48 protein-coding genes and 1 pseudogene (1 of these 49 running past the window's edge) are annotated in these 57,671 nt (G+C 64.7%); 32 read left to right on the top strand and 17 right to left on the bottom strand.

Features of this window, described 5'->3' with window-relative positions; translation table 11 throughout:
- Nucleotides 1–458, top strand: partial view of a phospholipase D family protein gene (locus tag GGR43_RS05135; protein WP_188070894.1) — the final stretch only. It extends 748 nt beyond the left edge of the window; 458 of the gene's 1,206 nt are visible here — the last part of the coding sequence; its start codon lies beyond the left edge, outside the window; it ends in the stop codon at nt 456–458.
- On the opposite strand, the gene GGR43_RS05130 is transcribed toward GGR43_RS05135, so the two are convergent.
- A complete protein-coding gene (locus GGR43_RS05130; RefSeq protein ID WP_188070893.1) occupies nt 455–2,107 on the bottom strand; it encodes an HsdM family class I SAM-dependent methyltransferase in 1,653 nt (550 codons plus the stop codon). The two genes, GGR43_RS05135 and GGR43_RS05130, sit on opposite strands and share 4 nt — an antisense overlap.
- A 553-nt stretch (nt 2,108–2,660) precedes the next feature.
- Here GGR43_RS05130 and GGR43_RS05125 point away from each other — a divergent pair.
- Entirely contained in the window at nt 2,661–3,023 is a 363-nt protein-coding gene (locus GGR43_RS05125; protein ID WP_188070892.1) for a phosphoglycerate kinase, read from the top strand.
- A gap of 65 nt (nt 3,024–3,088) precedes the next feature.
- Here the strand turns inward: GGR43_RS05125 and GGR43_RS05120 are convergent, their stop codons facing one another.
- Nucleotides 3,089–3,442 (bottom strand): hypothetical protein, encoded by a 354-nt coding sequence (locus tag GGR43_RS05120; RefSeq protein ID WP_188070891.1) that lies wholly within the window; start codon nt 3,440–3,442, stop codon nt 3,089–3,091.
- A 436-nt stretch (nt 3,443–3,878) separates the two neighbouring features.
- Here GGR43_RS05120 and GGR43_RS23505 point away from each other — a divergent pair, with 436 nt between their 5' ends.
- The 9 genes from GGR43_RS23505 (at nt 3,879) to GGR43_RS05075 (ending at nt 14,631) form a co-directional block, all read left to right on the top strand.
- Nucleotides 3,879–4,166 (top strand): hypothetical protein, encoded by a 288-nt coding sequence (locus GGR43_RS23505; protein ID WP_246343353.1) that lies wholly within the window; start codon nt 3,879–3,881, stop codon nt 4,164–4,166.
- Nucleotides 4,166–6,550, top strand: a complete 2,385-nt coding sequence (locus tag GGR43_RS05110; RefSeq protein WP_188070890.1) for a type IV secretory system conjugative DNA transfer family protein — start codon at nt 4,166–4,168, stop codon at nt 6,548–6,550. Before GGR43_RS23505 ends, GGR43_RS05110 begins: the two co-directional genes overlap by 1 nt.
- Nucleotides 6,551–7,129: 579 nt before the next feature.
- A complete protein-coding gene (locus tag GGR43_RS05105) occupies nt 7,130–7,669 on the top strand; it encodes a plasmid mobilization protein (protein WP_188070889.1) in 540 nt (179 codons plus the stop codon).
- Nucleotides 7,670–7,756: 87 nt separating this feature from the next.
- The gene (locus tag GGR43_RS05100) at nt 7,757–9,163 is read left to right on the top strand and encodes a relaxase/mobilization nuclease domain-containing protein (RefSeq protein WP_246343351.1); all 1,407 of its coding nucleotides are present in this window, start codon (nt 7,757–7,759) and stop codon (nt 9,161–9,163) included.
- 179 nt (nt 9,164–9,342) lie between these two features.
- Nucleotides 9,343–9,669, top strand: coding sequence for a hypothetical protein (locus GGR43_RS05095; RefSeq protein ID WP_188070887.1), 327 nt, complete (start codon nt 9,343–9,345; stop codon nt 9,667–9,669).
- 220 nt (nt 9,670–9,889) lie between these two features.
- Entirely contained in the window at nt 9,890–10,213 is a 324-nt protein-coding gene (locus tag GGR43_RS05090; RefSeq protein ID WP_188070886.1) for a hypothetical protein, read from the top strand.
- Nucleotides 10,214–10,235: 22 nt separating this feature from the next.
- Nucleotides 10,236–10,460 carry a hypothetical protein gene (locus GGR43_RS05085; RefSeq protein WP_188070885.1) on the top strand — a complete coding sequence of 75 codons (225 nt, stop codon included), beginning with the start codon at nt 10,236–10,238 and terminating at the stop codon, nt 10,458–10,460.
- Nucleotides 10,457–11,149 (top strand): hypothetical protein, encoded by a 693-nt coding sequence (locus tag GGR43_RS05080; protein ID WP_188070884.1) that lies wholly within the window; start codon nt 10,457–10,459, stop codon nt 11,147–11,149. The genes GGR43_RS05085 and GGR43_RS05080 overlap by 4 nt, the downstream gene beginning before the upstream one ends.
- Complete coding sequence (locus GGR43_RS05075) at nt 11,149–14,631, top strand: calcium-binding protein (RefSeq protein WP_188070883.1); 3,483 nt, start codon at nt 11,149–11,151, stop codon at nt 14,629–14,631. Before GGR43_RS05080 ends, GGR43_RS05075 begins: the two co-directional genes overlap by 1 nt.
- A gap of 73 nt (nt 14,632–14,704) precedes the next feature.
- Here GGR43_RS05075 and GGR43_RS05070 read toward each other — a convergent pair whose 3' ends face one another.
- The 4 genes from GGR43_RS05070 to GGR43_RS05055 form a co-directional block, all read right to left on the bottom strand.
- Entirely contained in the window at nt 14,705–14,893 is a 189-nt protein-coding gene (locus tag GGR43_RS05070; RefSeq protein ID WP_188070882.1) for a hypothetical protein, read from the bottom strand.
- A 284-nt stretch (nt 14,894–15,177) separates the two neighbouring features.
- Nucleotides 15,178–15,597: a hypothetical protein gene (locus GGR43_RS05065; RefSeq protein ID WP_188070881.1), complete on the bottom strand. Its 420-nt coding sequence runs from the start codon at nt 15,595–15,597 to the stop codon at nt 15,178–15,180.
- A gap of 27 nt (nt 15,598–15,624) precedes the next feature.
- Nucleotides 15,625–16,425: a hypothetical protein gene (locus tag GGR43_RS05060; protein ID WP_223177303.1), complete on the bottom strand. Its 801-nt coding sequence runs from the start codon at nt 16,423–16,425 to the stop codon at nt 15,625–15,627.
- A 40-nt stretch (nt 16,426–16,465) separates the two neighbouring features.
- Nucleotides 16,466–17,053 (bottom strand): hypothetical protein, encoded by a 588-nt coding sequence (locus tag GGR43_RS05055; RefSeq protein WP_188070879.1) that lies wholly within the window; start codon nt 17,051–17,053, stop codon nt 16,466–16,468.
- A gap of 256 nt (nt 17,054–17,309) precedes the next feature.
- On the opposite strand from GGR43_RS05055, the gene GGR43_RS23850 reads away from it, so the two are divergent.
- The gene (locus GGR43_RS23850) at nt 17,310–18,386 is read left to right on the top strand and encodes a helix-turn-helix transcriptional regulator (protein WP_223177302.1); all 1,077 of its coding nucleotides are present in this window, start codon (nt 17,310–17,312) and stop codon (nt 18,384–18,386) included.
- Here GGR43_RS23850 and GGR43_RS05045 read toward each other — a convergent pair.
- Nucleotides 18,380–19,480 (bottom strand): endonuclease NucS domain-containing protein, encoded by a 1,101-nt coding sequence (locus GGR43_RS05045; RefSeq protein ID WP_188070877.1) that lies wholly within the window; start codon nt 19,478–19,480, stop codon nt 18,380–18,382. The genes GGR43_RS23850 and GGR43_RS05045 overlap by 7 nt on opposite strands.
- A gap of 435 nt (nt 19,481–19,915) precedes the next feature.
- Between GGR43_RS05045 and GGR43_RS05040 the strand changes: the two genes are divergently transcribed.
- Nucleotides 19,916–20,815 (top strand): ArdC family protein, encoded by a 900-nt coding sequence (locus GGR43_RS05040; RefSeq protein WP_188071173.1) that lies wholly within the window; start codon nt 19,916–19,918, stop codon nt 20,813–20,815.
- Nucleotides 20,816–21,423: 608 nt separating this feature from the next.
- Here the strand turns inward: GGR43_RS05040 and GGR43_RS05030 are convergent.
- Nucleotides 21,424–21,621, bottom strand: a pseudogene (locus GGR43_RS05030) (DUF2721 domain-containing protein); the annotation flags it as partial.
- A gap of 14 nt (nt 21,622–21,635) precedes the next feature.
- Entirely contained in the window at nt 21,636–22,853 is a 1,218-nt protein-coding gene (locus GGR43_RS05025) for an LL-diaminopimelate aminotransferase (protein ID WP_188070875.1), read from the bottom strand.
- A 220-nt stretch (nt 22,854–23,073) separates the two neighbouring features.
- Here GGR43_RS05025 and GGR43_RS05020 point away from each other — a divergent pair, with 220 nt between their 5' ends.
- The 8 genes from GGR43_RS05020 (at nt 23,074) to GGR43_RS04985 (ending at nt 32,831) form a co-directional block, all read left to right on the top strand.
- Nucleotides 23,074–24,813, top strand: coding sequence for a PHA/PHB synthase family protein (locus GGR43_RS05020; protein WP_188071171.1), 1,740 nt, complete (start codon nt 23,074–23,076; stop codon nt 24,811–24,813).
- A gap of 122 nt (nt 24,814–24,935) precedes the next feature.
- Nucleotides 24,936–25,724 (top strand): phasin family protein, encoded by a 789-nt coding sequence (locus GGR43_RS05015; RefSeq protein ID WP_188070874.1) that lies wholly within the window; start codon nt 24,936–24,938, stop codon nt 25,722–25,724.
- Between the two features lie 201 nt (nt 25,725–25,925).
- Entirely contained in the window at nt 25,926–26,276 is a 351-nt protein-coding gene (clpS, locus tag GGR43_RS05010; protein WP_246343350.1) for an ATP-dependent Clp protease adapter ClpS, read from the top strand.
- A 92-nt stretch (nt 26,277–26,368) separates the two neighbouring features.
- Nucleotides 26,369–27,382 (top strand): sensor histidine kinase, encoded by a 1,014-nt coding sequence (locus tag GGR43_RS05005; RefSeq protein WP_188070872.1) that lies wholly within the window; start codon nt 26,369–26,371, stop codon nt 27,380–27,382.
- A 63-nt stretch (nt 27,383–27,445) separates the two neighbouring features.
- A complete protein-coding gene (locus tag GGR43_RS05000; RefSeq protein WP_188071170.1) occupies nt 27,446–28,231 on the top strand; it encodes an outer membrane protein assembly factor BamD in 786 nt (261 codons plus the stop codon).
- A 63-nt stretch (nt 28,232–28,294) separates the two neighbouring features.
- The gene (gene recN, locus GGR43_RS04995) at nt 28,295–29,962 is read left to right on the top strand and encodes a DNA repair protein RecN (protein ID WP_188070871.1); all 1,668 of its coding nucleotides are present in this window, start codon (nt 28,295–28,297) and stop codon (nt 29,960–29,962) included.
- A complete protein-coding gene (gene ligA / locus GGR43_RS04990) occupies nt 29,959–32,145 on the top strand; it encodes an NAD-dependent DNA ligase LigA (protein ID WP_188070870.1) in 2,187 nt (728 codons plus the stop codon). Before recN ends, ligA begins: the two co-directional genes overlap by 4 nt.
- Before the next feature lie 239 nt (nt 32,146–32,384).
- On the top strand, nt 32,385–32,831 hold the full coding sequence (locus tag GGR43_RS04985) for a hypothetical protein (RefSeq protein ID WP_188070869.1): 447 nt from the start codon (nt 32,385–32,387) through the stop codon (nt 32,829–32,831).
- A 21-nt stretch (nt 32,832–32,852) separates the two neighbouring features.
- On the opposite strand, the gene GGR43_RS04980 is transcribed toward GGR43_RS04985, so the two are convergent.
- From GGR43_RS04980 to GGR43_RS04965, 4 genes are all read right to left on the bottom strand, one after another.
- Entirely contained in the window at nt 32,853–34,289 is a 1,437-nt protein-coding gene (locus GGR43_RS04980) for an RNB domain-containing ribonuclease (protein WP_188070868.1), read from the bottom strand.
- A 326-nt stretch (nt 34,290–34,615) separates the two neighbouring features.
- Nucleotides 34,616–37,120, bottom strand: a complete 2,505-nt coding sequence (gyrB, locus tag GGR43_RS04975; protein ID WP_188070867.1) for a DNA topoisomerase (ATP-hydrolyzing) subunit B — start codon at nt 37,118–37,120, stop codon at nt 34,616–34,618.
- 88 nt (nt 37,121–37,208) lie between these two features.
- Entirely contained in the window at nt 37,209–38,291 is a 1,083-nt protein-coding gene (locus GGR43_RS04970) for a phytase (protein ID WP_188070866.1), read from the bottom strand.
- 11 nt (nt 38,292–38,302) lie between these two features.
- Entirely contained in the window at nt 38,303–41,080 is a 2,778-nt protein-coding gene (locus tag GGR43_RS04965) for a TonB-dependent receptor (protein ID WP_188070865.1), read from the bottom strand.
- A gap of 288 nt (nt 41,081–41,368) precedes the next feature.
- Here GGR43_RS04965 and GGR43_RS04960 point away from each other — a divergent pair, with 288 nt between their 5' ends.
- Nucleotides 41,369–42,172, top strand: coding sequence for a Rossmann-fold NAD(P)-binding domain-containing protein (locus GGR43_RS04960; RefSeq protein WP_246343349.1), 804 nt, complete (start codon nt 41,369–41,371; stop codon nt 42,170–42,172).
- Between the two features lie 19 nt (nt 42,173–42,191).
- On the opposite strand, the gene GGR43_RS04955 is transcribed toward GGR43_RS04960, so the two are convergent.
- Nucleotides 42,192–42,461 (bottom strand): usg protein, encoded by a 270-nt coding sequence (locus GGR43_RS04955; protein WP_188070864.1) that lies wholly within the window; start codon nt 42,459–42,461, stop codon nt 42,192–42,194.
- 631 nt (nt 42,462–43,092) lie between these two features.
- On the opposite strand from GGR43_RS04955, the gene GGR43_RS04950 reads away from it, so the two are divergent.
- Entirely contained in the window at nt 43,093–44,187 is a 1,095-nt protein-coding gene (locus GGR43_RS04950) for a glycosyltransferase family 4 protein (RefSeq protein ID WP_188070863.1), read from the top strand.
- A gap of 19 nt (nt 44,188–44,206) precedes the next feature.
- Nucleotides 44,207–46,417, top strand: a complete 2,211-nt coding sequence (locus tag GGR43_RS04945) for an amylo-alpha-1,6-glucosidase (protein ID WP_188070862.1) — start codon at nt 44,207–44,209, stop codon at nt 46,415–46,417.
- 124 nt (nt 46,418–46,541) lie between these two features.
- Here GGR43_RS04945 and GGR43_RS04940 read toward each other — a convergent pair whose 3' ends face one another.
- Entirely contained in the window at nt 46,542–47,606 is a 1,065-nt protein-coding gene (locus tag GGR43_RS04940; RefSeq protein ID WP_188070861.1) for an aromatic ring-hydroxylating oxygenase subunit alpha, read from the bottom strand.
- 117 nt (nt 47,607–47,723) lie between these two features.
- On the opposite strand from GGR43_RS04940, the gene GGR43_RS04935 reads away from it, so the two are divergent.
- The 3 genes from GGR43_RS04935 (at nt 47,724) to GGR43_RS04925 (ending at nt 50,665) form a co-directional block, all read left to right on the top strand.
- Nucleotides 47,724–48,371, top strand: a complete 648-nt coding sequence (locus GGR43_RS04935) for a TetR/AcrR family transcriptional regulator (protein ID WP_188070860.1) — start codon at nt 47,724–47,726, stop codon at nt 48,369–48,371.
- Between the two features lie 106 nt (nt 48,372–48,477).
- Entirely contained in the window at nt 48,478–49,395 is a 918-nt protein-coding gene (locus tag GGR43_RS04930; RefSeq protein WP_188070859.1) for an aldo/keto reductase, read from the top strand.
- The gene (locus GGR43_RS04925) at nt 49,385–50,665 is read left to right on the top strand and encodes an NTP/NDP exchange transporter (protein ID WP_188070858.1); all 1,281 of its coding nucleotides are present in this window, start codon (nt 49,385–49,387) and stop codon (nt 50,663–50,665) included. Before GGR43_RS04930 ends, GGR43_RS04925 begins: the two co-directional genes overlap by 11 nt.
- On the opposite strand, the gene GGR43_RS04920 is transcribed toward GGR43_RS04925, so the two are convergent.
- Nucleotides 50,662–51,930: a TolC family protein gene (locus GGR43_RS04920; protein WP_188070857.1), complete on the bottom strand. Its 1,269-nt coding sequence runs from the start codon at nt 51,928–51,930 to the stop codon at nt 50,662–50,664. The two genes, GGR43_RS04925 and GGR43_RS04920, sit on opposite strands and share 4 nt — an antisense overlap.
- 8 nt (nt 51,931–51,938) lie before the next feature.
- Complete coding sequence (locus GGR43_RS04915; RefSeq protein ID WP_188070856.1) at nt 51,939–52,142, bottom strand: YgaP family membrane protein; 204 nt, start codon at nt 52,140–52,142, stop codon at nt 51,939–51,941.
- Nucleotides 52,143–52,278: 136 nt separating this feature from the next.
- Between GGR43_RS04915 and GGR43_RS04910 the strand changes: the two genes are divergently transcribed.
- From GGR43_RS04910 to trxC, 5 genes are read left to right on the top strand one after another with little or no spacing between them, the layout of a single operon-like run.
- Nucleotides 52,279–52,614 carry a rhodanese-like domain-containing protein gene (locus tag GGR43_RS04910; RefSeq protein ID WP_188070855.1) on the top strand — a complete coding sequence of 112 codons (336 nt, stop codon included), beginning with the start codon at nt 52,279–52,281 and terminating at the stop codon, nt 52,612–52,614.
- Nucleotides 52,615–52,635: 21 nt separating this feature from the next.
- Nucleotides 52,636–53,670 (top strand): efflux RND transporter periplasmic adaptor subunit, encoded by a 1,035-nt coding sequence (locus GGR43_RS04905; RefSeq protein WP_188070854.1) that lies wholly within the window; start codon nt 52,636–52,638, stop codon nt 53,668–53,670.
- Nucleotides 53,667–56,900, top strand: a complete 3,234-nt coding sequence (locus tag GGR43_RS04900) for an efflux RND transporter permease subunit (protein WP_188070853.1) — start codon at nt 53,667–53,669, stop codon at nt 56,898–56,900. The genes GGR43_RS04905 and GGR43_RS04900 overlap by 4 nt, the downstream gene beginning before the upstream one ends.
- On the top strand, nt 56,887–57,219 hold the full coding sequence (locus GGR43_RS04895; protein WP_188070852.1) for an ArsR/SmtB family transcription factor: 333 nt from the start codon (nt 56,887–56,889) through the stop codon (nt 57,217–57,219). Before GGR43_RS04900 ends, GGR43_RS04895 begins: the two co-directional genes overlap by 14 nt.
- Nucleotides 57,209–57,652: a thioredoxin TrxC gene (gene trxC / locus GGR43_RS04890; RefSeq protein WP_188070851.1), complete on the top strand. Its 444-nt coding sequence runs from the start codon at nt 57,209–57,211 to the stop codon at nt 57,650–57,652. Before GGR43_RS04895 ends, trxC begins: the two co-directional genes overlap by 11 nt.
- Nucleotides 57,653–57,671 lie beyond the last annotated feature (19 nt).

Raw genomic sequence — 57,671 nt, 5'->3', positions numbered from 1 at the left:
CCGTGCCGAAGGCTGCGGGAGTTCAGTATGAAATCGTTTGGGAAAGCAAGCCTCTGACTCTTCGTGACCTCAATATTCCCGACGGGGCGAATACCAACAAAACCGGCTCAATCAACCTTGATAAAGGGCTGCTTCCTGCCGATGTGGATCATCGGCACTATTTCCGAGAAGAAATATTCAATCAGCTTGATTGGAGCGGAGCCAATGCCAAAACGACAGAGGAAGCTTATGCGAAGTTTCATCTCGTCATCAAAGGCATCAGCTATGGTGAATTCGACCTTCGCATCGGCCATACAATTGGAACGGAAAGCAAAGCCTATAAACAGAATAATGCGATGACCCGGTTGAGTTGGGGGCCTGTCAAAACACACGTCGGGAATCCGGACCTTAAAGACAGAACACTATCTCTTTACAGAGACTTGGCTGACCCGACGCGGTTCGTGTTGGAGATCGACTAGGCGGATTCCGGAAGCGGATCGCTGGACGTGCGGTGCCGCCGGTCGCGAAGCTTGCGCCAGCCTTCCAGAACATTCTCCTGCTTTGCTTTCGATAGACCGAGTGCGCCGAGGAGAACCTTTCCCTGCCGCTCAAGGACTTGATGCGTAGGCAGGGTTCGGATTGCTTTATCCAATTCCGTAAGATCAACCTGAGCTTTCTGCGGCAGCGGAATCGTCAGTCGCTCAATCTCAGAAGGGATCAACTCCAGAACGCCGCCGCCATAATGGCGACCTTCCAGTTCGGCGCTGAGGGCGGTAAGCGGATTTATGAAGCTGCTTACCAGCTTCTCCGCCAAAACATTCCGCGCCCTGATGCGATACGCGGTATCGGTTGTGTAGGCACCGATCCGGTTAATGATGAGGCGGGGGGTGTCGTGTGACCGTTTCAGCATGCCAATTTCGGTGGAATAGACGGAGGGCACCGTGTACCAAGGCGATCTCACGCGACATTTATAGCGCTTGTGTAGTTCTTCCTCTTCTCCGCGTTTGATATACGCGCGAGCGGCAGCATCAATTTTGGCAGAACTTTCCTTAAACCAAAGGAAATTTGTCGGTTTCCCGTTTGCTACATTGGCCTCATGCTGGCGCTCATCATAAATAACACCAGGACAATGTTCGCTGCGCCCGAACATGGGATGAGCCCATTTCTTCAGCTTGTACCGCTTCACGACGGCATCATCGACAAGGAAAAATTTGTTGGCTCCCGTTACGATACCAACGTCAACCTTCGCCACTTCGTCAAATCGGAAAACTTCCTCATGCTCCCCCAATTCATCGAACAGTGAGCGCGTCTCCAAATCAAGGAGCGCGCGCGTCCATTTCCCCTGAACGGTCTTCCCATTGATAGCCTGCGGCTGATCGAAAACCGCAGTGGGCGACAGGTTAAGAAATTCACGGCCTTTGACCGGATACATACCTAGCCCCTCAGCCTTGTCAGCTTTGCTGCGGCGTTTTTCCGCTAAGAGGATTACCGCTCCCTGAAGAGTGTCACTGAACCACAGTTCCTCAGGATCGATAATGACGAGGCGGCGACATTCCCGGCCAAGGTACGAGCGCAGCGACTGAGCATGCGTTACATGGATGATCTCAGCCGGAACGACCATGGCGAGCCGTCCCCCTGGGCGCAGCATTGCCATGGACGCCAAGATGAATGGCACCCAGGCGTTCGTGTGCTTGGTGAAGGGCAGGTCAAGGGCGCGGAAAATTTCCTCAGCCGTATCTTGGAACTGCGGCGGCAGATATTGGTAGCGGACGAACGGGGGATTGCCTACGACTGCATCAAATAACGGTTTTCCGGCACGCATCTGCCGGAGAGCCCAAGCTAGGAAGTCCTGATTTTTTATTGTCGCATTGGATAGGCCGCACTCTTTCATCCGGGCGGCCGCTTTTCCAGCTTCCTCCTTGTCAAGCTCAAAGCCAGTAACAGAGACCTTGGAAAAACCCCGCACACGCTTGAATGCGGAAAAAAATGCACCGTCGCCGCAGCTCGGCTCAAGAACGCTCTCCGGTGAAATTTCTTTCACCCATTTCGCGATAAAGGCAGCGAGATCGACCGGCGTATAATAGCCGCCCCGAAGCTTCTGCGCAGTCTCGTTCTCGATGAAGTTCATTTCGTTTCACCGGCCTTCTTTTGTTTTTTGTTCAGGTACTTTGTAGCCTGCTCAACGAACCACTCTTTAAGGGTAGAATCGTCTACCGCGAGCGCACCATAAAGCGCTCGTTTAAGTGCAGGGTCTACCTCCACTACGATCCTACCCGATTGTCCTTTAGCCATTCGCCGAGCTGTCCCCCATGTGCTCTATGTCACATAACATAGCAAGGCCTTGAATCGCTGCCAAGTGGCGAATTGCGTCGCCAAAAATGCCCTCTTCAAAGGGGGATGGCGCCGAATCCTGGCCTACCGATGGCTACCGCTTCGCTGTTTACGCGAGGCCGCTGATTCTCTCGGTCTGCCGAGTGCCGCATAACAGCCCCTCAGTTGCTCCCGTGGTGTTGTTCCGCCCTCAGTCATGCCGCGTTACTGGCGTCGGGCGCTTTGCCGTCAATGGGCTGCCCGCACCACCCCTTCGGGCCGTGTTGCCCATGATGGCAGCAGCTTGGTCCCGCCGCTCCGAGGTGCCGCGTCCTTCGGGACGAACAACACCAATCAAAAGGAGCAACAAAATGGGACTGGATATGTATGCACTTGTGACCCGCGAGAAACCGGCAACGCCCTTCGGCTTCAAGGTCGAAGATGCCGCTGAAATCCACTACTGGCGCAAGCATCCGAACCTTCACGGCTGGATGGAAAGCCTCTACTTCGAGAAGGGCGGCACGGATACGTTCAACTGCATCACGCTCGCCCTCACGGCGGAAGACCTCGACCGTCTGGAAGCGGACGTGCGCGCAGGGCATTTGCCGCCAACCAGCGGTTTCTTCTTCGGCGAATCCGACGGCAGCGAAAACGAAGATGACCTTATGTTCATCGCCAACGCTCGTGCGGCCATCGCCGAGGGCAAGACCGTTTTCTATGACTCGTGGTGGTAGGCCGACCTGCGGTGGGCGCGGCATTGCCGCGCCCTCGCGGCTGTCATTATTGCGCCCTCGCGGCTTCATACCTTCACGAACCGCGAACCGACAATGGCGGCGCGGGCGGTTTCGTCGCTCCACGCCATGCGGTCTATCTTGCCTTGGCCGATTTTCCCGCGCTGGCGGCGTATCGCTTCGCCGCGCTTGAGGGGATAGAGGGGGCGCAGCCATTGGGGCGCAGGCTCGACCGCGCAGGCCGTCACCTCGATATGCACCCAGCCGCCACGGTCGATCTTGACGACTTGGCCCGTGATAACGCGGTGGCCGGTGATGACCGGCTTTTTCTTGGAGTTACGCGGCTGGGGTTTCCAGACCGGCTCGCGCCAGCGGATCACGTCCGCCACGATGAAATCAGTGCCGCAGGACAGCCATTTCACATCTCCCCCAATCCGGGGGCGCTCTACCCGCACGATGCCGTAGAGGCATCTGCGCATGCGCGCCTCTGTATGGTAAGCTTGACGCGCCCCCTGTCTCTTTAGATTGTGAAGGGGAAAGACGTTTGTGCGCAAGTACATCTGCAATGCCCCGTCCACAAGGCAGGACATGGAAAAGATTTACCGAGGCGGCTTGCCGCTCCGCACAAACATACAGGCGTATGTTTACTCACGGGGGCATCATGTCGGAGGACAAGCCGAGCGCACCAACCGCAGATGAAGCGCTAAACGCTTGGGAACAAGGCGCAGGCAATACGCCCGATGCGCCGCCCCATCCCAAACTCGCTCACCTCAAATCCCTCTTCGCCGCGCATACGGATGTGTGCAGCTTGGAAGCCGTGCTTTCCGCCGCGATGAACGATGCAAACGACCCGTGCCCGTGGGGGTGGAAGTGCAGCCGGGCTTGCTCGCGCTTGCGGCGCACATCGAGCGACTCGACGCCGCCCGAGTCGGACGAAATCCCGCGCTGCCGTCGCGCCTGCTCACGCAGATCGTCACCAATCACCTCGAAAATCTGCTGCATACCATCGTAACCAACCCGACCAGCCATCCGCACTATGCGGAACTGTGGAACGACCTCTGCGCCGCCGAAGGCGCGCCGGAACTGGCGGTGCCGAACGGCGACGGGGCGGGCGGAACGCCGCCCGCCCAAGGAGGGCCATTCTGATGCGCGCGGCGACGAAGCCCTTGCGGGCCGTCGCCATGGCGCTGACGCTTGCCGCGTCGCCTTTGTCCGCCGCCGCGCAAGAAGCCGCGCCAAGCTGGCAGAAGGATAATCCGATATTCCGGCAGGGTGGCGAGCCGCGCGGGCTGGTGCTGCCGCCCGCTCAGCAGCGCGTTTTTGACCGCGATGCAGCGTTGCTGGCCGATATCCGCGTGGCGCTTGCGGAGGGCGAGTATCGTCGTAAGGCAGGCGAGATTGACGCGGCGGCATGGCGCAGCCGCGCCGCTGAACTGCAAGCAGCGGAAACCGCCTTGCGCCGCAAATGGCAGGGCATCGGCACGGGCCAAGACCTCATGCTGAGCAGCGCCGCTGATAGCATCGCCCGCGAACGCATGGCGGCGCTCAGAGCGCAATATGACCCGCCGAAACAGCGAACCCCTTGGAACTACGTCACCGCGCTTGCAGGGTTTGCCAAGGACATGGCCGTGGGCCTGTTCCGAGACAGCATCGGCTTTCTCGGCAGTCTGTTTTCCGGCCTGTTCGGCCCGCTGGCCGTGCTCGTAGGCGTCGTCGGGCTGATTTGGCTGGTGAAGGACAAACGGCGCAAACCGAAGCCGAAACCCGCCCTGTCCGACAACTACGGCTCCGCCCGCTATGCGGAGGTACGCACCAACCTTGCCCATGAATACGACGGTCACAGGGGCGTGTTTTTCGGCAAGAGCAGCGCGCCGGAGCTTTCAGCCATCCCCATCGAGCAGCAGACGGGCGCGCCCGTGCTCTCGACGCCGGAGCACCATACGCTGATTGTCGCGCGCACCCGCACCGGCAAGGGCACCCGCGTCATCGTGCCGACGCTTTTGCGCTATGGCGGCTCGGCGATTGTGATCGACCCCAAGGGCGAAAACGCTGCCATCACGGCGCGCATCCGGCGCGGCACCCTCAATAGCGCCGTCCACGTCATCAACCCGTGGGGCGAACTGGCGGAGACGTTCAAAGAGCGCGGCCTTGCACCCGCGACCTTCAATCCGCTGGATGTGCTGGTGCGCGACGACCCCAACGCCGTCGCGGTGGCGCAGGCGCTTGCTGCGGCAGTCTGTCCAACGACCCCCGGCGACAAAGACCGCTATTGGCAGGGCAGCGCGGCCAACGTTCTGACCGCCGTGCTCTTGTGGATTACCGACCAGCCGGGCGAGCAAAAGACGCTCGCCCGCGCGCGGGAGATTGTGAGCCTCAGCCGGAAGGATTTCACGGAGAGGTTTCTGGTGCCGATGGCGGCCAGCAGCGCCTTCGGCGGGGCGATACGGGAGATGGTCAGCCCGTATCTCGACCTTGCCCAAGAGACTTACAGCGGCATCATGTCCAATCTGTCGGAGGCGACCAAGTTCCTGTCCGACCCGCAGGTGAAGGCCGCGACCGCCCAATCATCCTTCGACATGCAGGGCCTCATCCGCGAGGCGGTGACGGTCTATCTGGTCATCCCGCCCGACCGCATCGACACCCAGCGTACATGGCTCCGGCTCATGACTACGGCGGCCATGCATACCTTCAAACGCTATCCGCTGGGCGGGCGTCCGCCGCACCGCTGCATGATCTTGATGGACGAGTTTCCGGCCTTGGGGCGCATCGAGGATTTGCCCCGCGATATCGCCACCATGTCCGGCTACGGCATCGACTTCACCCTGATTGTGCAGGGCCTCGACCAGCTCAAAGACCTCTACGGCGCGGCGGCGGGTACCATCCTCTCGAACTGCGCCTACAAATGGTTTTGCAACGTCAACGACCTTGAGAGCGCGAACTACCTCTCCGAAACCTTGGGCAAAGTGACCGTGCAGACGGTCGGCCATGGCGAGGGCCAGAACTTCGGCCCCGGCGGCGGCGGGCATAGCGAAAACCTCAACTACGGAGAAACAGGCCGCCCGCTGCTCATGCCCGACGAGGTGCTGGCCTTGGGCCGTGACGTGGCCATTGTCCTGAATCCCGCCGACCGTCCGCACTATGTGCGTCCGGTCGATTACTGGCGGCTGCCCGAGGCCTTCGCGCCCCTCGCCAGCGCCTATCCGCATCTCTATTGGGAACCGCCCTTAGCCTACGACGACAACCCGTATTTTGTGCGGGGCGGCAAACAGGACGGCGGCCATAATGGCCGCCAGTCCGGCGGCGCGCGTCAGCGCGCCGCAAAACCCAACGGCAAAATGACGCGCGCGGAAGCGCTCGACCTTCTCGGCCTCTCCGAAGGCGCAACCGCCGCCGAGGTGCGGGCCGCTTGGAAGCGGCTGATGCAGAAGGTGCATCCCGACACCGGCGGCTCCGCCCGTTTCGCGCAGATGCTCAACGAGGCCCGCGACGTGCTCGCCACGGGCGGCGGCGAAGAGGGCCGCGCGGGATGAAAGCATCGCCGCATCGCCCGCCTTCGTGCTATGCTACGCTTCAACCCACGCTGAGCGAGTCGCATACGATTGTATGCAGACGGCGATATCCCGGCTTGCCGCAAGCGCTCGCTACCCCACACCCCAGCACGTCCCGTGCTATCCTAAGTTATGGCTTAGGAGAGTGTGCAAGCCATGTGCGGACTGACCGTCCACACCCCGCACCTGAAGGTGCTGGCTTGGCAAGGAAGGCGCTTCGCCCTCCCGTTGCATCCCTCCCGAGCAAGGGGTTTCACACCCCTGCACCCGTGCGGGGAGCCTTCGTGCTCCCTGCGACCCATGACCGGGGCTTTGCCCCCGGACCCCACCAAAGGAGCTATCGCGCTCCCTTGGGACCCATCGACCAAGGCGCTTCGCCCTTGGAGCCAGACAAGGGGTTGTCGCACCCCTCGACCACTCGCCGGAGACTTCCGCGTCCCGGCACCCACGGCCAGAGCTTGCGCGCTCTGGACGACGCGCAGGCGGCTTTCATGCCCCTGCACCCTGACGGAGGGGGATACCCCCTCGACCCCGCAGCCGGACACGTCCGGCAGAAAGGAGATGCGCTTGAGCGATAGCGGCTCAGAGCACAGCCCTTCCGGGCGGCGCAAGTCGGAACGGCGGCAACGCACCGCCACCATCTATGCCCGCGTCACGCCCGACGAAAAGTCGGCGTTTCTCGCCCGCGCCGACAGGGCGGGCATGGCCGCCGCCGCCTTCGCCCGCGCGGCGCTCATCGGCGAAGCCGGTCCCCGCGCGCAGCGGCGCATCCCTGCCGACAGTGCTGCGCTGCGTCAAATCCTCGGCCACCTTGGCAAGACCGGTAGCAATCTGAACCAGATTGCCCGCTACCTGCATACAGGCGGCGAGCCGGAAACCGTCCTGCCGGACTTGCGCGAAGCGCTGGCCGACTTCGCGCACATCCGCAGCCTTATCTATGACGCGCTCGGCAAAGAGCCGGATCGCGTGCCAGCGGCGGCATCGCCGCTAGCCTCGACACCCGCACCGGCTCCAATCCCGGCACCGGCACCGGCAACGGCAGCGCCAGAGGCCATCCCGCCTGCGGGATTGTCCAAATTCATCCCGCCGCCCGAACCGTGAGCCAGCGGCATGATTATCAAAGGAGGCTCACGCGCCGGACCCCGCCAGCTTGCCGCCCACCTTCAGCGCACCGACACCAACGAGCGCATGGAGGTGCTGGAACTGCACTCCGGCCTCGATGACCTGGCCGCGACCTTCCGCGACTGGCAGACACTCTCGGAAGGCACGCGCGGCAAGAAGGGCCTCTATCATGTCAACATCGACCCCGACGCCCGCTACGAGATGACGTCCCAGCAATGGGCGCGGGCGGTGGAGGTGCTGGAACAGGAACTCGGGCTGGACGGCCAGCCTCGCGCCGTCGTCCTGCACGAAAAGAAAGGCCGCCAGCACATCCATATCGTCTGGGCGCGCACCGACCTCGAAACCATGACCATGCGCTCGGATAGCAACAACTATCTCGCCCATGAGCGCGCCAGCCTGAAACTGGAACGCGAGTTCGGTCATGAGCATGTGCCGGGGAAACACGCGAAGCGCGACCGCGCCAAACAGCCGGAGTTCCCGCGCGCGGAGGTCAGCCATGCGGAGCATCAGCAGGCCGAACGCAGCGGCCTTTCCACCCAAGAGCGGCGGGCGCAGCTTGCGGGGCTCAAGTCATCCTGTGACAGCGGCATGGCGTTCAAGGCCGCCGTGAAAGATGCGGGCTATGTGCTGGCGCGGGGCGACAGCAAGGACTTCGTGCTCGTCGGGCCGGAGGGCAGCGTTTACAGCCTGAGCCGCGAACTCAAAATGAAGGCCGCCGAGGCGCGGGCCTTCATGGCGGATGTGGACCGCGATGCGCTTCCCACCGCTTGCGAGGCCAAAGCCCAGCAGCGCGACCGGCAGAAGGATGCCGAGCCGCCTGCATTCGAGATGCAACGCCCGCCCGTCGAAGATCTCGCACCAGCGCCGGAGGCGCAGGGCGAGATGCCGGACGCGCAGAAGCAGGATTCCGGCGCACCGGACCTTGCACCCGCCGTCGCGGCGGCATTGACCGCGCGCGAACAGGCCGAGGCCGAGAAACTGGCCAAGTGGCATCATGCCGAATTGCGCCAGCTCCGGCATGTGCTCGTTCTTGAAGCGCGGGAAAAGATAGAGGGTCTGCGTCGCCAGCAGCAGGCCGAGCGCGAGCGCTTCATCCGCGATGGCAAATTGTCCGGCATCGAGGGATATATCGAAGCCCTGCAAAACCGCCTCAATCCGGGGCGCGGCGCGGAGAAGCGCCTTGAGCGCGACACCGCATGGAAACACCTGCGAGAGCGGCAGGCCATCGAGCGCGCCGACCTTCGCACATTGCTCCGTCAGGACAGGGCCGAGCACATCGCGGAACTGAAAGAACGCCACGACCAGCAGCGGCGCGATCAGCAGGCGGGGTTTGCGCGCGAGCGTATCCGCTATGCGGAAGATTCAGCCCGCGCGGCGCGATTGCTTGTGCAGGTCGAAGAAGACCGCCGCGAGGTAGAGCGGCAACAACAGGAGGGGCGCGCGGCGGAACCGCCGCCAAGGCCCGCAAAGTAAGCGGCTCGCGTTTCCTGCAACCAGAACCGGGCCGCAAGAAAAAGAAGAAAAAGGTTGCCACAGGTCAGCAGGGCGAGGCCGCCGCCGAAGGGCTGTTTGGCTGGCTTCCCGACATCGCGGCAATCTCCGTTGCCGTATCGCGCTTCCTGCATCTCGACGCTGCGCCGTCGCCGGAGCAGGTGGATACGGGCGCGACCGCGAAGGACAGTGACGGGTTTGAAGACCCGCCCGAGCTTGTGCCCACGTTCATGCCGACCGTGCGGCGTGTGCTCTCGCGTTTCATGAATCCGGCCAAGAAGCGCAGCGTGAAAAACCGCCGCGCGCGCGGCCTGCGCGCGCTTCTCGCGCGCACGGGATTCAAATCGAAATTTCTTGCGCAGCCGTCACCGCCGCCTGTGCCGAAACCGGCTCCTCCGCCGAAGTCTGCGGCGCAATCGCCTGCATCGCCGTCACCATCCAAGCCGCCATCGCTGCGCGGGAAGTTCAACAAGCCTATGGGGCCGTAGACGAACTGAAATCGCTCACAACGAACAAGTGTCTGTTCGCTGATTAACTATTATCAATATCAATTAAATGACCCTCAGGAAATTTCAACGGCAGCTCAATCGAGCGATGACACCATTTAAGACGTAAACTAATAAGTTATCGAAAAACAAAAAGTATTGAACTTAGTGTCCGTCGAATAGTATCTTTCTATCCATGTTTATTGTTTTGCGAAGTTGGCAAATGAAGTTATCTGTTTTATTAGCGTTTTTTCTAGTTGTTTCTCTTGCTGGATGCGATGATTCTCCTGAGTCCGCACCTAAAATCGGATCAGAGACTCCCGGTGGATACGTAATTACCGACAATGGCATATTCGTCAGCATCGATAATTGCATTGATAACTCAAAAATGCTTCAGTCTAAAATGAATATTCTTAAAGTTGACGATGTGCGAGGAAATACCATGTACACCTCTCAAATCAAGCTCGCAAGCGGAGACATGATGCTTCACGCATGTGTCGAAGCTAATAAACAAGTCGTTTTTACGGAAGCTATTAAAAAGAAGTAGAACTTTATAAGGAATTTTACTTATGAGTTTTTCAAAAGATGCAATGGGTGCGGTCGGGGTCGTTGCAATGATAGCGCTCGGCACCTTCTTGGGAATGTCAGACGTCGGAGGTGAGTCCATCAAAGCAGCCATTACGGCATACGGCATGTTATTGGTGTATATCGCATTCATCGTGACGCTATTTGTTTTCGCATACCGAGCGGTCAAGAAATCCATTCAAAAACTGATGAATAAGAATACCCAATGACACAGCAAACTAAAGACCAGACGAAATCTGTCCCGCCGCTCTTGGAGCTTCCAGTCTATCAGGAAAAATATTGCAGTCAGGCCGTGACCGATAACGCCCTCTCCTATCTATGGGCGAACAGGCCGGACCTCGTAGCTGCGCAGGCGGAGGTAGAGAGCCGGAATTTCGATAACGTCTACATCATGGAATTGGCGGCCATCGTCGAGTTTTTCCGCGACGAGGCCAGCAAGCACATTGAAATCCCCACCACCAGACTCGGAATGCTCGACCTTCTATTCGAGATGAGTCGCAGGTTGAGGTTGGCGCTCGGGATTCCGGCGTGGGAAGTGCGGGGGCGGCCTCTGGCTGAATCCGAAAACGGCCCAATGCCTGACTTGCCCTCGTATCCTATTGAGACAGGTAAAGGCGAGATGGGACTCACTCAAGAAATGGCCGATAGAATCATTGAGGCCGCCTATCGGGCTGCACCACACCTCTTTTTTGAAAGAGTCGAGTGCCTGCGGCGCGGCGGCATTTGGCCTTATGATTCTATCCATGCACTAGCCGAAGTGATTAAGTCTACCGCTTCACCAAACGACTTTAATTCCATCAAACATTGGGGATTGGAGTATTTGATACGGGGGGAAATAACCTACAGACTGGTCAAATCTTGCAACATAAATGGCGTTATCGCAGATAGAGTGGAGTAATGAGCAAGCCTGTATTAATTCTGGATGCTAACTATGTGATAGATATTTTTGGTCGAAACGGATTTGATATAAATCTTGGAAGCGCCATTCTCGATGGTCTTAGCGAGAAATACGATGTCTATCTACCCGATACCATCCTTGGGGAACTGGCCCCCGAGGGTAATGACCATGGCAATAGTCCGGGTTTACGGGACTTGCTCAGAGAAAAAGTAACGTCTGGACTATTGAAAGACGTGATTACGGGTATTCCTGACGGTCCAAGAGACGCAGGCGACGAAGCAATAAAATCCATTCTCGAAAACCCCGCCGCACACGGGATTTCGATTGACGAAGGCGTATTCGTTGCAACAAGAGATTCCAGTTATTTTGTATCCGGCGACGGCTCTGAATACTTCAATCACGTTGTCTCGACGCAGAGCCTGACACAGGCCGCCGCCGTCGATGGCCGGATAAGCATCGAGGATTATAAGCAGCTTTCCACCGTTGGAAGTCCCAACATTGGTGGAGGATGGCAATCTTACCACGATGTGACTACCAGCGCGGCGAACAGTCAGTTGGGTCTTTCGGGCAGCTATGATGCGATAGCCGAGAAATACACGTTTGAAAAAGGCGGAAAGTCACTCTCCATCGCCGAGGCCGACCTGCATAAAGGTCTCAGTTCTCTAGCGACCGGCGTTCAGGTTGATGGCCAAGCCCACAATCTTCTTCACCTCGGCAAGTTCGGCAGCGCGCTCGACAAGGTGGGTTGGCTTGGCGACATCCTCGGCACCGCAGCCGCGATTGTCGAAGCACAGCAAGCCTATGACAACGGCGATAATCACACGGCAGGCTCGATACTAGCCGCGCATACAGGCGGCCTTCTAGGGGGTTTGGGCCTCGGCACCCTCAGCGCGGCAGGCGCTAGCGCATTGCTCGCCGTTCCGGGCGTAAACGTCGGCGTTGCTATGGGCATGTTGTTTGTCGGCGCTGCGGGTCTTGCGGGCGGCTATCTTGGCGGCGCTGCTGGCGAGAGCATGTTCAAAGATTTGTACGAGGAAATCTCCGGCCTCGGCCTGGTTGGATTCAGCCAGCAGCTTTACGATGACTACAAATGGGGCCTCTCGAACCCGTCCGAGGTTTTCAACATCGGCAACCTGATGGAGCTTGTCCAAAGCACCTTTAGCACTGCGATAACCACAGGCTCGCCTCTTGTACTGGATATCGCCGGAACAGGTATCAACCTCACTAGCGTCAACACATCTCCGGTCTATTGGGATATCGACGTTGACGGCATGCGCGAAGCGTCGGGCTGGATAGGCGCAGGCAGCGGCCTTCTTGCCATCGACCTCGACAGCAACGGCAAGATTGACGACCATTCGGAGCTTTTTGGCGACCAAAACGGCAGCGCCGCGAACGGCTTTCAGGCCCTTGCCGCTTACGACAGCAACAGCGACGGGGGCATTGACGCTAACGACGACCAGTTCGCGGACCTACTGATATGGATGGATGCCAATGGTGACGGCCTGACGGACGCTGGGGAGCTTTTTACGCTCACGAGCCTCGACATAACTAGCATCAATCTGAACTACTCGTCGGCGAACTACACCCTGAACGACAACGTGATCCGCCAGCAAAGCACATTCACGATGAACGGCCAGACGCACGATATTGTGGATGCGTGGTTTACCTACGACAACACGAACACGTCTTACGCGGGCGAATATGACCTTGATGTAAGAGCGCTCATTCTGCCCGCACAGCGAGGCTATGGCGAGATGGCGGACCTGCATATCGCCATGAGCCAGAACGAAGATTTGCTCGACATGGTGGCCACGCTGGCGACTAAATCCGCCGCTGAGCTATTCGCGTCCAACTTCGATGTTCGGGCTGCACTGACCGATATCATGTACGAATGGGCTGGCGTCACGGATATGGACCCCAACAGCCGGGGTACTGCTCTCGACGCGCGGATGGTTGCCTTCCTTGAGAAGCTGAACGGCGATGTTTTCGGCAATAGCCCGACTTCGACCGTTGGAGGGATCGCCGCCGCGCCCATGCGCGAAGCATGGAACGCGGCATTCAGCATGGTCGCCACGCACTTCCTTGCGCAATCGGGCATGAACGACCTTCTCGGCAATCCCTCTTACGACCTCAGAGCCGATAACCTCTCCGGCGGCTACTTCGGCGAGGATTTGGCGCTTCGTTTCACGACACCCTTTGCTTCGGGGTATTGGATCGCCAACGATTCTGGCTTTAACGATGTGTATATATTCCGCGCTGGCGATGCGCCGCACAGCAATGGTCTCAATATCCACGAAACCGTCAGCGCGACCACCGATGCCATATTCCTTGGCGGCATCGACCCGGCCAATGTCCGCCTCTGGACGGACAACTATGGCGGGCTGGTTATCCGCTACACGAACAACGATTCCTTCACGATCAGCGCCTCTAAGCATAGTTCAGGCGCGTCGCGCGTCGGGGAATATGTTGAGTTCATCATGTTTGATGATGGCACAACGTGGGATTTGCGCGAAGGGCTCGATTTGCGTCTGCCCGATGGCAGCACCACCGCCGGATACGGATCAATCTATGGCGATACGATTGAAGGCGGCTCGGGGACGAACCACATTTACGGCTATGCCGGAAATGATACGTTAACCGGGAATGGGGGTACCGACTACCTCTATGGCGGCATTGGCAACGATGCTTACACGTTCAAGGCCGGGGATGGTCAGGATACGATTTACGAATACGTAGGCGAAGGTACAGACACGATCCGACTGGAAGGTGTCTTGGCTGATGACGTTCTGATATGGGCAGAAGTGCTGAATAGCACACAGTCACGTCTATACATACAATATGGAGCCACCGATAAAGTCACGGTCTCGGGCGGCACCTATGATAGCAGTACCGGCGCGACAATCGGGCCTGTCGAGCAGGTTGTGTTTGACGACAACACAGTTTGGGATTTGACAGGTGGGCTGATGATGCGCCTACCGAATGGCTCTACGAATGCGTTTGGAACCGCCTACGATGATACGATCTTCGGGGGAACGAACAACGACCACATCAGCGGCGGTGATGGAAACGATACGCTCTATGGCGGCGCAGGGAGCGACCACCTCTTTGGTGGTGATGGAGACGACTTCCTGAGTGGCGGGATAGGCTCCAACGGCCTCAATGGCGGTGCTGGCGCTGACATATTCCACTTCGATGCCACCGCGCTTGACGGTTCGACCGACACTATTAGCGATTTCTCGATGACGGACGGCGACGTGATTGATATCCGCGACGTGCTGGACGGCGTTTATGACCCTCTCACCGATAATCTCGCCGATTTTGTCAAGTTCCAGCCGACTGCATATTATGGCCTCGGCCTGAGGATTGACCTCGACGGCACCGGCACCGCGTACGGCTGGCAATCGGTCGCCAACCTCTCAGGCTACAGTTCGCTTCCTGATGTGGACACGCTTGTTGCCAACGGCCACCTGCTGGCCGCGTAAGAGAGGGCGATTTCCTCCGAGAAAAGCCGCCAGCGGAGTTTCGTCCGCTGGCGGTTTTCTTTTGGGCGGAGGCTTAAAAGCCCGGTCCCTTGACGCGGCGCGTGATGATCGCGCGGTTAATGTTTTCGAGGGACGCCAGCGCATTCGCACGCTCAGTGGTGTCGGGCTCGGTGAAGGCCAATTCCTGCTGCACGCGGTAGAATTTGGAGTGCAGAGCGGTTTCCGGCAGGTTGTCGAGTTCGGAAGCGACGATGAGGCGCATGGGCTGTCTCCCTTTTGCTTGAGGCCGCAACCACTACGGCCTTTCTTGCCCCCCCGATGACGCTAGCGGGATTGCCGGGCGCATCCGTAGGACCGCAACGGAGAGAAGGAGCCCGCACGGGCTTGCGCCCAGCAGGCAAAGCCGCTGGCAGGGTGCATGATGGATAGGACGTATGGGGGCGGACACGCAGGGAGATTGCCCCGCGCCCGTTTCTGACTTGCCCGAACCTCGTTCCCGCCGGAGCACAACCGCCCGCATTCCATCCGCGCGCGGATAGTAGGGCTTCACCCCCTGAGCATGTTCGCCGCCTGCGTGTAGTTGTACGCCTCGTACAGCGTCCACAGCCCGCCCGCGATAAATAGGACGCCAATCAGGAAAACGAGCGTCATCACGCCGAGCGCGATGAGCGTCGCGCCCATCAGATAGCCGACCGTCGTCGGGATGCTATAGACGGCGCGCGTCTTGTCGTTGCGCAGTGCAAGCGCCTTGAACACGCCGTTCTTCTCGCGTCCGGCCAGCGTCACCTCGTCGCCATCCCGAATGTCCGGCACATCGGCCAGCTTGATTTGTGCGGAGCGCTCGCCCACCCGAAACGCGATGACCTGTCCGGTTTTCACGGAGCCGCCATTACGGCCCACGGTGCCGCGCGTTTCAGTCGAATGGCGAATGCCGCTGACGGCCCCGCTCAGTGTGGTCAGTCCCATATCATCCCCTTACGGCTTTCATTCCAGCTACAGCTTCGGCGCTTGCGCCTGCGCATCTGCCTTGCGCTTGGCTTCCGCCTTGAGGCCGTTCACCCATTGGCTGCTGCGTATCTCCGACGACCAGACCGCCCCGAGGTCGATGAGGGAGGCTTTGGCCGCGCGCACCGGCCCGCTCCAAATGTCATAGCTATAGGTGAGCACCTGCCCGCAGGCGGCGGGATCGCTGGCCAACGTCAGGCCGAGCGATTGATACCGCCGTTCATTCTGGAACGTCGGGACTATCCTATTGCGGGAGAGTTCGTGCCCGACATAGGGGCGGTTGCCCCGACGGGTGAAGGTGCAGCGCGGTTTGCCTACTTCTTCCCAAACAAGCTGGTGCGGCTCAGCAAAGGACGGCTGGCCGTATTTAGCGAGAAGGCTTGCGCGGAATTGCTGCTGCGTCGGCGGGTTTTGCATGTGTGCGAGATTGGGGCGCTCAATGGCGATGACGCGCGGCTCGGACGGCGGCGTCGCGAAATACACGATGAACAGTTCAAACCCACCGCGCGCAGGCTGGACTTCCAGCCTGTCGAGAAATTCCGGCGTGGAGAGGTCCTCCGGCCTGCCTTCTCCGGCAGCGTAGTTATAGCGCGAGGTCGTGCGGATAATCCGCATACTGGCATCGAAGGCCATCAGCGCCGCGCGGGCTTCCGCTTCGGTCATGCCGATACGCACCCCTGCAATGTCCATTTTGGCCGCAGGCGTGGACGCAGTTTGCGCGAAAGCTGGCGTGAGCGTGGCCAAAGCTGCGCCGACTAAAGTGGAACAAAGCGCAGCCCTTCGCTGCATCGGGAATCTCCTTAGGGGAATGAATGGAGCGCGGCGGTGATCAGCCCGTCACGTCGCTGATATCGTTCGCGCGCCAGTCAGGCGGCATGCTCGATTGGGCGCAGTAGCGGGCGCTACGCTCCCAGCCGTGCTCGCTCTTGGCGGTGAAGGCGATATCTCCCGTGAGGGTATAGATGGAGGTGCTGGTTTCCGGCGGGGCGCTGTCCTGCAAATCCCCGCAGGCTTCCGTCACGCGGTAGGTGTTCGGCCCCGTTTGCTCGATTTTTTTGAACTCGCAGAAATCCCGCGCGCCCCCGATGCCTTCGCGGCGCAGCAGCGTCGTGGTGGCGTTGGAGGCTTGGTTGCACGGCGTATCGCTCTCGACGTAATAGCCACGCTTGAGCGGCAAGGCTGCGATAATGGCCGCTTGCGCCTTGGCCGGAACGGCTTCGGGCGCAGCTGGTGCGGTGGCTTGATTTGCCGAGGCGGTATTGGCTTCGGCGGCAGTCATGCCCGCCGTGCCGCCGGATACCGCTTCCGCTGCCCCCTCTGTGGCGGCGGTATTCTCTGCCGTCTCGGCATTCTGGCCGCAGGAGGCAAGCCCCGCTGCGAGCAGCAGCGGCACGATGAGGGAATGGGTTTGGCTCATGACATCTCCGCGCGTGAAAATCCTTCCCGCTATGGTTAAGGTGGCGCGGAGGCCCATTCGTCCCCTAAACAGGGGAGAAATCACGAAGCCTTGAGCAATGCCGCCGTGCGGCGTTGTTCATGCGGGGTTATTTGAAGAGCGGATAAGGTTAACTTTGTAACCGCATAAACACGGGGGACGTTACACGGCCATGTTGTCCCAAGAAGTCCTTGAGCCCCGTCTCTCGGGATTAATTGCGCATCTATACGATGCAGCGGTGGACGATAGCCTTTGGGCGGGAACAGCGGCGCGCATCGCGGAAACGCTCGGCTCGACCAGCACTGTTCTCAAATTGCACGGCGAGAATGCCCGCGTGAATCTACTGGAATGCACCGACAACCTCATGGTGTCCGCGCGGGAGCAGGCTTGGGCCGACGACTGGCACCGCAAGGATTTATGGGTGGAGCGCAGCGTAGCCTATGGCATGCAGCGCATCATCACCGATGAGGATTTGGTGACCCCCGAGGAACAGGCGCGGAGCGGCTTTTATCAGGAATGGCTCCGGCATCTGGATATTCATCACATGATTGGCGCGGTGTTCCCCGCAGCGGACGGTGCTATCGGGGTGCTCGGCATCCACAGGCCGCAGGGGGCTGGTGCCTATACAGGCCACGAGCGGCGGCAGGCCGCGCTTGTCCTGCCGCATTTGCAGCAGGCGCTGCGTCTGGGGCAGCGGTTTGCCGCAGTATCCCAATCCCATGCCGCCGCCTTACAGGCCCTCGACAGGCTGGATACGGGCGTGCTGATGGTGGACGGCACGGGCCGTGTCATTCAGGCCAGCAGTATGGCGGAGCGGCTGCTGCACGAGAATACGGAGCTTGCGGTTATTCGCGGTCGGCTGGCGCTGCGCCCGCCCGCCCTTCACGATAAGCTCTTGGCGCTGGTGCGCGGGGCGATGGATACCTCGCGGGGTAAGATTGCCAAACTCGGCTCTGCGCTCGCCATTCCGCGTCCGCATCGCATGCCGCTGGCCCTTGAGGTTTCCCCCTTGCGCCCCTCGGCTTCCGCCTTTGGCGAACAGCTTCCTGCCGTGCTGGTATTCATCCGCGACCCCGAAGCGCCGATCGCCGCCGCGCGGTTGCGCGAGCTATTCGGCCTTACGCGCACCGAAGGCGCGGTTGCAGCCGCCCTTGGGCGGGGAGCCCCGCTAGAGAACATTGCGGCAAGTATGGGCATCGGGCTTGCGACCGTGCGCAGCCATCTCAAGCGCATTCTCGCCAAGACCGGAACGCATAGACAAGCGGAAGCCGTAGCTTTGCTGGCACGTAGCGTTTCGACGGTTTCCAATCACTGATTGCGGGAAGCGATGCCCCAGCGCTCTTTCAGGCGCTCGACCGTCTGACGCCACTTTGGCGTCACGGGCTTGCACACCGTGTTCTGATTACCAAACAGGCCGATTTCATTCACTGCGTCTTGTAGCGGCACGGCGTGAATCCACCGCACAGGCACGAAATATTCCATGCGCTCGGGGTCATCGACGTTTTCGCGGTGATAGGTTGCGCCCGTCAGGGCTTCGAGCGCAGGACGCTCACCCTCCGGCGTTTGCACCATGAACTCGGTAATCGGCTGGCGCGGTCCCGTGACCTCGCCAACGCCGACGAAGCCTTGGCCGGGGACTTTCACCCAAACCTTGTCACCGACCGAGAGCAGATTGAGCGTGTTGCTATACCAGCTTCCGCCGCCGCTGCTGATAAAGCCGTACTGGCGGCCTTCATCCCAATTCCGCGAGCCACCATGTCCGAAGCAGGCGTAGAACTCGCCGTTCCATGGTTCGCGCTCGCGGGTGCCGCGTGTCGCGGAAGGCGTTGCCGCGCTGACCTGCGTTTGCACGGGGTCAACGAGCCAAGTGCGGCTGAGAAGCTGCTGTTCGCCATGGGCGAAGACCTGAAAGCACAGCACGTTGATGGGAATGCCCTTGTCGCCAAGGTATTTGACGATGCGCTCGCTGCTGTCATCGAGGTGCGTCGCGACGATAACGATTTGGTGGCTTTCGTTAAGCGTGTCTTCGTCAAGCGGCTGGCCGAAGCGGGCGAGAAAATCTGCCGCAAGATCGCGCCCCGGGGCGAAGCGTCCATAAATGGCGGCAATGTCGCTGGTTTCCAGCACTTCAACCCAGCTTGCGTAGTCAAGCGCCTGCGCCACCACTTCACGCGGCGTGCGGTCGCGCTTCAGTTCAATCAGGATGAGCGCGCCATCGGGAGCGAGAGCGAGGAGGTCGAGCCGTCCCGCCGTGGTGGATTCCTGCCGACCAATCAGCATCCACTCATCCGAGAGAATGCGCGGCGCGGCCACAATCATGTCTTCCAATGCCCGCTCGCTCACAAGCCGTGTTTCAGTCAGGGCTTGGGGGTTGGCGGAGACAGTCCAGATGTCGTTACGAATAGGCATGCGTCAGGTGTTTACTCGCAATAGGTTGTTAATTTCATAGCGAAACAAAGTGGAATCGTAAGTCCCAGAATAGCCCAGACTTGGGAATATTCTCAGCTCGGATTTCAATTTCATAAGATGGGCGTCCCCTACGGGCGGGCGCTATGGCAGGGCCACCGAACCCCCATAGGGTTTCGTCCCATGCGGGTGACGCTCCCTGACGCGCAAGCGATGCGGCCTTCGTCCGCCTTCCTTCTTTCTTTGGGGGCGTGTCGCCCTTCACCGTCAAGACCAAGCCCCAAGACAAGCTTGGGTGCGGAAAACGGGGGCCGTGTAGTCGCTGCGCTCCGGCCCGCGCCATCCCCCCGTTTTCCGGTCTGGACGGCTGAATCCCCGCTCATTGCCGCGTGGCTAGTCGGTTGCATGCGCAACCCATCAGCCAAGGAAGAAAAGGCAATGAAACAAGATGTTTATGAGAGAGTAACCGCCCATATCGTGACCGCATTGGAAAACGGCGTCCGCCCGTGGTTTCAGCCGTGGAACGTCGAGCATGCCGCAGGCCGGATTACCCGCCCGCTGCGCGCGAATGGTCAGCCCTACCGTGGAATTAATGTCCTGATGCTGTGGGGCGCAGCCTGCGAACGCGGTTATAACGCGCCGATCTGGATGACCTACAAACAGGCGCAGGAGCTTGGCGGTAACGTCCGCAAGGGCGAGAAGGGCAATCTTGTCGTGTACGCCAACACCATCACCAAAACCGAAACCGATGAAAACGGGCAGGAATCCGAGCGCGATATTCCTTTTATGAAGGGCTATACCGTGTTCAACGTGGAGCAGGTGGAAGGATTGCCCGCGCATTTCTATGCGCTGGCCGAGCGTCCCGCCGATACCGTGCAGCGCATCGCGCATGCGGAGGCTTTCTTTGCTGCGACCCGTGCGGATATTCGCCACGGCGGCAGCCGAGCATTTTTCAGCCCCGCACAGGACTTTGTGCAAATGCCGCCCTTTGAAGCCTTCCGCGAGGCCGAAGCCTATTACGCCACCCTTGCCCATGAAATGACCCACTGGACGAAAGGCGCGAACCGCTTGGAGCGAGATTTTGGCCGCAAGCGCTGGGGCGATGAAGGCTATGCGATGGAAGAGCTTGTCGCAGAGCTTGGCGCGGCGTTCCTTTGCGCCGACCTCAGCCTGTCGCCGGAACCCCGTGACGAGCATGCCGCCTATATTGGCAACTGGCTCAAGGTGCTGAAGGAGGACAAGCGCGCCATATTCAGCGCCGCCGCCCATGCGCAGCGGGCCGCCGATTATCTCCACAGCTTGCAGCCGCAGCCCGCCGCATTGCAGGAAGCCGCCTGAAACGAAAACGCCGGAGGGGCGACCCTCCGGCGTCTGGCGGAACCGCCGTCATGTTGACGGCGGCTATTTCCTATCCCGCCCGACCCACCCCTGAGCGGACGGCGCGGCCTTTGGGGCCGCGCCGGACAGAGGACTTTCAGCCCTGATATTCTTCGACGCCGCGCTCCCGCTTGCGCGGCACGTCCTTATGACCGCTGCACAGCCAGCAAGAGCAAGGGCGGCAATGCGTAGAGGCATTGCGCCCGACCGCGCGCGGCGAATGCACAGGCGCATCGGAGAGGCCGCGCGCCCACAGCGTCATGACGCGGCGCGCTCGCGCCTTCATGCGTTCTTTGTCCTGTCTGCGCCTTGCTCGCATCGTCCTATCCTGCCGCTTCTAGCCCTAATATGGGCGCTGCGCGCCATAGCCGAGGGATGGCCCACAACAAGGCTCGAATCAACCCGAGACGGGGCTGCTTTGATGGGCGATGTTGGGGAGGGTAGAAGCGAATTTTGCGCGCGTGGCCGCGCGACGGTTCCGCAAATTTTTCTGCACAGTACCTACACAGGCAAAAACCGGCGGTTTTTGCTATTGTTTTTCAAATCTTTAGTAGAATCTGAAGATTATAGCGGTCATGATCGGCGCCGCGCGTCTGGGTGATGAGATTTTCCACCACCCGCGCGCGGTCGATGACGCGCGCCAGACGGCTCGCGCACACGTTGAGGAAGCCGCCGATGCCGGCCAGCAGGAAAACCGGCGCCACCGCGAGGCGGATCGTTTCCCCCACATGGGAAATGGGCAGCAGCTCATGCCCCGTGATCGGCATCGGCATGGCGGCGATCAGTTGCCGGCGGCCTTGCGATCCGGCCCGGTGTTGACGCCCATGCTTTGCAGATAGCGCTTCACATTGCGGGCGGCCTGACGCAGGCGCTGCTCATTCTCGACCATCGCGATACGGACATAGCCCTCGCCGTCCTCGCCATAGCCGACGCCGGGCGCGACCGCGACCTTCGCCTGCGTCAGCAGCTGCTTCGAAAATTCGAGGCTGCCCATCTCGCGCAGCGCGGGCGGCAGCGACGCCCAGCAGAACATCGACGCCTTGGCGGGCGGAATGTCCCACCCGGCGCGGCCGAAGCTTTCCACCAGCACGTCGCGGCGCTTGTGGTACAGCTCGCGGTTCTTCTGCACGATGTCCTGCGGGCCGTTGAGCGCCGCGCAAGCCGCCGCCTGGATCGGCGTGAACGCGCCATAGTCGAGATAGCTCTTCACACGGCTGAGCGCGGCGATCAGCTGCTTGTTGCCGACCGCGAAGCCCATGCGCCAGCCCGCCATCGAATAGGTCTTGGACATCGACGTGAACTCGATCGCGATATCCTTCGCGCCCGGCACCTGAAGCACCGAAGGCGTCGGGTTGCCGTCATAATAAAGCTCCGAATAGGCGAGGTCGGAGATGATCCAGACCTTGTTCTCCTTCGCCCAGGCGACCAGCCGCTCGTAGAAGGCGAGGTCCACCGTCTCGGCCGTCGGGTTCGACGGATAGTTGACGATGAGGATGCTGGGGCGCGGCACGGTGAAGGCCATCGCGCGTTCGAGCGACTCAAAATAGCGCTCGTCCGGCGTCGTCGGCACCGAGCGGATGGTCGCGCCGGCGATGATGAAGCCGAAGGTGTGGATCGGGTAGCTGGGATTGGGCGCCAGCACCACGTCGCCCGGCGCGGTGATCGCGGTGGCGAGGCTGGAGAGGCCCTCCTTCGACCCCATGGTCACGACCACCTCGGTTTCCGGGTCGAGATCGACGCCGAAGCGGCGCGCATAATAATTGGCCTGCGCGCGACGCAGCCCCGGTATGCCCTTGGACTGGGAATAGCCGTGCGCGTCGGGCTTCTGCGCGACCTCGCACAGCTTGTCGATCACATGCTGGGGAGGGGGCAGGTCGGGATTGCCCATGCCGAGATCGATAATGTCCTCGCCTGCCGCCCGCGCGGCTGCCCGCATCGCGTTCACTTCGGCGATGACATAAGGTGGCAGGCGCTTGATGCGGTAGAATTCTTCGGACATTTTCCTGTAACTTTCCTGTTGAAAGCACCGGGACGGGATGTGCCCCGGCGCATCGCCAGCTATATACGCCGATCGGGCCCGTTGCCAGAGAAAGACTCTCGCTTTTTCGATGCGTCCGGGGCAGCCTGTGCGGACACCACAAGCATGAGAGGAGCGATATTTGTCCGATCATCAACCCGGCGCCGGCCCTTCCACCGCCTGCGTCCCCTCGCTCGAACAGATGCAGCAATGGACCCGCTCGCTGGGACAGGCGCAGCAGCTGATCCTCGAATATGCGACGGAGCAGATGGCGCGCGCGGTGCCGCAGCCGCCGCTGCCATCGGCGTGCGGGGCCCTGCCGCCCGCCCCGGCCCATTTCTTCCAGCCCGAGCGGCTGGCGCAGGTGCAGGCGGATTTCGCGAAGGAATCGATCGCGCTGTGGCAGCGTTTCCTCGACGGGGGCAAGGGCGACCATACGCCGCCGCCCGACAGCCCGGCCGCGCGCGCCGACCGCCGCTTCGCCGCGCCGCAATGGACCGACCATCCCTTCTACGACATGATTCGGCAAAGCTATCTGCTGATCGCCGATTATCTGACCCGGCTGTCGGATACGGTGGACGGCATCGACCCGCATCAGAAGGAGCGGATGCGCTTCGCCACGCAGGGGCTGGTCGATGCGCTGGCGCCGAGCAATTTCCCGCTGACCAACCCGGTCGTGTTCGAACGGACGATGGAAACCGGCGGTGAAAATCTGGTGCGCGGCCTGCGCCACATGCTGGCCGACATGGAAAAGGGGCAGCTGAGCCAGACGGACGGCTCCGCCTTCAGGGTGGGGGAGAATATCGCGGCGACGCCGGGCAAGGTCGTCAAGGAAACGCCGCTCTATCAGCTGATCCACTATGCGCCGACGACGAAGAAGGTGCTGGCGACGCCGCTCGTCATCTTCCCGCCATGGATCAACCGCTTCTACATCCTCGACCTCTCGCCGGAGAAGAGCTTCGTCAAATGGGCGGTCGACCAAGGGCTGAGCGTGTTCATGGTCAGCTGGAAATCGGCCGACGCGAGCATGAAGGACATCGACTGGGACGATTATATCCTGCGCGGCCAGATCGACGCGATCGACACGGTGCGCGACCTGCTGGGCGTGGAGAGCGTGCACACGATCGGCTATTGCGTGGCCGGAACGACGCTGGCCGCGACGCTGGCGCTGCTCGCCGCGCGGGGGCAGGCGGACAAGGTGGCGAGCGCCACCCTCTTCACCGCGCAGGTCGATTTCAGCGAGGCGGGCGACCTGTCGCTGTTCGTCGACGACGAGCAGCTGAAGCTGGTGGAGCAGCTGTCCGCGCCGGGCTATCTCGACGGGCGCTACATGGCCGCGACCTTCAACCTGCTGCGCGGGCGGGACCTCATCTGGAACTATGTCGTCAACAATTACCTGCTGGGCGAGGATTATGTGCCCTTCGACCTGCTCTACTGGAACGGCGACACGACCAACCTGCCCGCGACATGGCATCGGCACTATCTGGCCGACCTCTATCGCGACAACAAGCTGGCGGCGCCCGGCGCGCTCAGCATCGACGGCACGCCGATCGACCTGCGCAAGGTGACGACGCCCTGCTATATGCAGGCGGGCAAGGAGGATCATATCGCCCCGCCCCGCAGCGTGTGGAAGGTGAAAGATCATTTTCGCGGCCCGATCCGCTTCGTGCTCGCCGGGTCCGGCCACATCGCCGGGGTGGTGAACCCGCCGTCCAAGCAGAAATATCAATATTGGACCTGCGAGAAGCCGGCCGCGAGCCTCGACGAGTTCGTCGCTTCCGCCACCGAGACGCCGGGCAGCTGGTGGCCGGACTGGATCGAATGGGTCCGCGCGGTGGCGCCCGAAACGGTGGCGGCGAAGGGCGCGCGCATCCCCGGCAAGGGCAAGCTGGCGGCGATCGAGGACGCGCCGGGCCGCTATGTGAAGGGCGATCCGGCCTGAGCTGCACCGGTGTGCGCGGGGCGCGGCGGGATCCGGACGAGTTTTTGTTGCAGCGCACAAAAAATCCTTGATCGGGGTGCGCGATTGAGGTATTGTGCATCGCAGCAATTGAGGAGTTCGTCATGACCGGCACCACAAAAGCGCCCCGACGTTCGGCCAGTGCATCTTCGTCCAAGGCAGCCGCGAAACCCGCCGCCGCCAAGGCGCCCCGTCCCCGCAAGCAGGTTGCGGCGCGGGCGATGCCGGAGGTTCAGCCAGAGGTCGAGCCAAAGGTCGAGGATGTCGCCGAACTGACGGCCGCCGATCTTGCTGTTTCGCAGGAAGTACCAGAAGCCCCCCAGCCCGCCCCGGCTGTCGCGGAACCGGACAACGGAGAGGAAACCGCACCTCCCCCGGTCGAAGCGGTTGCCCAAATGGCGGATGCGCCCGTGCAGAAAGGAAAGATACCCATGTCCGACGTGCTCGAAACGACCAAGAAATATACCGAGGAAGCCAAGGAACGCTTCCAGGCCGCCTTTTCGGAAATGAGCGAGAAGACCAAGGCCGGCGTCGAGAAGTCGACCCGCGCGTTCGAGGAATTCAGCGACCTTGCCAAGGGCAATGTCGAAGCGCTGGTCGAATCGGGCAAGATCGCGACCAAGGGCGTCGAGGCCATCGGCCAGGGCGCCGCGGAATATGGCCGCCTCTCCTTCGAAAAGGCCTCGGCCGCGATGAAGAGCCTCGCCGCCGTCAAGTCGCCGACCGAATTCTTCCAGGTGCAGAGCGAGCTTCTGTCCTCCAGCTTCGACGCCTTCGCCAAGGAAAGCGCCAAGGCCAGCGAGGCGCTGCTGAAGCTTGCCGGCGACGTCGCGCAGCCGATCAGCACCCGCGTTTCGGTCGTGACCGAGAAGGTGCGCTCGCTCTCCGCCTGATCGCGGTGGCGGCAACGAAAGCATGACATAGCGGAAATGGCCTCTTCCCCCGGCGGGAAGGGGCCATTTTTCCTTTTGGGACAAGGGCTTGGTCAGCCGGGGCGAACCGACTGCTTTCGCTCTCGCACCCTCTTGCCGAATGCCGTGTCAACCGCCATATTCCCTCGGATGACAGGGTTCCACCAGACTCGAATTTTTTCGATGCGGGCCGTGATGGCCGGGGGCGAGCAGGACGATGAGGGCACCGGAGGATCCGGCCCCCATGTCGGCATCGCCACCCGTACCCGCACGCGCACCAAGCGGCCTTCGCTCTACAAGGTGCTGATGCTCAACGACGACTATACGCCGATGGAATTCGTCGTCCATGTGCTGCAACGCTTCTTCAAGATGGACATGGAGGAAGCGACGCGAGTGATGCTGCATGTGCATCAGCGCGGCGTCGGCGTCTGCGGCATCTTCAGCTATGAGGTGGCGGAAACCAAGGTCAACCAGGTGATGGACTTCGCCCGCCAGAATCAGCATCCGTTGCAATGCACGCTTGAAAAGGCATGATCCCGCCGCGGCCCTACCGGCTCGTTCCTACCCCCTTGCCCTGACCGAATTATATAGGGATAAGAAGCACCTACCGGCAAAGGGGCGGGGGCATGCACCGGACCAATGAGTTGTTCGTGGAACGATTGCCGCTGGCGCCGGACCGGCCGTGGATCGGCTATGCGCTGGCGCTGGTCTTCGTTTTGATCGGGCTGTGGATGCGGCTGTCGCTCGGCCGCCTGCTGCCGCCCGGCCTGCCCTATGTGACCGTCTTTCCCGCCGTCCTGCTCAGCTGCTTCCTGTTCGGCATCGGTCCGGGCCTGCTCGCGGCGGCGGCGGGCGGCTTCTTCGCCTATTTCTGGTTCATCGCACCGACCTTCGGCGGCATCGGAAGCGTCGACGGCGCGCTGGCCCTGTTCTTCTACGCGGCGGCGGCGGGGATCAACATCATCCCGATCCACTGGTTGCAACGCAGCAACCGCAAGCTCGCCCGGCAGCGCGAGCGCAACCGCGAGCTGGCCGACACCCGCGAGGTGCTGTTCCACGAGCTTCAACACCGCGTATCCAACAACCTGCAACTGGCGAGCGCGCTCCTGACGCTGCAACGCCGGACGGTGGCCGACGAGCAGGCGGTGCGCGTGCTGGACGAGGCGAGCCGCCGTCTTATGCTGATCGGGCGGATCAGCCGCTCGCTCTACGACAGCGAGACGGGGCGGCACCGGCTGGAGCCTTTCCTGCGCGATCTGGTTTCCGACATATTGCACGCCAGCGGGCGCGAGGACATCCAGCTGAGCCTCGACATCGGCTGCGATCCCGACCTGCCGTCGGGGGCGTCGGTGCCGATGGCGCTGGTGATCGCCGAATCGGTCAGCAACGCGGTCGAGCACGGGCTGGCCGACCGGCAGGACGCGCGGATCGACATCCGGGTGAGGCCGGGGGAGGACGGCGGCATGACGATCGAGATCGCCGACAACGGGCGCGGTTTGCCGCCCGGTTTCGACGCGGGAAAGCCCGACAGCCTCGGCCTGCGCATCGCCTCGGCGCTGGCGGCGCAGCTGAAGGGCGGCTATCGCCTGCTGCCCCGGCCGGAAGGCGGCACCGTCGCGCAGCTGCGCCTGTCGCTGTAAAGCGCCGCCGCCGCAATCTGGCGCTTGGCGAAGGCCATGGGCTGCGTTATGACCGGCGCCATGATGTCCAAATCCTTCCGGTCCCCCGGCCTCGTCCTGGGCGCGCTCGCTGCTGTTGCCACATTGTCCGCCTGCGCGGGCGGCTCCAAGAACAAGGCCGATACCCAATATGTCGCGCGCGACGTTTCGACGCTGTACAACAGCGCGAAATACCGGCTGGATCGTGGGCAGTACAAGCTGGCCGCCGCGCTGTTCGACGAAGTGGAGCGCCAGCACCCCTATTCCCCCTGGGCGCGCCGGGCGCAGCTGATGAGCGCGTTCAGCTATTATATGAACCAGGATTATACCGAGGCCGTTTCCGCCGCGCAGCGCTTCCTCGCCATCCATCCCGGCAACAAGGACGCGCCCTACGCCTTCTACCTGATCTCGCTCTGCTATTATGAGCAGATCGCCGACGTCACCCGCGACCAGAAGATCACCCAGCAGGCGAAGGACGCGCTGGGCGAACTGATCCGCCGCTACCCGGAATCGCGCTACGCGGCCGACGCGCGGCTGAAGCTCGATCTGGTGAACGACCATCTGGCGGGCAAGGAGATGGAGGTCGGCCGCTTCTACCAGCGCCGGGGCCAGTGGATCGCCGCGACCATCCGTTTCCGCAACGTGATCGACCAGTATCAGACGACGACCCACACGCCCGAGGCGCTGGAGCGTCTGGTCGAAAGCTATCTCGCGCTCGGCCTGCCCGAAGAGGCGAAGAAGGCCGCGGCGGTGCTGGGGGCCAATTATCCCGGCTCCAAATGGTATCAGCATGCCCACAAGCTGATGCGGGAACATGCGCCCGGCGCCTGAGCGACGGCCTGATCGCGACAGGGCCCGCGCCTTCCGCGCCGCCGGGCGGGCGGGATCGCCCGGATGCTGACGGCGCTGTCCATCCGCAACATCGTGCTGATCGAGGCGCTGGACCTGGATTTCGCGCCCGGCCTCGGCGTGCTGACGGGCGAGACGGGCGCGGGCAAGTCGATCCTGCTCGATTCGCTGGGGCTCGCACTGGGCATGCGCGCCGACAGCGGCCTCGTGCGCAACGGCGAGGCGCAGGCGAGCGTCGCCGCCACCTTCGAGCCGGGCGCCGGGACGGCGGCGCGCATCGCGGCGCTGGCCGAGGAAAGCGGGCTGACGGTCGAACCGGGCGAGCCGCTCATCATCCGCCGCACGCTCAAGGCCGATGGCGGCAGCCGCGCCTTCCTCAACGACCAGCCCTGCTCGGCGGCGCTGCTGCGCGAGGTCGGCGGCATGCTGGTCGAGATCCACGGCCAGCATGACGACCGGGGCCTGCTCAATCCGGCGGGGCACCGGGCGCTGCTCGACAGCTTCGGCCGTCATGGCGGCGCGGGCGTGACGGCGGCCTATGAGGCATGGCGCGGCGCGGCGGACCGGCTGGCGCAGGCGCGAGAGGAGGTCGCCCATGCGGAGCGGGACCGCGATTACCTGACCCATGTGGTCGCCGAACTGTCCGCCTTCGCCCCCGAACCGGGCGAGGAGGCGCGGCTCGCCGAAGAGCGGGCGATGATGCAGAAGGGCGCGAAAATCGGCGAGGACCTGACCGCGCTGGGCGATCTGCTCGGCGGGTCGGACGGCGGCCTCGCGCTGTTGCGGCAGGCGGCGCGGCGGCTGGACCGGATCGCCCCCGACCATGAGACATTGGCGCAAGCGCTCGCCGCGCTCGACCGGGCGGTGATCGAGGCGAGCGAGGCGGAGGAGGCGCTGGAACGCGCTGCGGAAGCATTGTCCTTCGACCCGGCGCGGCTGGAAACGGTCGAAACGCGGCTGTTCGACCTGCGCGCGCTCGCCCGCAAGCATCAGGTGCAGGCCGACGATCTCGCCGCGCTGGCCGGGGAACTGGCCGGGCGGCTTTCCCGCATCGAGGCGGGCGCCGAGGGGCTGGCCGGGCTGGAACGCGCCGAGCGGGAAATGCGCGCGGCCTATGAGGCGGCAGCGCGCACCCTTTCGGAGCAGCGCATCGAGGCGGCCGAGCGGCTCGACGCGGCGGTGGCGGCGGAACTTGCGCCGCTGAAGCTCGACGCCGCGCGCTTCCGCACCGTGGTCGAGGCGCTGCCGGAAAGCCAATGGGGGCCGCAGGGCATGGACCGGGTGGAATTCACCATCTCGACCAACCCCGGCGCACCGTTCGCGCCGCTGATGAAGATCGCTTCGGGGGGCGAATTGTCGCGCTTCATCCTCGCGCTGAAAGTGGCGCTGGCGGAACAGGGTGCGGTCGGCACGATGATCTTCGACGAAATCGACCGGGGCGTGGGCGGCGCGGTCGCCTCCGCCATCGGCGAGCGGCTGGCGCGGCTCTCCGAAACGACGCAGCTTCTGGTGGTGACGCACAGCCCGCAGGTGGCGGCGCGCGGCGCGGCGCACATGCTGATTGCCAAATCCTCCGATGGTATCGTCACGCGCACCGACGTGAAGCCGCTGAGCGAAGCCGGACGCCGCGAGGAAATCGCCCGCATGCTCTCCGGCGCGGACATCACCGCCGAGGCGCGGGCGCAGGCCGACAGGCTGCTGGAAAAGATATGACGCAGGAACTCGAAAATCTCTCCGAGGCGCAGGCCGCCAACCGGCTGATGCGGCTGGCGAAGCTGATCGCCCATCACAACCGCCTCTATCATGCCGAGGACGCGCCGGAGATCAGTGACGCGGACTATGACGCGCTGGTGCGCGAAAATAATGCGCTCGAAATGGCGTTCCCCCATCTCGTCCGCGCCGACAGCCCCAACAAGCAGGTCGGGGCACCGGTGGAAGGGTCGGCGCTCGCCAAGGTGCGGCACGAAAAGCGGATGATGTCCCTCGACAATGCCTTTGCCGATGAGGATGTCGCCGAGTTCATCGCCCGCGTGCGGCGCTATCTCGCGCTGCCCGACGACGCGCCGCTGGCGATGACGGCAGAGGACAAGATCGATGGCCTGTCGCTCTCGCTGCGCTACGAAAATCGCGAGCTGGTGCGCGCGGCGACGCGCGGCGACGGACAGGTGGGCGAGGACGTGACCGCCAATGTCCGCACCATCGCCGACATTCCGCAGCGCCTGCCCGCCGACGCGCCCGATCTGTTCGAGGTGCGCGGCGAGGTCTATATGGCGAAGGCCGATTTCGTCGCCCTCAATGCCCGGCTGATGGACGAGGCGCGCGCGCAGGCCGCGCAGCGCGGCGCGGAATTCGACGAGACGAGCGTGCGCCAGTTCGCCAACCCCCGCAACGCCGCCGCCGGGTCGCTGCGCCAGAAGGATGCGACCGTCACCGCGTCGCGCCCGCTGCGCTTCCTCGCCCATGGCTGGGGCGTGGTGAGCGCGCTGCCTGCCGCCACCCAGGGGCCAAATACGCAATGGAACGTGATGCAGGCGATCGGGCGCTGGGGCTTCCCCCTCTCTCCGCTGCTGGTGCGGCTGGAGGGGCAGGAGGCGCTGCTCGCCCAATATCGTGCGATAGAGCGCGCCCGCGCCGACCTGCCCTATGATATCGACGGCGTGGTCTACAAGGTGGACCGGCTCGACTGGCAGGATCGGCTGGGCTTCGTCGCCAAGGCGCCGCGCTGGGCGATCGCGCATAAATTCCCGGCCGAACGCGCGCAGACGACGCTGGAGTCGATCGACATACAGGTCGGCCGCACCGGCAAGCTGACCCCGGTCGGCCGCCTGACCCCGGTGACGGTGGGCGGCGTCGTCGTTTCCAACGTGACGCTGCACAATCGCGACGAGATAGAGCGGCTGGGCGTGCGCCCCGGCGACCGGGTGGTGGTGCAGCGCGCGGGCGACGTCATTCCGCAGGTGGTAGAAAATCTGACGCGGGACGAGGAGCGCGCGGCCTATGCATTTCCGCATCTCTGCCCGGCCTGCGGCTCCGAAGCCGTCGCGGAAGAGGGTGAGGTCGATGTGCGCTGCACCGCGGGCCTCATCTGCCCGGCGCAGCGGATGGAGCGGCTGAAGCATTTCGTTTCGCGCGGCGCGCTCGATATCGAGGGGCTGGGCGAAAAGAGCATCGAGGAATTTTTCGCGCTCGGCTGGCTCGACCATGGGCCGCCCGATATCTTCCGCCTGCGCAAACGCCGGCAGGAATTGCTGGGCCGCGAGGGCTGGAAGGAGAAGTCGGTCGACAATCTGCTCGCCGCGATCGAGGGCAAGCGACAGCCGGACGCCGCGCGGCTGCTCTTCGGCCTCGGCATCCGCCATGTCGGCGCGGTGACGGCGCGCGATCTGCTCAAGCGCCTGACCCGCATCGAGCGGGTGCGCGATCTGGCCGACGAACTGATCGCGCTGCGCGACTCTATCGAACGCCTGCCCGATGAGGATGAGGCGAAGCACGCAAAACGCATCGACGCCGCCCTCGCCACCCATATCGGCATCGAGAATATCGGCGCGGCGGTGGGCCATGCGCTCGCCGATTTCTTCCACGAAGCGCATAATCGCGAAGTGTGGGACGATCTGCTGTCCGAGGTGTCGCCGCCCGATTATGTGGTAGAGACGCTGGAAAGCCCGGTATCCGGCCAGACCATCGTGTTCACCGGCAAGCTCGAAACCATGAGCCGGGACGAGGCCAAGGCGCAGGCGGAAAGGCTGGGCGCGCGGGCGGCGGGGTCGGTCAGCGGTTCCACCGATCTGGTCGTCGCCGGGCCGGGCGCGGGCAGCAAGCTCAAGAAGGCGGCCGAACTCGGCATCCGTGTGATCGACGAGGCCGAGTGGGCGGAAATCGTCAAGGCGGCGGGCTGAACCTTTCCGCAGCTTTGCAAACGGGCATCGCCGACCCGCTTTTCACCCCTGCCCGATATGCGGAAGCCGCACCCATGCGCCTTTTTCCCGCACCTTGCCGCTTTTCGCGCGAAAGGCGGAACAAGGCTCTTGACGCCCTTCTTTCTTGCCGCTCATATGATATTGAGAATCGAAATCATTATTGGCCATGGCGGTATGACCGGCGAAGGGGCGGCCATCAGGATGAAGAGGGATATCGCATGTACGACTATCTGGATCAGCCCGTCGCACGCCTCGACCATGGCGGCCGCTTCCTGATCTGGGCCATGCGGCATTGGGTGCAGGCGATGCACGATCGCCAATGCCCCGCCTGCGTGATCGGCCCGGCCTTCGTCAAATGGCGGATCATGCCCGCGCTCGGCCCTTTCCAGACGATGATGGCGACCCTCAACATGCATGCGTTGCACGACCTCAATTTCGCCCCGTGCCGCTGCGCGACCGTGAGCGAGGACGAGGCGCTGCTGATCGGCCTGATCGCCGGCGTCGGCCAGCGTACCAGCGAGGAGATGACGCGCATCGCCGCGCTCGTGGTGGCAGGCGACAAGGTCGAGCAGCTGCGCGACAGCATCGCCGCGCTGGGCGAGATCATGACCGAGGCGGGCATCATCCCCGGCAAGCCCGCCCCCGCCCCACGTCCGGCGGAATAGGCGGACGGGCGCTCGCCCGCTTCAGCGATGCGGGGCAGCCGCCGCTCCGGCAGCGGGAGGCATCGCCGCCGCCTGATGCTCGGCCGCGAACTCCACTCTCTGCTTCGCCGGATCGGCCGACAGCAGCCGCACGCACAGCGCATCGCCCGGCGCGGCGCCATTGGCCTTGACCCGCGCGACGATCGGCAGGTCGCGCAGCTGCATGCGCGCGCCGCGCTCATCGACATCGGTGACGATCGCAGGGAATATCTCGCCCTCCCTGCCCCTCAGCATCACCGCCTCGGCCAGGTCGATCACCGCGCTTTCGATCTGACCGCCGAGCGAGGCCGCCGCCGCCATCACCCGCGGCAGCCGCTCGAACGCCCGGCTCGCGCTGTCCGGCACCGGCCGCCCGTTGGCGATGGCGAGCGTCGCTTCCACGACATAGCGGTCGGCGAGGCGGCGCAGCGGCGCGGTCGCATGGGCGTAGGTCGCCGCCATCGCGGCATGCCACGGCAACTGCCCCTCGCGCCACGGCACATAGGCCGCCCGCTCGCCCGCGCGGCGGATGGCGAGCATGAAGGCCGCCTCCTTCGGATCCTCAGGGCGCAGGCCGCGCTCGAACTGGTCGAGCGTCTCCATCTCCGGCCATTGCAGGCCGAAGGCGCGCGCGGTCTGGCGCAGGCGCTGCACCGCCTTCTCGTCCGGTGCGGGCATCACGCGGAACAGGCCGGTCCGGTGCGCCAGCAGCGCATCGGCGATGGCGAGATTGGCGGCCAGCGACAGCGCCGCATTGTCGGTTTCCGATTGCAGGCGCGGGCGGAAGGCCAGCGCATAGCCGCCCCAGATCATCGCCGCGACCTCCTGCTCCGGCGGATCGACGCGCGCTGCGCCGCGCCGGTCCTCGGCAAGGCGGATGCGCGCGGCCAGCTCCCCGAAATCGGGCGGCAGGTCGGCGGCGCGCACGCTGTCATAAGCGAGCTTGGCGCGGCTGCGGATGATCGCCCGCTCCGCCCCTTCCAGCTTCACCTGCCCCTGCGCGTCGATGCGCACGGTGAAGATCACCGCCGGGCGCGGGCCGTCGGGCAGCAGGCTCGCCGCCGCCTCGCTCAGCGCGGGCGGGTAGAGCGGGGCCTTGCCATCCGGCAGATATTGGCTGGTGCCGCGCCGCCACGCTTCCTCATCCATCGGGTCGCCATCGACGACGAACCAGCCGACATCGGCGATCGCATAATGCAGCAGCAGGTCCTCGCCCGCCCGCTCGATCGCGAACGCCTGATCGAGATCGGTCGAGGTGGCGGGATCGAGCGTGACGAAGGGCCGGTCGGTGCGGTCGCGATGCTCCGTGGGCGCGCGGCGCGATGCGGCCTCGGCGGCGACCAGCACCGGCGCAGGAAAGCCGTCGGGCACCTGAAAGCGCAGGCGGATGTCGGCCAATCCCTGCGCCAGCGCGCCGCTGCAATCCACCAATGTCCTCACATCCCGGCCCCTTCCGCTTCCGCCGACAACAAGGCTAGAACATCAGGCGCAGGAGTGAAAACCGCTTTTCTGTAAAATCGGTGTGCGTTCGAAGCGAAGGATTGGAGCACGCGGAGGCGCAGAGACGCGGAGAGAGGGTTTGAGCCGCACGCTCCTTGGACTCACACTGCTCCAGCTCCCGCTGCCAGCATGAGAAAATATGCTTCGAGACATTCTCTCCCCGTCTCTGCGCCTCCGCGTCTCCGCGCCCCCCCGCGTGAACAATCGAAAATAAAAAGGGGATGAGCCGCAACCGGCCCACCCCCTTTTGCATCGACATACCCGGATCAAATATCGAGATTGGCCACGTTCAGCGCATTGTCCTGGATGAACTCGCGGCGTGGTTCGACCACGTCGCCCATCAGACGGGTGAAGATTTCGTCGGCGATGTCCGCCTGCTCGATCTCGACGCGCAGCATCGAGCGGGCGTTGGGATCGAGCGTGGTTTCCCACAGCTGCTCGGCGTTCATCTCGCCCAGCCCCTTGTAGCGCTGGATCGCCAGACCCTTGCGCCCGGCGGCCAGCACCGCGTCGAGCAGTTCGCTCGGCCGCGAGATCACCGTTGTGCCGCGCGTGCTGGCGGCGGGAGCATCGTCGCCCTCCTCTGCGGCTTCGGCGGCGGCAGCGGCCTTGAGCGGGACGAGGCGGCTCGCCTGGCGATAGCTGTCCGCCTGCTCGGCGACGATGCCGTGCAGCTTGCGCGCTTCGGCGCTGCCGACGAACGCGCCCTCGATCATCATATGATCGGTGACGCCACGCCAGTGGCGCTGGAAGTGGAAGCCGCCTTCCGGCGTCATCGCCGCCGACCAGTCGCCCTCCGCGTCATGGCCGTCGATCCAGCGCACCGTGTCGGCCAGCTTGCCCGCCCGCGCCTCGTCGCTGAGCTCGATATCGAGCGCACCGTTCAGCGCCAGCGCCTCGATCATGCGCGGGTCGTAGCGGCGCGGCACATAACGCATCACCGTCTGGATGCGCCGTGCATGGTCGATCAGCGCGCGCAGGTCGTCGCCGCTGCGCATGCCCTCGGCCGTTTCCAGCGCCATCGTGTCGACGCCGTTGTCGACCAGATATTGCTCCATCGCCGCATCGTCCTTGAGGTACACTTCGGACCGGCCGCGCGCCGCCTTGTAGAGCGGCGGCTGAGCGATGTAGAGATGCCCCGCCTCGATGATCTGCGGCATCTGGCGGTAGAAGAAGGTCAGCAGCAGCGTGCGGATATGCGCGCCGTCGACGTCCGCGTCGGTCATGATGACGATCTTGTGATAGCGCAGCTTCGCCAGATCGAAATCGTCGCGGATGCCGGTGCCCATCGCCTGGATGAGCGTGCCGATTTCGCGGCTGGAGAGCATGCGGTCGAAGCGCGCGCGCTCCACGTTCAAAATCTTGCCGCGCAGGGGCAGGATCGCCTGAAAATGCCGGTCGCGGCCCTGCTTGGCGGATCCGCCCGCCGAATCGCCCTCGACCAGAAACAGCTCGGACTTGGCCGGATCGCGTTCCTGACAGTCGGCCAGCTTGCCGGGCAGCGAGGCGATGTCCATCACCCCCTTGCGCCGGGTCAGCTCGCGCGCCTTGCGCGCCGCCTCGCGCGCGGCGGCGGCGTCGATCACCTTGGCGACGATGGTCTTGGCGTGGCCGGGGTTCTCCTCCAGCCATTCGGCCATCTTGTCGGCCATCAGGCTTTCGAGCGGCTGGCGCACCTCGGACGAGACCAGCTTGTCCTTGGTCTGGCTCGAAAACTTGGGATCGGGCAGCTTGACCGAGACGATCGCGGTCAGCCCTTCGCGCATATCCTCGCCGGTGAGGTTCACCTTCTCCTTCTTCAACTGCCCCGATTTCTCGGCATAGCTGTTGAGCGTGCGGGTCAGCGCCGCGCGAAATGCGGCGAGGTGCGTGCCGCCGTCGCGCTGCGGAATGTTGTTGGTGAAGCAGAGGACGTTTTCGTAATAGCTGTCGTTCCACTCCAGCGCGACGTCGATGCCGATATTGTCGCGGCTGCCGGTGATTGCGATCGGCGCGGGCATCAGCGGCGTCTTGTTGCGGTCGAGCCACGAAACGAAGGCCGCGATGCCGCCCTCGTAGAACAGCTCCACTTCCTTGCGCTCCTCATGCCGCGCATCGACGAGGAACAGGCGCACGCCCGAATTGAGGAACGCCAGTTCGCGATAGCGATGCTCCAGCTTGTCGAAATCGAACTCGGTGATCTTGAAGGTCGCCGGGCTGGGCAGGAAGGTGACGCGCGTGCCCTTCTTGGGCTTGCCGTCGACGACCGGCGCATCGCCCACCACCTTGAGCGGCGCGGTGGCGTCGCCATGGCGGAAGCGCATATAATGCTCCTTCCCGTCGCGCCAGATGGTGAGGTCGAGGAATTCGGACAGCGCATTCACCACCGACACGCCGACGCCGTGCAGGCCGCCCGACACCTTATAGGCATTGTCGTCCGAGGTGTTCTCGAACTTCCCGCCCGCGTGCAGCTGGGTCATGATGACCTCGGCGGCGGACACGCCTTCTTCCTTGTGGATATCGGTCGGGATGCCGCGGCCATTATCCTCGACGGAGACGGAGCCGTCCGAATTCAGCTGGATGACGATGCGGTCGCAATGCCCGGCCAGCGCCTCGTCGATCGCATTGTCGGAAACCTCGAACACCATGTGGTGCAGGCCCGATCCGTCGTCGGTGTCGCCGATGTACATGCCGGGGCGCTTGCGCACGGCATCCAGGCCCTTCAGCACCTTGATGCTGTCGGCGCCATAATCATTACCATTGGGTGCGGGATTTTGCGGTTCTTCACTCATGCCGAGTGTATAGGAAGAGAGGCGCGCGAGGGGAAGAGAAAGATCGCGCGCCGCCCGTCATTCGGACCGAAATTCGGCCTTTGCCTTGCTATTTTCGAGGCAGGCCCAACGCCCGCAGCACATCGCCCCAGTCGACCAGCTTGAAATTCTGCGCGCCGCCGGGATTGTTGCCGTCCTGCGCGACGAACAGCCCGCCCGGATAGACCGGCCCGAAACCGCCCAGCGCCAGCTCGATGCCGTCGGTTTCGCTCACCCCGTCCACCGTGCCGTCGGCGATGCGGAAGCGGCCGAGCAGCGCGCCGCCCTCCGCGTCGAACAGCGCATAGGCGCTGTCGCCCTGGCTGGAGGCGACCAGATAATCGCGTCCGTCCGCGTTCATCGCATAGGCCAGCCCCTCGACATCGGCGACGAGGCCGCCCGCCTCGCCCACGGCCGCGAATTGCTCCGGCTGCGCGTCGGCCTGCGCGGTGCGGATGCGCCAGATGCCCGTATCCTCCTCGCCCACATAAAGGTCGCCGGTGCGCGGCGAGGTGACGCAGCCCTCGATCTGGGTCGCGAGCTTCCAGCTGCGCGCAATGCGCCCGGTATAGCGGCCGTCCGCGCCCCGGCTCAGCACGATCTCGCGCACCGTGCCGTCCTTGATCGCCGCATAGGCGGTGACGCTTTGCGGCAGGCCCGCGAAATCGTCGCCCACGCCCTTGCGTTGCAGGCAGATGCCATAGGCCTCGCCCGGCCCGCTGCCGATCGTGCCCAGCCGCTCCAGCGCCGCGCCCTCCCGCCGCAGCGCGAACAGCGCCAGCTTCGATTGCCGCTTGTCCGAACGGTCGCTGGCGACGACCAGCGCGCTGTCCGCGCCGCCCGCCAGATCGACATTGTTGAGCAGGCCCGCCGCATCGAAGGCGCGGATCGCGCCGTCGAGGCCATAGACATAGAGGCCCGCCTTCTTGTCGGTGCCGACGATCAGGCTTTGCGCGGGGTCGGCCGCGTTGCGCCAGATCGCCGGATCGTCCGCCGCGTCCTGGTCGACCGAGCCGACCGGCGCGGTCTCGCCCTTCGCGCGCACCTCGTGCGCGGGCAGGCGCAGCGGGGCCGAGGCCACCCCCATCCCCTGCCCGGCGCAGGCGGGGAGCATCGCCAGCGCCAGCAGGGGGAACAGAGCCGTTTTCCGCATGATCGCCCGCATCAGAAGCTCACCTTCGCGCCGAACTTGATGGTGGGGCCATATTTCTCGAACTGCAACAGCCGCCGGCGGCCATTATAATTCTGATAGGCGAAATATTTGGCATTGTTGACGTTCACCCATTCTACGAACAGCCGGACATTCTCCGCCACCTTGTATTTCGCCGACAGGTCGAGCTGGAAATGATTGTCGACATAGCGGTCCTCCTCCGCGCTGCCGCCGATCTCATCCAGATATTTGTCGCGATAGGTGCCCGCCGCGCGGATGCTGACCGGCCCCTTTTCATAGCCCAGCACGATGTTGAAGGTGTTGCGGGAATTGGACGGCAACGCGATGGTGCGCTCCCTCATATCCTCGTCCAGCACCCTGCCCCTGGAATAGGTGTAGGTATAGTTCGCCTGCACCAGCAGCCCGTCGAGCGGCGCGGGCAGGAAGTCGAGCAGCTGCGAATAGCTGGCCTCCAGCCCCAGAACCTGCGCCTTGCCGCCGTTGATCGGCGTGGCGAAGGATTCATAGGTCACGCCTTCGTGGGTGTAGTCATAATAGGTCGCGTCGACGATGAAATTGTCGATCGTCTTGTAGAAGCCGCCGACCGAGACCGCGCCGTTGCCGGAGAAATAATATTCCCAGCCCGCGTCGAAATTCCACGCTTCATAGGGCTTGAGATCCGGGTTGCCGAACTCCGCCTCGTCATCCTCATTGACGATGAAGCGCGGCGCCAGCCTGGAGAGCTTCGGGCGGACGAGGCTCTTATAGCCCGCCATGCGGAACACCATGTCGTTGCGCGGGGAAAAGCGCAGCGTCAGGCTGGGCAGCCAGTCGGTATAATGGCGTTCGTAGCGCACCGGCGTCACCAGCACCTCGTCGCCGTCGTCGCTGACGAGGCTGCCGTTCAGCTCGTTCCACGTCCGCTCCATGCGCACGCCGCCGATCACGCGCAGCGTGTCGCTGTCCCAGCGGCCGAGCAGATAGCTGGCCAGCACATCCTCCTTCACCGAATAATCCGAGGTGGCGGAATTGAGCGCCGTCTCATAATCGTCGATCTCGAAACTGCCCTGATTGGCGCGCAGGAAGCTGCCCATGGCGGTCTTGTCCATCACCAGCCCCATGCCGGTCAGGCGATAGGTCTGTTCGCCCAGCATGTCGGCCAGGGTGAGCGTGCCGTCATAATCCTCATAATAGGTCATGTTGAAGTCGTAGCTCTTCTTCCGCCAGCGCGACTTGACGCCGCCCTGCACGGTGAAGGCACCGCCGTCCATCGCGAAGATGCGGGACAGGTCGGCCTTCGCCGCCCATTCCTCGTCCCGGCTGTCGGACAGGGTGGTCAGCTCGATGCGGTTGAACTGGTAATTGGCCGGATCGTCGACCAGGCTCGCGCCGCTGGTGATGGTGTAGATGGGCACGCGATCGTCGGAATAATCCCAGTCGATGCCGACGCCCCGGTCGCTGAAGCGCGCGCGGAACCGGGCGGGGTCGATGGAGAAATTCTCCCGCTCGGTCGATTTCGCCCAGCTGCCCTGCCAGCTGAATTTCCATTCGCCGGTATCGGTATCGCCGCCCGCCGATATGGTGCGGATGCGCTGGCGCTCGAACCGGTCCTTGAGGTCGCGGCGCACCTCGATGCGGTCGTCGGCGTCGGAGAAGGACGCGCCGTCGGCGGTGCCGGAGCGCGGCTCCCCGTCGAAGAGGAAGGTGGTGCGGCGGCGATATTCCTGATCGTCGAACTGGCTGTAATTGCCGCGCAGATAGAGCGCCGTGCTGTCCGAAGCGCGATAGTCGAACGACAGGGAGCCGGACAGGCGCTCGCGCGTCACGTCATAGTCGCGATATTCCATCTCCTCGACATAATCGACGCCGTTGTCGCCGGTGGTCCAGCCGCCGGTTTCGATATTGTCCGTCTCGAACTTGCGCTTGTAATAGCTGACGCCGCCCGCGACGCCGAAATCGTCGGTCAGGCGGGTGGAGAAATCGAAGCCGCCCTTGGGCGTCACCGCGTCGGCATAGTCGTTATAGCTGCCCTCGATATTGGCCGAATAATAATCCTTCTTGCGGTCGAAGGCGCTGGTCGTGTTGATCTCGATCGACGCGCCGATGGTGTCGGCGTCCATGTCCGGCGTCAGCGACTTCTTCACCTCGATCGATTCGATGATGTCCGAGGAGATGACGTCGAGCGCGACCGAGCGCACGTCGCTTTCCGGCGCGGGCAGGCGCACGCCGTTGAGCGACGTGCTGTTCAGTTCCGGATCGAGGCCGCGCACCGAAACGAAGCGGCCCTCGCCCTGATCGTTCAATATGTTGACGCCCGGCAGGCGGCGCAGCGATTCCGCGACATTCTGGTCCGGAAACTGGCCGATGGCGTCACGCGTCAGCACGCTCGACACGCCGTCCGCCGCGCGCTGGCGGGTCAGCGCGCTGGCCTGGTTGGCGGCGAGGCCGACGACGAGGATGTCGTTGCCGCCGACCGCCGCGATCGAGAAGTCCTCCGTCACCCGCCCCTCGGCCGGGATGGAGACGGTCCGGCGGGTCGGTTCCGCGCCGACATAGGCCACTTCCACCTCATAGTCGCCGGCGGGCAGGTTGCCGATCACATAGCCGCCGTCGCGGTCGGTCGTGACCGAGCGGCCCAGCGCCGGAATGGCCACCCGTGCGGCACGGAGCGCGCGGGTGCCGCTGGCATCGACCACATGGCCGGACAGGTCCCCGGCATGGGCGAGGGATGCGAAGGAACAGGATGCAAGCAGCACGGCCGTCCGCAGCGTGGCGCGAGAGAAGGAAGTCATCGGTTTTTTACCCCTTGGTGGATCGGTTCCGGGGGCGCCCTAGACAAGCGGGATGACAGTCCGGCGACGATGGGGTTTCAGTTCGATGACAGAAGCGATAAAGAAAGGACGCAGGTGCAAAAATGCATCACCGGCAAAATCCCTTGGATTTCCGTCTTTTTCTTGCCGATCCACGCATATTTCCGCCGCGATGCGTCATTATCCCGCCATGACGCGTCACGAAAAAAGACCCGCCGGCCGGGAAAGAGCGCGCTTGCGCCGCCACCCCGCGGCTGGTCTACAGGGCCGATGACGCCGCATATGCTGATCTTCGGGCTGGGCTACAGCGCTTCGCGGCTGGCGGTGCGGCTGCGCGCGGCGGGCTGGCGCGTCACCGGCGTGCAACGCGAGGCGGCCGGTCCCGATATCCTCGCGCTGGAGGACGACGCCGCCATCCGCCGCGCGCTGGGCGAGGCGACGCATATCCTCTCCTCCGTTCCCCCCGGCTGCGACGGCGGCGATCCGGTGCTCGATCGCCATGGTGGCGCGCTTCGCGCGGCGGCGGCCGGCTGGGTCGGCTATCTTTCCTCCACCGGCGTCTATGGCGACACCGGCGGGGCGTGGGTGGACGAAAGCGCGCCTACCGGCACCGGCCGCCGCGACGCCCGCGTGCGCACCGACCGCGCATGGCAGGACCTGCGCTGTGACATGCGCGTCTTTCGCCTGCCGGGCATTTACGGCCCCGGCCGCAGCGCGATCGACCGGGTGCGCGAGGGCAAGGCGCACCGCATCGACCTGCCCGGACAGGTTTTCAGCCGCATCCATGTCGACGATATCGGCGGGGCGGTGCTCGCGAGCCTGTCCGGTCCGCCCGGCGTCTATAACATCGCCGACGATTTTCCGTGCAGCCAGAACCGGGTGATCGAGCATGCCTGCGCGCTGCTCGGCCTGCCCCCGCCGCCGATGCGGACGCTGGAGGAAGCCGGGCTGTCGGAGGCGGCGGCGGCCTTCTATCGCGAGAACCGCCGCGTCAGCGCGCGGCGCGCGGCGCGCCTGCTGGGCTGGCGTCCGCGCTACCGCGACTATCGCGCCGGGCTGGCCGCCTGCCTGTAGCGCGCGGCTCGTCCCTCTCTCAGTGGATGGAGATGATGCCGTCCACCGCGCGCCATTCGACCGGGCCGATCAGATGCCGGTGCGCGATGCGGATAGAATGCAGCGCCGCCTCTATTTCCCGCCGCCAATGGTCGAGAAACCGGTGAAGCACCGGGAATTGCGGCGCGACATCATATTGCTGCCAGATGAAAGTTTGCAGCAGTGCGGGATGATCCGGCATATAATAGCTGATCTCCGCCGTCATCAGCCCATAACCCTTCAGTTGCAGCAGCAGGTCCTCCTGCGCCATCACCGGCGCCTCCGGCTGCGGCCCGGCCGGGATCGGCGGGCGGGGCGGTGCGCGCCTTCGATGGGGTGACGAAAAGCGGAAACAGGCTGCGGCATGATTGTCCTCCTTTCCTCGCCGGTCGCTCCTCTTCTGCTGCCTCGACACTATGCCGAAGAAGAAAAAATCTGCCACTCGCCGCGCGCAAGTCAAGAGGGAGCGGCGCGGCAGGACCGGGGAGAAAAAACGGCAAGGCCGCGCCGGTTGCATGGGGGCGGCCAAAAAATTCCCGCCCGCTTCTTGAAGGCGAAGGGTCCTCTCCCTAGCTCCTGATTTCGGGCTGTCTGCGGACAGGCGGGCACGCCATTTCCAGTTTCCTTGCTGCGATCGGAGGTTTTGCCATGCATTTCCATCCCTTGCACGACGACAGGCCCCGGCGGCGCGCCGGGGGCCGCGCCATCGGATGGCGGCCTGCGTCCGGAATCTCCGCCACCGCCCATGCCGGAAAGGAGACGGCCGCGCCCGCATCTGCGACAGACTGACGCTTCACGACCGGGGCCGCCATTCGGGCCGGCCCCTTTCTTTCTGTTCCGGTCGACAGGCAGGGAACTGACCGGTGTCCCTGTCTGTTTGCAAAAATCAGGGAGACGAGACCATGAAAATCGCGCAGATCGCTCCGCTCGCCGAGAGCGTGCCACCCAGATTATATGGCGGGACCGAACGCATCGTGTCCTACATAACCGAGGAACTGGTGCGCCAGGGCCATGATGTCACGCTGTTCGCCAGCGGGGATTCCCGGACATCGGCACGGCTGGTTCCGATTTGCGATACCGCGCTGCGGCTGGACCCCAGGGTGCAGGACCCGCTGCCCCATCACATGATCCTGCTCGACGAGGTGCGGCGGCGCGTCGACGATTTCGACGTGCTGCATTTCCATATCGACCTGCTGCACGCCCCGCTGGTGAGCGAGCTTGCCGGGCGCACGCTGACGACGCTGCACGGGCGGCTCGACCTGCCCGACCTCATGCCCTTCTACCGGACCTTCCCCGACCTGCCGCTCGTTTCCATCTCCAACGACCAGCGCAGGCCGATGCCGCCGGTCAACTGGGTCGGCACCGTCCACCATGGGCTGCCCAGGGACCTGCTGCCGGTAACGGAGCATCCGCAAGGGGATTATCTCGCCTTTCTCGGCCGCATCTCGCCCGAAAAGCGGCCCGACCGCGCGATCGCCATCGCCGCGGCGACCGGCATGACGCTGAAAATCGCCGCCAAGATCGACAAGGCCGATCAGGCCTATTGGGACGAGGTGATCGCGCCGATGATCCGCGTCACGCCCAATGTCGAATATATCGGTGAGATCAACGAGCGGCAAAAGGCCGAATTCCTCGGCAATGCGCTCGGCCTGCTGTTCCCGATCGACTGGCCCGAACCCTTCGGGCTGGTGATGATAGAGGCGATGGCCTGCGGCACGCCGGTCATCGCCTTCCGTTGCGGCTCGGTGCCCGAAATCATCGACCATGGCGTTTCCGGCTTCATCGTCGATACGGTGGAGGAAGCCGTCACCGCCGTCTCCCATCTCGACAGGATCGACAGGACGCGCGTGCGCGCGACGTTCGAACGGCGCTTCTCCGTCGAACGCATGGTCACCGATTATCTCGACCTCTACCGGCGCCTGCCGGACGCCGATGCCGCCGCCATATCCTATCGGCGGTTTCGGGCGGAAGCCACCGGACTGCAAATCGTGGCCTGACTGATCGGGGGAGATCGCAATGACCGTTTCCAACATTCGCCCCGTCGCGCCCAAGGACGAGGAACCCGCCAAGGCCGCCGCGCAATTCTTCGTGCCGGCCGCGGCATCGCTGCACGAAAGACGACCGCGCACGCTCAAGCATGGCGACACCTTCGCGCTGTTCGACCATAGCGGCGACGCGATCAACGGGCCGGGCAGCCCGGAAGGGCTGTACCACAAGGATACCCGGCATCTTTCCCACTTCTACCTGACGCTCAATGGTGGAACGCGGCCGATATTGCTAAGTTCCGCCTTGCGCGAGGACAATGCGACGCTGACCTGCGACCTCGCCAATCCGGACCTGTTCGACGCCGATGGCGGCCGTGTGCTGCGGCACGATCTCGTCCATATCCGCCGCACGCGCTTCCTGTGGAAAGGCGCGGCGTTCGAGCGGCTGGCGCTGTTCAACTATGACGAAAAGCCGCAGCGCATCGCCGTCGAACTCGCCTTCGCCGCCGATTTTTCCGACCTGTTCGAGGTGCGCGGCGCGGTGCGGCCGCAGCGGGGCGATTTCCACCCGCCGGTGATCGGCGAGGATCATGTGATCCTGGGCTATCGCGGGCGTGACGGGACCGTCCGCCAGACGACGCTGCGCTTCGAGCCCGCGCCGCAGGAACTGTGCGAAAATCAGGCGATCTTCACGTTCGAGCTGCCGCCCCGGACGCGGCGGACGATCCTGATCGAGATAAGCTGCGGCAAGACCGACCTGAAGCGCGACCTGCGCCAGTTCCTGCTCCATTCCTTCCGCGACGCCCGCCGCGCGCTGCGCAACACCTCGTCGCGCGCCGCCGCGATGGTCTCGTCGAACGAGATTCTCAATCAGGCGCTGCGGCGCTGCGTGGCCGACCTGTGCATGCTGCTGACCGAGACCGAATACGGCCCCTATCCCTATGCCGGGATACCGTGGTTCAGCACCGTGTTCGGGCGCGACGCGCTGATCACCGCGCTGGAGACGCTGTGGATCGATCCGCAGATCGCGCGCGGCGTGCTCTCCTACCTCGCCGCGCATCAGGCGAAGGATTTCGACGCCGACGCCGATGCCGAGCCGGGCAAGATATTGCATGAGGTCCGGCAGGGGGAAATGGCGGTGCTGGGCGAGGTGCCGTTCCGTCATTATTACGGCAGCATCGATTCAACGCCGCTGTTCGTCATGCTGGCGGGCGCCTATCTGGAGCGCACCAACGACGTGGCCTTCGTCGGCCGCATATGGCCGCATATCGAGGCCGCGCTGGAATGGATCGACCGTCATGGCGACCGGGACGGCGACGGCTATGTCGAATATGGCCGCCACAGCGATCAGGGCCTCGTCAATCAGGGCTGGAAAGACAGCTATGATTCGGTTTTCCATGCCGACGGCACGCTGGCGCAGGGGCCGATCGCGCTGGTCGAGGTGCAGGCCTATGTCTATGGCGCGTGGGAAGCCGCCGCGACCATGCTCGACCGGCTGGGCAACCCGGCCCGCGCGATGAGCCTGCGCGCGCGGGCGCTGGCGCTGCGCGAGCGGTTCGACCGCGACTTCTTCGACGAGGAACTGGGCACCTATGTGCTCGCGCTGGACGGCGCCAAGCGTCCGTGTCGCGTGCGCTCCTCCAACGCCGGGCATGCGCTGTTCACCGGTCTCGCCCTGCCGGAACGCGCGCCGGGAATCGTCGCCGCGCTGATGGAGCCCGCCTCCTTTTCCGGCTGGGGCATCCGCACCATCGCGGCGAGCGAGGCGCGCTACAACCCGATGAGCTATCATAACGGCTCGATCTGGCCGCACGACAATGCGCTGATCGCCGCCGGTTTCGCCCGCTACGGCTTCCAGGCGGAGGTCGCCCGCATCTTCGAGGGGCTGCTCGACGCGTCCACCGATGTCGACCTGCGCCGCCTGCCGGAACTGTTCTGCGGCTTCCCGCGCCGCCCGGCGCAGGGACCGACCTTCTATCCGGTCGCCTGCATCCCGCAGGCATGGTCGGCGGCCTCGCTGTTGTTCCTCATCCAGTCGAGCCTCGGCCTGTCGTTCGACGCGCAGACGCGGCAGATCCATTTCAGCGACCCGGTGCTGCCCTCCTTCATCGACGAACTGCTGATCCGCTCGCTGGCGGTGGGCAACGGCAAGGCCGACATCATGCTGCGGCGATCCGGCCGCAAGGTGCTGGTCGACGTGCTGCACCGCACCGGCGACGTCCGGGTGCTGTCCCTTGTCTAGAGCATTTTCAAGTCAGGTGGCCCCACCTGACGGCTCGGAAAATGCGGAAAACAAAAGATAATCAGAGCATGATCCGCTTCAGTTGAAGTGGATCATGCTCTAGCGGCACGCCCGGCCCGCCGCGTCAGGCGGCAGCCGGTTCCCGCCGCGCGCGCTGCTCCGCCACGATCTGGTCGGTCAGCCGCTTGCGCACCTTGAGCGCCCCGGTATCGACCCGCGCCGACACCTCGCGCGGATGCGGCGCGAGCGTTTGCAGCACCTTCTCGATCGACTCGATCGCCGCCTGGTCCTGTGGCTGGATGCGCGTCCCCATGTCGAGGTGGAGCCGGCCGAGCGCCGCATTGTCCGCGCCGAAATCGCGCGCGGTGACGACGAAATAGCGCAGCGTCGTCGGCGTTTCCGGGGTGATGAGGTGGATGTAATTCTGCGTCCCCAGCCGCTCGCCGGTAGCCGAGGCGTGAAGCGCGCCGCCGGTGCGGATCAGGTGCGGGCCGAAATATTCGGCGTCGAACGACTGGTCGATCGGCCCGTCATGATCGGGGAACATCAGCCGGAAAAAGGGATTGGGCGGCAGGTTGCACCCCAGCCGCCGGACATTGAGGCTCTTTTCCGTCTCGATCAGTTCGACCGGCAGCGCCGCGACCTTTTCCCCCGCCGGGATCGTGTCCGAATGGATGAAGCTCGCATGGCTCAGGTCGAGCAGATTGTCGATCAGCAGCGTGTAGCGCGCGGCGATGGTCGCGGGCGGATGCTGCTCCACCGTCCAGCCGGGATTGCCCGGCCCCATCGACTCGATATCGGGCAGAAGCGCGGGATCGGCCGTTTCCTCGCTGCCCGTCCATATCCAGATGAGGTCGCCACGCTCCGCCACCGGGTAGCGCCGCAGCGCGGAATGGGTCGGCACGCCCGACTGGCTGGGCACCTCCACGCACTCCCCCGACGCGGCGAAGGTGAAGCCGTGATAGCCGCAGCGCACGCTGTCCCCGACCAGACAGCCCTGATCGAGCGGGAAGGAGCGGTGCGGGCAGATGCCGGACAGGGCCACCGCCTCCCCCGCTTCCGTGCGGTAGAGGATCAGCGGCATGCCAAGGATGGTGCGCGCCGCGATCGTCCGCCCGATCTCGGCAGAATAGGCGGCGACCCACCATTGTTCGTAGGGATAGGGCTGTTCGACCTTCAGAGGGTGCATCGGGTTCTCCTGGCATTTCGTTATGAATCGGCATGGCCTGCGGCATCGCCGTCCATGCATGTTTGGCATTTGCCCAAGATATTTGTCAATCGCCAAAAACAATGCCAGTTTCCTGCGATGACCAGCCCTTCCCGTGCGGACAGCCCCCGCAGACTTGCCCGCTATTCGGGCGCCGAAAACCGCGACATCATCCTCGACGCCGCGCTGGAGGTGTTCTCCCTCCACGGGTTCAGCGGCGCCAGCACGCGCCAGATCGCCGCCGCCGCCGGGATCGAGCCGGGGCATCTGGCCTATTATTTCCCGTCCAAGGCGAAGCTCTGGCGCTCGGTGATCGAGGCGTTCGCGCGCAAGGGGGAGGTGCTGCTGCGCGAGGCGCTCGACGGCGATGCGCTGGACCGGCCCGAAGAAAGCGTGGCGGCGATCCTGCCGCCCTTCCTGCGCTGTTTCGCCGAAAATCCGCGGCTGACGCGGCTGATGCTACAAGAGTTTTCCGTTTCCGGCGAGCGGCACGACTGGGTGGTGGCATCGTTCGGCAAGCCGGTGTGGGAGATACTGCGCCCGCTGTTCGAGCGGCTCGAACGGCGCGGCCTGCTGTCCGGCGCGTCGGCCCCGGCCGCCTATTTCAACCTGCTGGGCGGCGCGCTGATCGCCTTCGGCAACCGGGACCTGCTGATCGACCTTGCGGGCTTCGACCCCACCGGCGAAGCGGAAACCGAAGCCTATATCCGCCTGCTGATGCGGCCGCTGCTGCAAGGCGGAATTTGACAGTCGCCGCCGAATGGCGCACCTTGCCGCCGGTCGCACGACAATCATATCGTTGCAACGGCGCCGGCCCTGCCGCCGGCCGCATGACGTGACAAGAGGACGCGCCATGATCGACCGCAGACATTTGCTCGCCACCCTGGCCCTGTTTCCCTTCGCCGCCAACCGGGCGCTGGCCGCCGCCATGCCCTCGCCCCAAGCGCTGCACACCGTCCCCATTCCCGGCGCCGGGGTCAGCGTGCCCGCCATCGGCATCGGCACCTCGCGCCGCTACAACGACCCGGTGGGGGAGGAGCAGCTCGCCGCGCTGCGCGCCACCATCGCCCGCTTCGTGGAGCTGGGCGGCAGCGTCATCGACACCGCCCCGTCCTACGGCCGGGCCGAGGAGGTCGTCGGCCGGCTCGTCGCGGAGCTGGGCGTGCGCGACAAGCTGTTCCTCGCAACCAAGGTCGGCGCCGAAACCCGCGAGGACGGGGCCGCGCAGATACAGGCGTCGTTCCGCAGGCTCCGCACCGACAAACTGGACCTGATCGCCGTGCACAATCTGCGCGGCGTCGAGCAGCAACTGCCGGTGCTGCGCGACCTCAAGAGCGCAGGCCGCATCCGCGCGCTGGGCATCACCACCTCCTCCGCGGGCCAATATGCGGATTTCGAGGCGGTGATGCGGCGCCATGCACTGGACAGCATTCAGATCGACTATGCGCTCGACAACCGCACCGCCGCCGAGCGCATCCTGCCGCTGGCGCAGGACAAGGGCATGGCGGTGATGATCAACCTGCCCTTCGGCCGCGACCGGCTGTTCAAGGCGACGGCGGGCCGCCCGCTGCCCGACTGGGCGAAGGAGATCGGCGCGACGAGCTGGGCGCAGATATTCCTCAAATATGTGATTTCCCACCCGTCGCGGCCGATCGCCATCCCCGGCACGGCGCAGACGCGCTATGCCGATGACAATCTGGGCGCGGCGCGCGGCCCCCTGCCCGATGCGGCGCTGCGCACGCGGATGGAACGCTTCATAGATGGCCTCTGAGGCTCCGGCGGCGGTGGGCGGCGGGTTTCTCGCGCGCCTGATCGCCGCCGAGCGCAGGGAAATTCCGGCGGTGGTCGCCGGGTTCCTGCTGTTCTTCCTGCTCTTCACCTCCTATTTCATGCTGCGCCCGGTGCGCGAGACGTTCGGCATCGCGGGCGGCGTGGACAATCTGCAATGGCTGTTCACGGGCACCTTCGTGGCGACGCTGCTGGTCGTTCCGCTCTACGGCTGGGCGGCGGCACGGGTGCCCCGGCGCAGGCTGCTGCCCGTCCTCTATGGCCTGTGCGCGCTGGTGATGGCCGGGTTCGCGCTCAGCCTGAAGCTCGATCCCGCGAACATCTGGGTCGCGCGCGGCTTCTACATCTGGCTTTCGGTGATGAACCTCTTCGTCATCTCGATCGCGTGGAGCGTGATGGCGGATCTGTTCGCGCCCGATCAGGCGCACCGGCTGTTCGGCCAGATCGCCGCCGGGGCGAGCCTCGGCGGCCTTGCCGGGCCGGTGCTGTCGGGCTTTCTGGTCGGCCTGCTCGGCGAGGCCGGGCTGCTCGCGCTGTCCGCCGTGCTGCTGCTCTCGACGCTGCTGTGCGCGCGCTGGCTGTTCCGCTGGCGGGATCGCTTCGGCGCGACATCAGCGGAACCGGCAAGCCAGCGCATCGGCGGCTCCATCTGGGCGGGCCTCACGCTCATCGCGCGCACGCCCTATCTGCTGGCGATCGCCGCCTTCGTCATACTGCTCGCCACCGCCAGCACCTTCCTCTATTTCGAGCAGGCGCGGATCGTGCAGGCGACCTTCCCCGACCGGGCGGACCAAACCCGCGTCTTCGCCGCCATCGACGCCACCGTCCAGTCGCTCACCATCGGCATCCAGATCTTCTTCACCGGCCGGGTGGCGCGCAGGCTGGGCGTGTCGGTGCTGCTGGCCGGGGTTCCCGCGCTGATGATGCTGGGCTTCGGCCTGCTGGCGCTGGCCGCGACTTTCCCGGTGCTGGCCTTCGTGATGATCGTGCGGCGGGTCGGCGAATATGCGCTGGTGCGGCCGGGCCGCGAAATGCTGTTCACGCGGGTGGACGCCGAAACCCGCTACAAGGCGAAGAACGCGATCGACACCTTCGTCTACCGGGGCGGGGATGCGGTCGCTGGCTGGGTCTATACAGCCATCGCCGGGATCGCGTCGGTGGGCACCGTCGCGCTGGCCGGGGCGGGGCTGGCGGCCTTGTGGGCGGCGCTCGGCCTCGGCATCGGGCGGCGGCATGACCGGGAGCGCGGCTAAAGCCCCGTATCACCGGTCAGCGCGTTGAGCCGCCAGGCCGCGACCATGCGCAGCCCCTCGGCCTCGACCCGCGCGGCTTCCGCCTCGATCGCCTCGCGCTCGGCATCGAGCAGCGCGAGCACCGGCTTCGCGCCGACCTGCGCCTCCAGCCGCATGCCCCGCAGAGCCTCGGCGGCGGCCTCGTCGCGCAGGCGGGAGGCCACGACCATGCGACCGGCGGTCGCCAGCCCCTGCCATGCATCGATCACCAGCCCGTCGAGCGCAAGCCGCGCCTGACGCTCGCGCGCCTGCGCCGCCGCAAGATCGGCATCTGCCGCCTTCACCGCCGAGGACACCCGGCCGCCGGCGGCCAGCGTCCACCGCCCCCGCACGCCGACCGCCACCGAAGCCGCGCGATAATCGGGGAAGAACTGGTCGCGCACATGGGCCGCCTCGGCAAAGGCGCCGATGGTCGGCAGCCCCTCGGCCCGCGCCGCGCGCACGCCCGCGCGAGCAACCGCCACGCCCTGCCCCGCCTGCCGCAGCGCGGGGTTGCGCGCTCGGGCGAGATCGAGCGCCTCGCCCAGCGTCGGCGGCGCGGGCGGCCCGTCGGACAACGCGGCCAGATCGCCGGGCGCCTTGCCCGTCAGCCGCTCCAGCGCGGCCTCCGCCGATATCCGGCGTCCTTCGGCCTGCGCCAGACCGGCCTCCGCCTCGGCCCGCCGGGCGCGGGCCTGCGCGACCTCCGAAACGGCGATCTCGCCCGCGCGGAAGCGCAACCCGGCCTGCCGCTCCACCTCGCGCAACTGCGCGACGAGCTGGCCGCAGCGGGTTTCGAGCTTGCGCGCGGTCAGCACCTCCGCATAGGCGGCGACCGCCTGCACGATGGTCTGGAGCCGAGCCTGCATGGCCTGAAGCCGCGCCATCTCCGCGCCACCCTTCGCCTGATCGATGGCCGAGGCTATCCGGCCACCGGCGTAGAGCGGCAGTTCGGCAGTCGCCTGCACCGCAAGCGGATTCACGGCGTCAGGGGCAATGCCGAAGAATCGGTCATTGTCGATCCGTCCGGTGGCCGCCGATCCTTCCAGCCGCAGCAGCGGATTGCCCTCCGCCCGCGCGCGGTCCAGCCTCGCTCGCGCCGCCGCCTCACCCGCTTCGGCTTCCTCCAGCGCGGGGGCGTTCGCCAAGGCATCGGCGATGGTGGAGGCAAGGTCCCGCGCCGGGGCGGGCGGGGCCGCCACGACGCAGGCCAGGGGCAAGGCGGCGAGAAGCAGGCGGCGGCGCATCGCAGCCCCTATCGGAACACCGCGCCGGGCCGCACCCCCAGCCGCCGGAAGAGCATCGCCACCGGGCAGAAGCCGGTGAAGCTCGCCTGAATGAGGTTCAGCCCGGCAAAGGCCGAAAGGCCGATCCACCATGGATGGACATAGAGCGAAAGCGCCACGCCCGCGAGAACGACAGATCCGGCGAAGCGCAGAACGGCGGCATCGAGTGTCATGGCAATCTCCCTGTCTGAAGGCGGCATGGCCCAGTTCAATCGTTATTGACTTATATAAGTTATATACGATATATACAAGCCATAAGCTTCACGCGGTCCAGCGGCACGCCGGGCCGCCTTTCGAAAGGCAGCGAAGATGGTTTTCGGTTTCGGCAGGAAAGAGCATCGGGAAATCACGCCGCAGCAGCTCGCCGCGCAGCTGCGCATGGGCGCCGCGCTGGTCGTCGACGTGCGCGAGGCGGAGGAATATGCGCAGGGCCATATCCCCGGCGCGGTCAACCTGCCGCTCTCGACCTTCCAGCCGTCCGCCCTGCCCGATCCGGCGGGCAGGACACTGGTGCTCAACTGTCTGGGCGGCAAGCGCTCGGCAATGGCGCTCGACAAGTGCCGCGCCGCGCAGGAGGCGGTCGACACCCATTTGGCGGGCGGTTTCAACGCCTGGGCGGCGGCGGGCCTTCCGGTCGAGCGATAGGATCAGGCAGGGGAAGCGGCGATGCGGACCTATTGGCGGGAACTGGGCCTGCTGGGCGTTGCGCTGGCGCTGGCCGGGTGCGGCGCGGGCGAGCAGGCTGCCGCCCCCGATGCCGCGCCCGCCGGTCAGCGCCTCGTGCTGGCCGAAAGCGAGACGGCGGACTGGCGGGAGGTCAGCGCCGAGGTCGCGACCGTCGATCAGGCGCAGCTGCTCGCCCGCATCCCCGGCATCTTGACCGAATTCACCGTGCGCGAAGGCGACAGGGTGGCAAAGGGACAGACGATCGGCCGCATCGTCGACAGCCAGCTCGCCCCGCAGGCGGGCGCCTATGGCGCGCAGGCCGAAGCGGCGCGGGCGCAGGCGGCGCAGGCGCAGGCCGAGCTTTCCCGCGTGCGCTTCCTCCATGACAACGGCGTCTATGCCAGGGCACGGCTGGAGCAGGCGCAGGCCGCCGCCGATGCCGCCGCCGCGCAGCTGCGCGCCGTGAGGGCGCAGCAATCGGCTGTGGGCGCGCTCGCCGGGCAGGGCGCGGTGATCGCCCCGGCGTCGGGCCGCGTGTTGCGCGCCGACATTCCCGCCGGGTCGCCGGTCGCGCCGGGCATGGTGCTTGCCGTCATCACCGCCGGGCCGACGATCCTGCGCCTCGAAATGTCGGAATCGCTGGGCGACACGGTGCGCGCCGGGTCGCGGGTGATCGCGTCCGGTCTCGGCGGCGGGCAGGCGAGCGGCCTCGTCGTGCGCGTCTATCCCTCGGTCACCGGTGGGCAGGCGATGGCGGAGGCGGAGATGCCCGGCCTCGACGGCAGGCTGATCGGCCGCCGGGTCGCGGCCAAGGTGGAAACGGGCACGCGCAAGGCGCTGCTCGTCCCGGCCTCCTATGTCGTCACCCGCTACGGCATCGATTATGTGACGGCGGTGGCGAAGGACGGATCGGCCGCGCAGGTTCCGGTGCAGACCGCGCCATCGACCGGGCCGGGCAAGGTCGAGATATTGAGCGGCGTCGTGGCGGGCGACACGCTTGCCCCACCCACGCCCGCCGGGGCGCGGAGCCAATGAGCCTCGGCCTGTCCGGCTGGCTGACGCGGGCGACGATCACCTCTCCGCTGACGCCGCTGTTCCTGCTCGCCGCGATCGTCGTCGGCCTGATCGCGACCATCACCATCCCGCGCGAGGAAGAGCCGCAGATCAAGGTGCCGATGGTCGACATCATGGTCGAGGCGCCCGGCCTCGCCGCGCCCGATGCGGTGGAACTGGTCGCCAAGCCGCTGGAAACCATCGTTCGGGGTGTCGACGGGGTGGAGCATGTCTACACCCAGGCGCAGGACCATGGCGTGATGGTGACCGCGCGCTTTCTCGTCGGCTCCAATCCGGAGGACGCGGCGATCCGCATCGGCGAGAGGATCGGCGCCAACCGGCACCGCATTCCCGTCGGCATCCCGATGCCGCAGGTCACCGTGCGCGGCATCAACGATGTGCCGATCGTCGTGCTGACGCTGACGCCCAAGCCGGATGCCGCGGGCGAATGGAACGATCAGGCGCTGGCGGAGCTGGCGGGCAAGCTGCGCGGCGAGGTCGCCAAGGTCGAGGATGTCGGCCTGATCTTCCTCACCGGCGGGCAGCGCAGGACGCTGCGCATCGTGCCCGATCCGGCGAAGCTGGCGCTCCACCGGGTACCGCTCGGCAATCTGATCGAGGCGGTGGAGCAGGCCAACCGCGCCTTTCCCGCCGGCACGGTGCGCGAGGGCGGGCAGGCCGCGCTGGTCGTCGCCGGCGAGACGCTGCGCGACGCGCGGGCGATCGCCGCGCTGCAGGTCCGCTCGGCCGGCGGCGCGCCGGTGCTCCTCTCCGACATCGCGCGGGTGGAGCAGGCGCCGACGCAGGATCAGGCGCGCTCGTGGCGCTGGGCGAAGGATGAAGGCGGCCGCTGGCACATGGCCCCCGCCGTCAGCATCGCCATCGCCAAGCGCGCGGGCGCCAACGCCGTCACCGTGTCGGAACGGCTGGTCGAGCGGGTCGAGAGCCTGAAGGGCAGCCTGATCCCCGCCGGGGTCGAGGTGTCCGTCACCCGCAACTATGGCGAAACGGCGAACGGCAAGGCCAATGAGCTGATCTTCCACCTCGCGCTGGCGACCGTCTCCATCGTCGCGCTGATCGGCTTCGCGATCGGCTGGCGCGAGGCAGCGGTGACCGCCATCGTCATCCCGACGACGATCATGCTGACCCTGTTCGCGTCCATGGCGATGGGCTTCACCATCAACCGGGTCAGCCTGTTCGCGCTGATCTTCTCCATCGGCATATTGGTGGACGATGCGATCGTGATGATCGAAAATATCGCCCGCCACTGGGCGATGAACGACGGGCGCGGGCGCATCGACGCGGCGGTGGAGGCCGTGGCGGAGGTCGGCAACCCCACCATCGTCGCGACCCTCACCGTGGTCGCGGCGCTGCTGCCGATGCTGTTCGTGTCGGGCCTGATGGGGCCTTATATGGCGCCGATCCCGATCAACGCGTCGGCTGCTATGATCTTCTCCTTCTTCGTCGCGGTCGTCATCGTCCCCTGGCTGATGATCCGCTTCGCGCGCAAGACGCTGGCCCATGGGCAGGAAAGCGCCCATGAGGACGCCCATGGCGGCAGGCTCGGCGCGCTCTACGGCCATTATGCGCGCAAGGTCATCGCCACCCCGCGCGGCGCCCGGCGCTTCCTGATCGCGGTGGGCATCGCGACGCTGCTCGCCTGCTCGATGTTCTATTTCAAGGCGGTGACGGTGAAGCTGCTGCCCTTCGACAACAAGAGCGAGGTGCAGATCGTCGCCGACCTGCCCGAAGGCACCAGCCTGGAGGCGACCGCGCGCGTGCTGGAACAGGCGGCGGCGGTGGCGCGGCAGGTGCCGGAGGTGGTCGCGATGGAAGCCTATGCGGGCACCGCCGCGCCGTTCAACTTCAACGGCCTGGTCCGCCATTATTTCCTGCGCGACCGGCCCGAAATGGGCGACCTGATGGTGACGCTGCTGCCCAAGGGCGACCGCAGCCGATCGAGCCACGACATCGCGGTCGCGCTGCGCGAAAGGCTGAAGGCGGTGCCGCTGCCTGCCGGAGCCTCGCTCAAGGTGGTGGAGACCCCGCCCGGCCCGCCGGTGCTGGCGACGCTGCTCGCCGAAATCTACGGCCCGGATGAGGCGACGCGGGTGAAGACGGCGGCGCAGGTCGAACGGATCTTCCGCTCAGTGCCCTTCATCGTCGATGTCGACACCAGCTTCGGCCAGCCCCGCCCGACGCTCCGGCTGGTCCCGGACCGGGCGAAGCTCGATCACTACGGCTTGTCCGAGCGCCAGCTGTTCGACAGCATCGGCGCGCTGATGGGAACGCGAATCGTCGGCTACGCCCCGCGCGGGCCGGATCGCGATCCCCTGCCCATCGAGCTGGCGCTCGACCAGTCGCAGCGGCGCTGGTCGGCGGCGCTGGCCGCCACCCCGGTCGCGGTCGCGTCCGATGGCGGACTGCTGCCGCTGGGCGAACTCGTCGACGCGCGCATGGAAGCGGGCAGCCTGACGATCTTCCGGCGCGACGGCCGGGGCGCGGCGATGGTCACCGCGGAACTGGCGGGCCGCTATGAAGCGCCGGTCTACGGCATGCTGGCGGTGGGAGAGGCGATCGACGCGTTCGACTGGCGGGCGCATGGCCTCGAAAAGCCGAAAATCCTGCTGAACGGCCAGCCAGGGAACGAAAACCGGACTGCGCTGTTGTGGGATGGCGAATGGGAAATAACCTGGATCACTTTCCGCGACATGGGCGGCGCGTTCATGATCGCGCTCCTTGGCATCTATGCGCTGGTCGTCGGCCAGTTCCGCAGCTTCACGATTCCGCTGGTGATCCTGACGCCGGTGCCGCTGACGCTGGTGGGCATCGTGATCGGCCACATGCTGTTCCGCGCGCCGTTCACCGCCACCTCGATGATCGGCTTCATCGCGCTCGCCGGCATCATCGTGCGCAATTCGATCCTGCTGGTGGATTTCATCCGCCACAGCCGCTCGCCCGGCAAGGGCCTGCGCCGGACGCTGATCGAGGCCGGAACGATCCGCGTCAGGCCGATCGTGCTGACGGCGGCGGCGGCGATGATCGGCGCGGCGGTGATCCTGACCGATCCGATTTTTCAGGGGCTGGCGATTTCGCTGCTGTTCGGCCTCGCTTCCTCGACGATACTGACCATTTTGGTAATTCCTGCTATTTACATCGTCTTGCGCGACGACGGCCGCCCGCTCACGGAACCTGCCCATGAAACCGACTGACCTTAGCGAACTCAAGGCCAATGCCAGCGCCATGGCCGGGCGCCTCAAGCTGATGAGCCACCCCGAGCGGCTGCTGATGCTGTGCCGCATGGACGAAGGCGAGGCGTCGGTGACCGAACTGGTGGAACTGAGCGGCCTGTCGCAATCCTCGGTATCGCAGCATCTGGCGATGTTGCGCGACGAAGGCGTCGTGCGCATCCGGGGCGAGGCGCAGACGCGCTTCTATTCGCTGAGCGATCCCCTCGTCAGCGCGATCATCCATGCGCTGTGCGAATTGTGCGAGCAGAATGCCCCCGAGGGAGGCGTCCATGGCGGCTGAGTCGCTTCTGGTTGCCTGTCCGGCTTGCGCGAGCCTGAACCGCGTACCTGCGGGGAAGCTGGGGTCCGGTGGCCGTTGCGGTCGTTGCGGCGCGGCGCTGTTCGAGGGGCGGCCGGTGGAACTGGACGCGCGGAATTTCGAGGCGCATGCAGTATGGAGCGACCTTTCTTTGCTGGTGGATTTTTGGGCTGGTTGGTGCGGACCGTGTCGTCAGATGGCTCCGGCTTTTGGGGCGGCGGCGGCTATGCTGGAGCCGCATGTCCGATTGGGCAAGGTGGACACCGAGGCCGAGCCGGGGATTGCGGGCCGTTACGGGATCCGGTCGATCCCGACCCTGGTGCTGCTGCGCAAGGGGCGGGAGCTCTCTCGCCAATCGGGTGTGCTGCCTGCGGGGAAGATTGTGGAGTGGGCGCGGCGGGTGCTGGAAGGCTGAACCGTGTTGCTGCGGGTCT

The sequence above is a fragment of the Sphingobium jiangsuense genome (assembly GCF_014196495.1).
GTDB classification, from domain to species: domain Bacteria; phylum Pseudomonadota; class Alphaproteobacteria; order Sphingomonadales; family Sphingomonadaceae; genus Sphingobium; species Sphingobium jiangsuense.
The sequence above is the reverse complement of the archived record's forward strand: the minus strand, read 5'-3'. Positions and strand labels throughout refer to the sequence as shown.

Bases quoted from the DNA above. Each gene is read 5' to 3' on its own strand.
- GGR43_RS05130 (WP_188070893.1), bottom strand. From the start codon at position 2,107: ATGAACTTCATCGAGAACGAGACTGCGCAGAAGCTTCGGGGCGGCTAT.
- GGR43_RS05125 (WP_188070892.1), top strand. From the start codon at position 2,661: ATGGGACTGGATATGTATGCACTTGTGACCCGCGAGAAACCGGCAACG.
- GGR43_RS05110 (WP_188070890.1), top strand. From the start codon at position 4,166: ATGCGCGCGGCGACGAAGCCCTTGCGGGCCGTCGCCATGGCGCTGACG.
- GGR43_RS05105 (WP_188070889.1), top strand. From the start codon at position 7,130: ATGCGCTTGAGCGATAGCGGCTCAGAGCACAGCCCTTCCGGGCGGCGC.
- GGR43_RS05100 (WP_246343351.1), top strand. From the start codon at position 7,757: ATGGAGGTGCTGGAACTGCACTCCGGCCTCGATGACCTGGCCGCGACC.
- GGR43_RS05090 (WP_188070886.1), top strand. From the start codon at position 9,890: ATGAAGTTATCTGTTTTATTAGCGTTTTTTCTAGTTGTTTCTCTTGCT.
- GGR43_RS05085 (WP_188070885.1), top strand. From the start codon at position 10,236: ATGAGTTTTTCAAAAGATGCAATGGGTGCGGTCGGGGTCGTTGCAATG.
- GGR43_RS05080 (WP_188070884.1), top strand. From the start codon at position 10,457: ATGACACAGCAAACTAAAGACCAGACGAAATCTGTCCCGCCGCTCTTG.
- GGR43_RS05075 (WP_188070883.1), top strand. From the start codon at position 11,149: ATGAGCAAGCCTGTATTAATTCTGGATGCTAACTATGTGATAGATATT.
- GGR43_RS05070 (WP_188070882.1), bottom strand. From the start codon at position 14,893: ATGCGCCTCATCGTCGCTTCCGAACTCGACAACCTGCCGGAAACCGCT.
- GGR43_RS05065 (WP_188070881.1), bottom strand. From the start codon at position 15,597: ATGGGACTGACCACACTGAGCGGGGCCGTCAGCGGCATTCGCCATTCG.
- GGR43_RS05060 (WP_223177303.1), bottom strand. From the start codon at position 16,425: ATGCAGCGAAGGGCTGCGCTTTGTTCCACTTTAGTCGGCGCAGCTTTG.
- GGR43_RS05055 (WP_188070879.1), bottom strand. From the start codon at position 17,053: ATGAGCCAAACCCATTCCCTCATCGTGCCGCTGCTGCTCGCAGCGGGG.
- GGR43_RS05045 (WP_188070877.1), bottom strand. From the start codon at position 19,480: ATGCCTATTCGTAACGACATCTGGACTGTCTCCGCCAACCCCCAAGCC.
- GGR43_RS05040 (WP_188071173.1), top strand. From the start codon at position 19,916: ATGAAACAAGATGTTTATGAGAGAGTAACCGCCCATATCGTGACCGCA.
- GGR43_RS05025 (WP_188070875.1), bottom strand. From the start codon at position 22,853: ATGTCCGAAGAATTCTACCGCATCAAGCGCCTGCCACCTTATGTCATC.
- GGR43_RS05020 (WP_188071171.1), top strand. From the start codon at position 23,074: ATGCAGCAATGGACCCGCTCGCTGGGACAGGCGCAGCAGCTGATCCTC.
- GGR43_RS05015 (WP_188070874.1), top strand. From the start codon at position 24,936: ATGACCGGCACCACAAAAGCGCCCCGACGTTCGGCCAGTGCATCTTCG.
- clpS (WP_246343350.1), top strand. From the start codon at position 25,926: ATGCGGGCCGTGATGGCCGGGGGCGAGCAGGACGATGAGGGCACCGGA.
- GGR43_RS05005 (WP_188070872.1), top strand. From the start codon at position 26,369: ATGCACCGGACCAATGAGTTGTTCGTGGAACGATTGCCGCTGGCGCCG.
- GGR43_RS05000 (WP_188071170.1), top strand. From the start codon at position 27,446: ATGTCCAAATCCTTCCGGTCCCCCGGCCTCGTCCTGGGCGCGCTCGCT.
- recN (WP_188070871.1), top strand. From the start codon at position 28,295: ATGCTGACGGCGCTGTCCATCCGCAACATCGTGCTGATCGAGGCGCTG.
- ligA (WP_188070870.1), top strand. From the start codon at position 29,959: ATGACGCAGGAACTCGAAAATCTCTCCGAGGCGCAGGCCGCCAACCGG.
- GGR43_RS04985 (WP_188070869.1), top strand. From the start codon at position 32,385: ATGTACGACTATCTGGATCAGCCCGTCGCACGCCTCGACCATGGCGGC.
- gyrB (WP_188070867.1), bottom strand. From the start codon at position 37,120: ATGAGTGAAGAACCGCAAAATCCCGCACCCAATGGTAATGATTATGGC.
- GGR43_RS04970 (WP_188070866.1), bottom strand. From the start codon at position 38,291: ATGCGGAAAACGGCTCTGTTCCCCCTGCTGGCGCTGGCGATGCTCCCC.
- GGR43_RS04965 (WP_188070865.1), bottom strand. From the start codon at position 41,080: ATGACTTCCTTCTCTCGCGCCACGCTGCGGACGGCCGTGCTGCTTGCA.
- GGR43_RS04960 (WP_246343349.1), top strand. From the start codon at position 41,369: ATGACGCCGCATATGCTGATCTTCGGGCTGGGCTACAGCGCTTCGCGG.
- GGR43_RS04955 (WP_188070864.1), bottom strand. From the start codon at position 42,461: ATGGCGCAGGAGGACCTGCTGCTGCAACTGAAGGGTTATGGGCTGATG.
- GGR43_RS04950 (WP_188070863.1), top strand. From the start codon at position 43,093: ATGAAAATCGCGCAGATCGCTCCGCTCGCCGAGAGCGTGCCACCCAGA.
- GGR43_RS04945 (WP_188070862.1), top strand. From the start codon at position 44,207: ATGACCGTTTCCAACATTCGCCCCGTCGCGCCCAAGGACGAGGAACCC.
- GGR43_RS04940 (WP_188070861.1), bottom strand. From the start codon at position 47,606: ATGCACCCTCTGAAGGTCGAACAGCCCTATCCCTACGAACAATGGTGG.
- GGR43_RS04935 (WP_188070860.1), top strand. From the start codon at position 47,724: ATGACCAGCCCTTCCCGTGCGGACAGCCCCCGCAGACTTGCCCGCTAT.
- GGR43_RS04930 (WP_188070859.1), top strand. From the start codon at position 48,478: ATGATCGACCGCAGACATTTGCTCGCCACCCTGGCCCTGTTTCCCTTC.
- GGR43_RS04925 (WP_188070858.1), top strand. From the start codon at position 49,385: ATGGCCTCTGAGGCTCCGGCGGCGGTGGGCGGCGGGTTTCTCGCGCGC.
- GGR43_RS04920 (WP_188070857.1), bottom strand. From the start codon at position 51,930: ATGCGCCGCCGCCTGCTTCTCGCCGCCTTGCCCCTGGCCTGCGTCGTG.
- GGR43_RS04915 (WP_188070856.1), bottom strand. From the start codon at position 52,142: ATGACACTCGATGCCGCCGTTCTGCGCTTCGCCGGATCTGTCGTTCTC.
- GGR43_RS04910 (WP_188070855.1), top strand. From the start codon at position 52,279: ATGGTTTTCGGTTTCGGCAGGAAAGAGCATCGGGAAATCACGCCGCAG.
- GGR43_RS04905 (WP_188070854.1), top strand. From the start codon at position 52,636: ATGCGGACCTATTGGCGGGAACTGGGCCTGCTGGGCGTTGCGCTGGCG.
- GGR43_RS04900 (WP_188070853.1), top strand. From the start codon at position 53,667: ATGAGCCTCGGCCTGTCCGGCTGGCTGACGCGGGCGACGATCACCTCT.
- GGR43_RS04895 (WP_188070852.1), top strand. From the start codon at position 56,887: ATGAAACCGACTGACCTTAGCGAACTCAAGGCCAATGCCAGCGCCATG.
- trxC (WP_188070851.1), top strand. From the start codon at position 57,209: ATGGCGGCTGAGTCGCTTCTGGTTGCCTGTCCGGCTTGCGCGAGCCTG.